This window comes from Kitasatospora sp. NPDC101183 (assembly GCF_044767945.1).
Taxonomy (GTDB): Bacteria; Actinomycetota; Actinomycetes; order Streptomycetales; family Streptomycetaceae; genus Kitasatospora.
The window spans coordinates 1-55802 of the sequence record NZ_JBIWOW010000037.1 but is presented as its reverse complement, the minus strand read 5'-3'; the positions used below and the strand labels follow the sequence as shown (position 1 = coordinate 55802).

At 74.8% G+C, this 55802-nt stretch carries 49 protein-coding genes (1 of these 49 running past the window's edge); 27 read left to right on the top strand and 22 right to left on the bottom strand.

What is annotated here, in order from left to right; genetic code table 11:
* On the top strand, window positions 1-496 hold the 3' portion of the coding sequence (locus ACIRRS_RS34845) for an MBL fold metallo-hydrolase (protein WP_402979838.1). 425 nt of this gene lie to the left of the window's left edge; 496 of the gene's 921 nt are visible here — the last part of the coding sequence; the start codon falls outside the window, past its left edge; it ends in the stop codon at window positions 494-496.
* A gap of 46 nt (window positions 497-542) precedes the next feature.
* Here ACIRRS_RS34845 and ACIRRS_RS34840 read toward each other — a convergent pair whose 3' ends face one another.
* Together ACIRRS_RS34840 and ACIRRS_RS34835 are read right to left on the bottom strand one after the other, a co-directional pair.
* Window positions 543-908: a hypothetical protein gene (locus ACIRRS_RS34840; protein ID WP_402979835.1), complete on the bottom strand. Its 366-nt coding sequence runs from the start codon at window positions 906-908 to the stop codon at window positions 543-545.
* 166 nt (window positions 909-1074) lie between these two features.
* Window positions 1075-1980 (bottom strand): neutral zinc metallopeptidase, encoded by a 906-nt coding sequence (locus ACIRRS_RS34835; protein ID WP_402979832.1) that lies wholly within the window; start codon window positions 1978-1980, stop codon window positions 1075-1077.
* A gap of 185 nt (window positions 1981-2165) precedes the next feature.
* On the opposite strand from ACIRRS_RS34835, the gene ACIRRS_RS34830 reads away from it, so the two are divergent.
* Window positions 2166-2714, top strand: a complete 549-nt coding sequence (locus tag ACIRRS_RS34830; protein WP_402979829.1) for an NUDIX hydrolase — start codon at window positions 2166-2168, stop codon at window positions 2712-2714.
* A 3-nt stretch (window positions 2715-2717) separates the two neighbouring features.
* On the opposite strand, the gene ACIRRS_RS34825 is transcribed toward ACIRRS_RS34830, so the two are convergent.
* Together ACIRRS_RS34825 and ACIRRS_RS34820 are read right to left on the bottom strand one after the other, a co-directional pair.
* Window positions 2718-3191 (bottom strand): hemerythrin domain-containing protein, encoded by a 474-nt coding sequence (locus ACIRRS_RS34825; RefSeq protein ID WP_402979826.1) that lies wholly within the window; start codon window positions 3189-3191, stop codon window positions 2718-2720.
* A 112-nt stretch (window positions 3192-3303) separates the two neighbouring features.
* Window positions 3304-3648, bottom strand: a complete 345-nt coding sequence (locus ACIRRS_RS34820; protein WP_402979823.1) for an ArsR/SmtB family transcription factor — start codon at window positions 3646-3648, stop codon at window positions 3304-3306.
* A 128-nt stretch (window positions 3649-3776) separates the two neighbouring features.
* On the opposite strand from ACIRRS_RS34820, the gene ACIRRS_RS34815 reads away from it, so the two are divergent.
* Window positions 3777-4970 (top strand): MFS transporter, encoded by a 1194-nt coding sequence (locus tag ACIRRS_RS34815; protein ID WP_402979821.1) that lies wholly within the window; start codon window positions 3777-3779, stop codon window positions 4968-4970.
* 192 nt (window positions 4971-5162) lie between these two features.
* On the opposite strand, the gene ACIRRS_RS34810 is transcribed toward ACIRRS_RS34815, so the two are convergent.
* The gene (locus ACIRRS_RS34810; RefSeq protein WP_402979818.1) at window positions 5163-6158 is read right to left on the bottom strand and encodes a zinc-dependent alcohol dehydrogenase family protein; all 996 of its coding nucleotides are present in this window, start codon (window positions 6156-6158) and stop codon (window positions 5163-5165) included.
* Window positions 6159-6295: 137 nt separating this feature from the next.
* Between ACIRRS_RS34810 and ACIRRS_RS34805 the strand changes: the two genes are divergently transcribed.
* Window positions 6296-7306, top strand: a complete 1011-nt coding sequence (locus ACIRRS_RS34805) for a phosphotransferase family protein (RefSeq protein ID WP_402979815.1) — start codon at window positions 6296-6298, stop codon at window positions 7304-7306.
* Window position 7307: 1 nt separating this feature from the next.
* Here ACIRRS_RS34805 and ACIRRS_RS34800 read toward each other — a convergent pair whose 3' ends face one another.
* Complete coding sequence (locus ACIRRS_RS34800; RefSeq protein WP_402979813.1) at window positions 7308-8321, bottom strand: AraC family transcriptional regulator; 1014 nt, start codon at window positions 8319-8321, stop codon at window positions 7308-7310.
* Window positions 8322-8478: 157 nt separating this feature from the next.
* Here ACIRRS_RS34800 and ACIRRS_RS34795 point away from each other — a divergent pair, with 157 nt between their 5' ends.
* A complete protein-coding gene (locus tag ACIRRS_RS34795) occupies window positions 8479-8973 on the top strand; it encodes a DUF1772 domain-containing protein (RefSeq protein WP_402979812.1) in 495 nt (164 codons plus the stop codon).
* 9 nt (window positions 8974-8982) lie between these two features.
* On the opposite strand, the gene ACIRRS_RS34790 is transcribed toward ACIRRS_RS34795, so the two are convergent.
* Complete coding sequence (locus ACIRRS_RS34790) at window positions 8983-9675, bottom strand: polysaccharide deacetylase family protein (protein WP_402979810.1); 693 nt, start codon at window positions 9673-9675, stop codon at window positions 8983-8985.
* A gap of 231 nt (window positions 9676-9906) precedes the next feature.
* Window positions 9907-10500, bottom strand: a complete 594-nt coding sequence (locus ACIRRS_RS34785; protein WP_402979807.1) for a DUF1772 domain-containing protein — start codon at window positions 10498-10500, stop codon at window positions 9907-9909.
* A 295-nt stretch (window positions 10501-10795) separates the two neighbouring features.
* Between ACIRRS_RS34785 and ACIRRS_RS34780 the strand changes: the two genes are divergently transcribed.
* The 3 genes from ACIRRS_RS34780 to ACIRRS_RS34770 are packed head-to-tail and all read left to right on the top strand — an operon-like array spanning window position 10796 to window position 14592.
* Entirely contained in the window at window positions 10796-12097 is a 1302-nt protein-coding gene (locus ACIRRS_RS34780; protein WP_402979804.1) for a hypothetical protein, read from the top strand.
* 45 nt (window positions 12098-12142) lie between these two features.
* Window positions 12143-13351: an AAA family ATPase gene (locus ACIRRS_RS34775; RefSeq protein WP_402979801.1), complete on the top strand. Its 1209-nt coding sequence runs from the start codon at window positions 12143-12145 to the stop codon at window positions 13349-13351.
* The gene (locus ACIRRS_RS34770; protein ID WP_402979798.1) at window positions 13348-14592 is read left to right on the top strand and encodes a VWA-like domain-containing protein; all 1245 of its coding nucleotides are present in this window, start codon (window positions 13348-13350) and stop codon (window positions 14590-14592) included. The genes ACIRRS_RS34775 and ACIRRS_RS34770 overlap by 4 nt, the downstream gene beginning before the upstream one ends.
* A 65-nt stretch (window positions 14593-14657) precedes the next feature.
* Here the strand turns inward: ACIRRS_RS34770 and ACIRRS_RS34765 are convergent, their stop codons facing one another.
* From ACIRRS_RS34765 to ACIRRS_RS34730, 8 genes are all read right to left on the bottom strand, one after another.
* Window positions 14658-17435: a condensation domain-containing protein gene (locus tag ACIRRS_RS34765; RefSeq protein ID WP_402979795.1), complete on the bottom strand. Its 2778-nt coding sequence runs from the start codon at window positions 17433-17435 to the stop codon at window positions 14658-14660.
* The gene (locus ACIRRS_RS34760; protein ID WP_402979792.1) at window positions 17432-19249 is read right to left on the bottom strand and encodes an amino acid adenylation domain-containing protein; all 1818 of its coding nucleotides are present in this window, start codon (window positions 19247-19249) and stop codon (window positions 17432-17434) included. Before ACIRRS_RS34760 ends, ACIRRS_RS34765 begins: the two co-directional genes overlap by 4 nt.
* Window positions 19250-19313: 64 nt before the next feature.
* Window positions 19314-21086, bottom strand: a complete 1773-nt coding sequence (locus tag ACIRRS_RS34755; RefSeq protein ID WP_402979789.1) for an amino acid adenylation domain-containing protein — start codon at window positions 21084-21086, stop codon at window positions 19314-19316.
* A 32-nt stretch (window positions 21087-21118) separates the two neighbouring features.
* Window positions 21119-22294: an acyl-CoA dehydrogenase family protein gene (locus ACIRRS_RS34750; RefSeq protein WP_402979787.1), complete on the bottom strand. Its 1176-nt coding sequence runs from the start codon at window positions 22292-22294 to the stop codon at window positions 21119-21121.
* The gene (locus tag ACIRRS_RS34745) at window positions 22291-25383 is read right to left on the bottom strand and encodes an amino acid adenylation domain-containing protein (protein ID WP_402979784.1); all 3093 of its coding nucleotides are present in this window, start codon (window positions 25381-25383) and stop codon (window positions 22291-22293) included. Before ACIRRS_RS34745 ends, ACIRRS_RS34750 begins: the two co-directional genes overlap by 4 nt.
* A gap of 139 nt (window positions 25384-25522) precedes the next feature.
* On the bottom strand, window positions 25523-26782 hold the full coding sequence (locus ACIRRS_RS34740; protein WP_402979781.1) for a non-ribosomal peptide synthetase: 1260 nt from the start codon (window positions 26780-26782) through the stop codon (window positions 25523-25525).
* Between the two features lie 127 nt (window positions 26783-26909).
* On the bottom strand, window positions 26910-28196 hold the full coding sequence (locus ACIRRS_RS34735) for an MFS transporter (protein ID WP_402979778.1): 1287 nt from the start codon (window positions 28194-28196) through the stop codon (window positions 26910-26912).
* A 415-nt stretch (window positions 28197-28611) separates the two neighbouring features.
* The gene (locus ACIRRS_RS34730) at window positions 28612-29775 is read right to left on the bottom strand and encodes an erythromycin esterase family protein (RefSeq protein WP_402979775.1); all 1164 of its coding nucleotides are present in this window, start codon (window positions 29773-29775) and stop codon (window positions 28612-28614) included.
* Window positions 29776-29863: 88 nt separating this feature from the next.
* On the opposite strand from ACIRRS_RS34730, the gene ACIRRS_RS34725 reads away from it, so the two are divergent.
* Window positions 29864-30598: a MerR family DNA-binding transcriptional regulator gene (locus tag ACIRRS_RS34725; protein WP_402979772.1), complete on the top strand. Its 735-nt coding sequence runs from the start codon at window positions 29864-29866 to the stop codon at window positions 30596-30598.
* Window positions 30599-30965: 367 nt separating this feature from the next.
* Here the strand turns inward: ACIRRS_RS34725 and ACIRRS_RS34720 are convergent, their stop codons facing one another.
* The 3 genes from ACIRRS_RS34720 to ACIRRS_RS34710 all read right to left on the bottom strand — a co-directional run bounded on the left by ACIRRS_RS34720 (window position 30966) and on the right by ACIRRS_RS34710 (window position 33685).
* Window positions 30966-31667, bottom strand: a complete 702-nt coding sequence (locus tag ACIRRS_RS34720; RefSeq protein WP_402979769.1) for a ScbR family autoregulator-binding transcription factor — start codon at window positions 31665-31667, stop codon at window positions 30966-30968.
* Between the two features lie 123 nt (window positions 31668-31790).
* On the bottom strand, window positions 31791-33194 hold the full coding sequence (locus ACIRRS_RS34715; RefSeq protein ID WP_402979766.1) for an MFS transporter: 1404 nt from the start codon (window positions 33192-33194) through the stop codon (window positions 31791-31793).
* Entirely contained in the window at window positions 33191-33685 is a 495-nt protein-coding gene (locus ACIRRS_RS34710) for a MarR family winged helix-turn-helix transcriptional regulator (protein ID WP_402979763.1), read from the bottom strand. The genes ACIRRS_RS34715 and ACIRRS_RS34710 overlap by 4 nt, the downstream gene beginning before the upstream one ends.
* 106 nt (window positions 33686-33791) lie before the next feature.
* Here ACIRRS_RS34710 and ACIRRS_RS34705 point away from each other — a divergent pair, with 106 nt between their 5' ends.
* From ACIRRS_RS34705 to ACIRRS_RS34695, 3 genes are all read left to right on the top strand, one after another.
* Window positions 33792-34352: a hypothetical protein gene (locus tag ACIRRS_RS34705; RefSeq protein ID WP_402979760.1), complete on the top strand. Its 561-nt coding sequence runs from the start codon at window positions 33792-33794 to the stop codon at window positions 34350-34352.
* A 132-nt stretch (window positions 34353-34484) separates the two neighbouring features.
* Window positions 34485-34883, top strand: a complete 399-nt coding sequence (locus ACIRRS_RS34700; RefSeq protein WP_402979757.1) for a hypothetical protein — start codon at window positions 34485-34487, stop codon at window positions 34881-34883.
* Between the two features lie 140 nt (window positions 34884-35023).
* On the top strand, window positions 35024-35677 hold the full coding sequence (locus tag ACIRRS_RS34695; protein ID WP_402979754.1) for a transcriptional regulator: 654 nt from the start codon (window positions 35024-35026) through the stop codon (window positions 35675-35677).
* A gap of 99 nt (window positions 35678-35776) precedes the next feature.
* On the opposite strand, the gene ACIRRS_RS34690 is transcribed toward ACIRRS_RS34695, so the two are convergent.
* Window positions 35777-36808 carry a helix-turn-helix transcriptional regulator gene (locus ACIRRS_RS34690; RefSeq protein WP_402979751.1) on the bottom strand — a complete coding sequence of 344 codons (1032 nt, stop codon included), beginning with the start codon at window positions 36806-36808 and terminating at the stop codon, window positions 35777-35779.
* A 517-nt stretch (window positions 36809-37325) separates the two neighbouring features.
* On the opposite strand from ACIRRS_RS34690, the gene ACIRRS_RS34685 reads away from it, so the two are divergent.
* The 13 genes from ACIRRS_RS34685 (at window position 37326) to ACIRRS_RS34625 (ending at window position 50163) form a co-directional block, all read left to right on the top strand.
* Window positions 37326-37667: a hypothetical protein gene (locus ACIRRS_RS34685; RefSeq protein ID WP_402979748.1), complete on the top strand. Its 342-nt coding sequence runs from the start codon at window positions 37326-37328 to the stop codon at window positions 37665-37667.
* A gap of 311 nt (window positions 37668-37978) precedes the next feature.
* Window positions 37979-39007, top strand: a complete 1029-nt coding sequence (locus tag ACIRRS_RS34680; protein WP_402979747.1) for a hypothetical protein — start codon at window positions 37979-37981, stop codon at window positions 39005-39007.
* 14 nt (window positions 39008-39021) lie between these two features.
* Window positions 39022-39747 carry an HAD family hydrolase gene (locus ACIRRS_RS34675; protein WP_402979744.1) on the top strand — a complete coding sequence of 242 codons (726 nt, stop codon included), beginning with the start codon at window positions 39022-39024 and terminating at the stop codon, window positions 39745-39747.
* Between the two features lie 31 nt (window positions 39748-39778).
* The gene (locus ACIRRS_RS34670; RefSeq protein ID WP_402979742.1) at window positions 39779-40234 is read left to right on the top strand and encodes a discoidin domain-containing protein; all 456 of its coding nucleotides are present in this window, start codon (window positions 39779-39781) and stop codon (window positions 40232-40234) included.
* 62 nt (window positions 40235-40296) lie between these two features.
* Window positions 40297-40728, top strand: coding sequence for a cupin domain-containing protein (locus ACIRRS_RS34665; RefSeq protein WP_402979739.1), 432 nt, complete (start codon window positions 40297-40299; stop codon window positions 40726-40728).
* Window position 40729: 1 nt separating this feature from the next.
* Window positions 40730-42085 carry an aminotransferase class III-fold pyridoxal phosphate-dependent enzyme gene (locus ACIRRS_RS34660; protein ID WP_402979736.1) on the top strand — a complete coding sequence of 452 codons (1356 nt, stop codon included), beginning with the start codon at window positions 40730-40732 and terminating at the stop codon, window positions 42083-42085.
* 49 nt (window positions 42086-42134) lie between these two features.
* A complete protein-coding gene (locus ACIRRS_RS34655) occupies window positions 42135-43481 on the top strand; it encodes an acetyl-CoA carboxylase biotin carboxylase subunit family protein (RefSeq protein WP_402979733.1) in 1347 nt (448 codons plus the stop codon).
* Between the two features lie 60 nt (window positions 43482-43541).
* A complete protein-coding gene (locus ACIRRS_RS34650) occupies window positions 43542-44657 on the top strand; it encodes an Ldh family oxidoreductase (RefSeq protein WP_402979730.1) in 1116 nt (371 codons plus the stop codon).
* A 38-nt stretch (window positions 44658-44695) separates the two neighbouring features.
* A complete protein-coding gene (locus ACIRRS_RS34645; protein WP_402979728.1) occupies window positions 44696-45091 on the top strand; it encodes a VOC family protein in 396 nt (131 codons plus the stop codon).
* A gap of 103 nt (window positions 45092-45194) precedes the next feature.
* Window positions 45195-46010 (top strand): class I SAM-dependent methyltransferase, encoded by an 816-nt coding sequence (locus ACIRRS_RS34640; protein WP_402979726.1) that lies wholly within the window; start codon window positions 45195-45197, stop codon window positions 46008-46010.
* Between the two features lie 178 nt (window positions 46011-46188).
* Window positions 46189-47433 (top strand): Nramp family divalent metal transporter, encoded by a 1245-nt coding sequence (locus ACIRRS_RS34635; protein ID WP_402979724.1) that lies wholly within the window; start codon window positions 46189-46191, stop codon window positions 47431-47433.
* 98 nt (window positions 47434-47531) lie between these two features.
* Window positions 47532-48755: an MFS transporter gene (locus ACIRRS_RS34630; protein ID WP_402979722.1), complete on the top strand. Its 1224-nt coding sequence runs from the start codon at window positions 47532-47534 to the stop codon at window positions 48753-48755.
* Window positions 48756-48978: 223 nt separating this feature from the next.
* Complete coding sequence (locus ACIRRS_RS34625) at window positions 48979-50163, top strand: S1 family peptidase (protein ID WP_402979719.1); 1185 nt, start codon at window positions 48979-48981, stop codon at window positions 50161-50163.
* Between the two features lie 6 nt (window positions 50164-50169).
* Here ACIRRS_RS34625 and ACIRRS_RS34620 read toward each other — a convergent pair whose 3' ends face one another.
* Window positions 50170-51372, bottom strand: coding sequence for an ROK family protein (locus ACIRRS_RS34620; RefSeq protein ID WP_402979716.1), 1203 nt, complete (start codon window positions 51370-51372; stop codon window positions 50170-50172).
* Between the two features lie 266 nt (window positions 51373-51638).
* Between ACIRRS_RS34620 and ACIRRS_RS34615 the strand changes: the two genes are divergently transcribed.
* Window positions 51639-53336, top strand: coding sequence for a SpoIIE family protein phosphatase (locus tag ACIRRS_RS34615; RefSeq protein WP_402979713.1), 1698 nt, complete (start codon window positions 51639-51641; stop codon window positions 53334-53336).
* 69 nt (window positions 53337-53405) lie between these two features.
* Here ACIRRS_RS34615 and ACIRRS_RS34610 read toward each other — a convergent pair whose 3' ends face one another.
* Window positions 53406-53777: a hypothetical protein gene (locus ACIRRS_RS34610; RefSeq protein WP_402979710.1), complete on the bottom strand. Its 372-nt coding sequence runs from the start codon at window positions 53775-53777 to the stop codon at window positions 53406-53408.
* A 235-nt stretch (window positions 53778-54012) separates the two neighbouring features.
* On the opposite strand from ACIRRS_RS34610, the gene ACIRRS_RS34605 reads away from it, so the two are divergent.
* Window positions 54013-55629, top strand: coding sequence for an LCP family protein (locus tag ACIRRS_RS34605; RefSeq protein ID WP_402979708.1), 1617 nt, complete (start codon window positions 54013-54015; stop codon window positions 55627-55629).
* Window positions 55630-55802 lie beyond the last annotated feature (173 nt).

The window sequence follows — 55802 nt, the reverse complement described above, 5'->3', positions numbered from 1 at the left end:
CTACCTGCCCGCCGCCGACCGGGAGTTCTTCGACCCGGCGGCCGCGCACCCCGCCCGTACGGCGGCGGACGGGCCCGGGGCGGCGAAGTGGGCGGAGTGGGACCTGGTGTTCGCGGACAGCGTCGCGCCCGTCCTCGCCTCCGGGCAGGCGGTGGAGTGGTCGGGATCGGTGCGTCTGGGCGACGCGCTGGTGCTGGAGGAGACGCCCGGGCACACGCCGGGGTCCTCGGTGCTGCGGGTCGACTCGGGCGGCGAACGGGCCGTGTTCGTCGGGGACCTGGTGCACTCGCCGGTGCAGCTGGCGCACCCGTCCTGCTCCAGCTGCTTCTGCCTCGACCCGGTGCAGGCCGCCGAGAGCCGGCTGCGGGTGCTGGCGCGGGCGGCGGAGGAGGGGGCGCTGGTGGTACCGGCGCACTTCGCGGGGGCGGGCGCGGCCCGGGTGCGGCGGGCGGGGGCGGGGTTCGCGGCCGACTGGGCGGTGCCGGTGGGGAGTTGATGGCGTGCCCGCCGCCCCCTGAGCGGCGGGCACCCCTGACCGTTCGTCAGGGACGGTCGAGCGTGATCGAGTTGATCGGCCCGAGGTCGTACCGGACGCCGTTCTGCGCGGCGATGTCGTAGACGCAGTCCGTGCCGCCGGAGCCCCGGCACAGGTGCGCGTGGGCGCCGCCGGACTGGTTGTTGAGCACCCAGTGGTTGCCGTACTGGTTGTGCAGCGGGTGGGCGCCGTAGCTCCAGAAGACGTCGCTGGGGCTGGAGGCCGGGTCCTGGTTCTGCGGGTAGACGCAGACGGCGCCGTACGGGCAACCGGCCCAGGAGCCGTCCGCCGCGTCGGCGGTGCCGGCGGCGGCGGTGGTGAGGGCGGCCGAGGCGAGGGCCAGGGCGGCGAGGGCGTGGGTGATCCTGCGCATGTGAGGGTTCTCCCTTGCTGGTCAGGGCCCCTGACGGGGTCTCCCCGGGGCCTGTGCCCGCCAGCCTAGGAACGCGGAGGCGGCGGTGGTCCCTGACATCTGTCAGGGGCCACCGCCGCCGGGCCGCGCGCGGTCGTGCGCGACCGTCAGGGCTTGTGCGCGGCACTCAGAGCTTGGCGGCCGAGAAGGTGTCGCACTGGCCGAGGTCGCCGCTGCGGTAGCCGGTGGTGAACCAGGCCTTGCGCTGGTCGGAGGAGCCGTGGGTCCAGGCCTCCGGGTTGATCTTCCCGGTCGCCTGCTTCTGGATGCGGTCGTCGCCGACGGCCGCGGCGGCGTCCAGGCCCTGGGCGATGTCCTGGTCGGTGAGGGCCTTGATCAGCGGGCGGCCGGTGGAGGCCTGCGGGGTGGTGGTGGCGTGGTGCGCCCAGACCCCGGCGTAGCAGTCGGCCTGGAGCTCCAGGCGGACCGAGCCGCTGGAGGCGCCCTGGCGGTCGCTGCCGACCTTCTGCATGGTGCCCAGCAGGTTCTGGATGTGGTGGCCGTACTCGTGGGCGACGACGTAGGACTCGGCGAACGGGCCGCCCTTGGCGCCGAAGCGGGTGGAGAGCTCGTCGAAGAAGCCGAGGTCGAAGTAGGCCTTCTGGTCGCCGGGGCAGTAGAACGGCCCGACGGCGGAGGTCGCGGACCCGCAGGCGGTGGAGACCCGGTCGGTGAACAGCACCGTCTCGGCGGGCTTGTACGCCGCCTTGGTGCGCTTGGGCAGTTCGGCGCCCCAGAACTCCTGGAGGCTGTTGGTGACGGCCACGATCCGGCAGTCCTGGCGCTTGTTGGCGTCCGCGCCGGTCTTGCAAGCCTGCTGCACCTCGCCCGCGCTCTTCACCGTCGAGGAGCCCGTACCGCCGCCACCGCCGGAGGAGAGGCCCAGCAGCTTGGGGTCCACGCCGAGGAGGACGGCGAACAGCACGGCGATCAGGCCCACCGCGCCGCCGCCGATGGCGACCTTGCCGCCCGGGATGCCCCGTCTGTCGTCCACCTGTGAGGTGTCGAGATCGCCCTGGTCGTCGAACTGCATCGCCGCCGCCTACCTGCCGTTTCCGTCGCTGCTCACGGGTCGTCCGGCGCGCCGTCGCGCGCCGGGCCCCACCCTACGGCCCGGCCCGCGCCGCCGGGTGCGGCGGGCCGACCGGCGCGGCGGGGCCGGGCGTGGCAGGGCCTGGCGGCGTGAGAGGGTCGGGGCCTGAGCGGAAGGAGTCGGACGTGGAGTGGCGGGTGCACGGGCGGCGGCAGGTGTACGGGTCGCCGTGGGTCGAACTGTGGCTGGACGACGTGGACATCCCCGGTGTCGGCCGGGTCGACCACCACGCCGTGCGGATGCCCCGGGCCTGCGCGACGGCCGTGGTCGTCGACGAGCGGGGGCGGTTCCTGATGCTCCACCGCCACCGGTTCATCACCGGCCGCTGGGGCTGGGAGCTGCCCGCCGGCTGGGTCGAGGCGGACGAGGACCCGGCGGCGGCGATCGCCCGCGAGGTGGAGGAGGAGACGGGCTGGCGCCCGGCCTCCGTCGAGCCGCTGACGCACTACTTCGCGCTGACGGGCATCTCGGACGCCCGCTTCCACGCCTTCCTCGCCACCGGCTGCACCCGGATCGGGGAGCCGGTGGACGTGGCGGAGGCGGACCGGGTGGAGTGGCTGCCCGAGGCCGAGGTGCTCGACCTGCTGACGAACGGCGGCATCTCGGACGGCGCCACGATCGCGGCGCTGTCGTACTACCTCGGGCCGTACCGGCTCGTCACCGGGCGTGGTTAGTGGTCAGGGGCTGAGCATCGGGCCCGACCAGCCGGTGTCGGGCACCCCCGCGTCCAGGGCGGCGGCGAGGGTGCGCTCCTCGTAGCGGAAGTGGGACTCCATGATGGCCGCCAGGCCGTCGAGTTCGCGTCCGACCTCGTCCAGGTCGGTGCGTTCCGCGAGTTCGACGACGCGGGTCAGGATGCCCTCGATCAGTGTGTGGTCCTGGACGAGGTTGGCGATCGTCCCGGCCAAGTCGGGCCGCTCGCGCAGGAGTTCGGCGAACAGGCCGTCGTCCTCGCCGCGGTGGTGGGTGGTCAGGGCGCCGCAGAAGGCGAGGCAGTGGGCGCGCAGTTCCTCGTCGACGCGGGGTGCCGCGCCGTCGGCGGCCTTGATGCCGTTGATCAGGTCGTCCACGCGGCGGCGCAGTTCGCGGTGGGTTCGGGTGAGCTGGAGGCTCAGGGCGAGGACGCGCTCGCCGTCGTTCCGGGAGGCCACGGGGGGCTGCTCCTTCGGTTCCGCACCTCCATGCCTGACGCGATCCGCCACCGGCACGCGATGCTGCGCGCCATCCGATCACGGACGGCCGCCGGGCGGCAAGGGCCGTCCGTCAGGCCGGGGCGGGTGCGGAGGTGAGCAGCGCGTCGAGGAGCCCGGGGAAGCGGGTGTCGAGGTCGGCGCGGCGCAGGCTGACGAAGCGGTTGCGGCCGGCGACGCGGGTGGTGGTGACGCCGGCCTCGCGCAGGACGCGCATGTGGTGGGAGACGGTCGACTTGTGCAGGTGGTCCAGGCCGAGGCTGCGGGGGTCACAGGAGTGCTCGGCGCCGTCCGCATAGCTGAGCAGCAGCCGCATCCGGACCGGGTCGCCGAGCGCGTGGAGGACGGTGACCAGGTCGATCTCCCCGGCGACGGGCTGGGGGAGGCGCTCGTCCTCGGTGGCGGTGGTCGGGCTCATGGCGGCAGGTCCTCGGGTCGGCGGGCGGGGCCGGGCGGCATCGTTTGACAATCATCCACCAATCCCCGATTGTTTGGCGAGCATCAAACTGTTGCCCAAGCGTCCAACAATCACCGGGGGACCGTCCCGTGCCCGTACGCCTGCTCCTGCTCGCCCTCGGCACCTTCGCCGTCGGCACCGACTCCATGGTCGTGGCCGGAATCCTCTCCCCCATCGCGGCCGACCTCGGGGTGAGCGTCACCTCCGCCGGCCAGCTGGTGACGGTCTTCGCCCTCGCCTACGCCCTCCTCGCCCCGCCCCTGGCCGCGCTCACCGCCCGCCTCCCCCGGCGGCGCCTGCTGCTCAGCGCCCTCGCCGTCTTCACCCTCGCCAACGCGCTGAGCGCGCTCGCCCCCACCTTCGGGCTGCTGCTCGCCACCCGCGTCCTGGCCGCCGCCGGCGCCGCGCTCTACACACCCAACGCCAACGCCGTCGCCACCACCCTCGTCGCCCCCGAACGGCGCGGGCGCGCCCTCGCCACCGTCCTCGGCGGCATGACCGTCGCCACCGCCCTCGGCGTGCCGCTGGGCACCTGGGTCGGGCGCGGCGACTGGCGGATGACGATGTGGCTGGTCACGGCGCTGGGCCTGATCGCCTGGGCCGGCCTCGCCGCCCTCCTGCGCGACCTGCCCACCCCCGTCGGCGCCCCGCCCACCCTGCGCGAGCGCCTCGCGCCGCTCAAGGACCGCCGGGTGCTGGGGGCCGGGCTCACCACGCTGGTGTTCTTCCTCGCCTTCCAGAGCGTCTACATCTACCTCGCCACCGCCGTCCACGGGGCCACCGGCGGCGACGCCGGACGCCTCAGCCTCGTCATGCTCACCACCGGCCTCGCCTCCGTCGCGGGCAGCTGGCTCGGCGGGCGCCTCGTCGACCGGGCCGGGGTGCGGCCCGTCCTGATCGTGGGCTCGGCCGTCGCCGCCGCCGCGTTCACCGCCCTGCCCTGGCTGGGCCGCAGCATGCCCGGGGCGCTGGTGTACGCGGTGGTGGTGCCGCTCGCCGGCTGGGCCGTCTCCATCGCCCTGCCCCACCGCCTCGCCTCCCTCGACCCGGCCAACGCGCCCCTGCTCATCTCCCTCAACAGCAGCGCCCTCTACCTCGGCACCGCCGCCGGCGGCGCGGCCGGCTCGGCGGCCATCGCTCTTCTGGGCACCCACTGGTTCCCCCTCTCCGCCACCGCCTGGGCCCTCGCCGCCTGCGCCACGGCGGCCCTCACCACCCGCCCGGCACGGGCGGCCGCGACGGCGGCGGGCCCGGCGCCCCGGGTGCCCGCGCCCCAGGCGTAGGGGCGAGCCCGGAGCACCGCCGGGCTGCCGGAGGAGACAGGGGTGGCATCCGGTCGGCCGACGCCGACCGGATGCCACCGAACCGCCCCCGACAGCACCAGGTCAGCTGTGACCACGTAACGCAAGGCGAAACCGGGACGGCAGGTGGCATCGGCCCGGCCCCACCCCGGGGCCGGGCCCGTGAGAGGCGGGTCAGTCGATGACGGTGAGGACGATCTTGCCGATCTGGGCGCCCGACTCCAGGTGCCGGTGGGCGTCCACGACCGCGTCGAGGCCTTCGAAGACGCGGTCGATGGCCGGGGTGAAGCTGCCGTCCGCGAGGCCGGCGGTGACGAAGGCGTGGGCGCGGCGGAGGCGGGCGGGGTCGTGGGTGACCTCGTGCATGCTGTAGAAGCGGCTGAGGACGGAGACGAAGGTGTCCTGGCCGGGGAGCGGGGTGTCGGCGGGGTCGAGGCGGCCGTAGACGATGAGGCGGCCGCCGGGGGTGATGACGCGGGCGAGGGTGAGGACGCCGGGGCCGGCGACGGGGTCGAAGGCGGTGCGCACGCCCCGGCCGCCGGTGGCGTCGAGGACGGAGGAGACGAGGTCCTCCTCGCCGGTGACGACGACGTGGGCGGCGCCGGCGTCGAGGAGGTGGCGCTGCTTGGCGGCGGTGCGGGTGGTGGCGATCGGGATGGCACCGAGGCGGCGGGCGGTGCGGATGGCGGCGAGGCCGACGCCGGAAGCGGCGGCGGTGATCAGGACGTGGTCGCCCGCGCGCAGGTGCCCGTCCTCGGCGAGGGCGCCGTACGCGGTGAGGTACGGCATCCAGATGGCGGCGCCCTGGGCGGGGGTGAGCCCGGCGGGGTGGTGGACGGTGGCGCTCGCGGGGACGACCACGTGGGTGCCGTACGTCCCGTAGTCGGTCTGGGAGAAGGCGGGGATCACGTCGACGGCGTCGCCGACCGCGAAGCCGGTGACGCCCTCGCCGAGCGCCTCGACGGTGCCGGAGGCCTCGTAGCCGAGGGTGGAGGGCAGCTTCGGCTGTTCCAGGTAGAGGCCGGAGCGGAACAGCGCCTCCGCCCGGTTGAGGCCGATCGCCGCGACGCGCACGCGCAGCTCGCCCGGGCCGGGCTCCGGGAGCGGGACAGGGCGGACGGTGAGGACCTCCGGCCCTCCGACGGTGTCGAAGACGACGCTCCTGGGCATGGCGCAACTCCCCTGCGGCGAACCGCTGATGGCGATCGGACCCGCTCCACCCAACTCCGCGCCCCGGGTTCTGTCAAATGTCGACGACCATCGGAATAGCATGGGGCGACGGCCAGTTGGGGCGTAGGCTGACGGGCATGATCGACAACCACGGGCAGACCGTGCCGGAGTGGGCCGCCACGCGCCGCTGGGTGGAGGGCCTGCTCGCCCCCGGCGAACGGATCGCGGGCGTACGGGCCTTGCAGGGCGGGTGGACGTCCGTGATGCGCCGCCTGGACATCGAGAGCGACGGAGCCGACGGCGGCGGGAGCCGAACCCTCGTGCTGCGCTCCTTCGTCAAGCCGTTCTACCTCCGCCACGCCGAGGGCCTGCTGAACCGCGAGGCGGAGGTGCTGCGCCTGCTCGCCCCCGGGCCCGTACCGGCCGCCGCGGTGCACGGCGTGGACGCGACGGCCGAGCACTGCGACCACCCCTCCCTTCTGATGTCGCTGCTGCCGGGCACCGTCCGGCTGGCCGAGGACGACGAGGTCGGCCGGCGAACCACCCTGCTGGCACGGCAGTTGGCCGCCGTGCACGCCGTCTCTCCCCCGGACGGTCAGCGGCCCCGCGCCTGGCAGGCGTGGACGGCGCCCGACCGCGTCGCGGTGCCCGGGCGGACCGGCCGGCCCGAGCTGTGGAAGCGGGCCGTCGCCGCCATCGACCGCGAACCCCCCGCGCACCGCGCCTGCTTCCTGCACCGCGACTTCCACCCGGGCAACGTGCTGTTCACCGGCAGCGGAAACGGCAGCGGCGACGGCACCGGCAGCGGCGACGGGACCGCGATCGGCGGGGTCGTCGACTGGGTCGAGACCTCCTGGGGCCCGGCGGACCTCGACGTCGCCCACTGCTCCACCGCCCTGGCGCTGCTGCACGGCGCGGAGGCCGGGATGGCCCTGGCCGACCGGTACGAGGAGGCCGGCGGACGGCTCGACGCCGAGCCCGGTGGGCACCTCTACTGGCGGCTGCTGGACGCGCTGGCCTTCGCCCCGGACGCCGAGAAGGTCGCCGTCCCCTGGCGCGAACTCGGCCGCGAGGACCTGACCCCGGCCGTACTGACCGGCCGCCTGGAGGCCTACCTCCAGGCGCTGTTCGACCGGTACGGGGCGTAGCTCAGCCCGCCAGGACCACCGTCCGGGCCGCCCCCGGAACGCCCGCCGCCGGCCGCGCCGGGCCCTGCCCGGAGGCGGCCGCGCGGCGGTGCTCCTGCGGGCTGACGCCGCGCACCCGCTTGAACGCGGCGGAGAGCGCGAACGCGTTGCTGTACCCGACCCGGCGGGCCGCGGCGGCGACGGTGCAGTCCGGCTCGCGCAGCAGGTCGGCGGCCACGGCGAGCCGCCAGCCCGCGAGGTAGGCCATCGGCGGCTCGCCCACCAGGGCGGTGAAGCGGCGGGCCAGGCCTGCCCGGGAGACGCCGACGCGCGCCGCCAGGTCGGCGACCGTCCAGGCGGTGGCCGGGTCGTCGTGCATCAGCCGCAGGACGGGGCCGACCACCGGATCGTGCTGGGCGCGGTACCAGGCGGGGGCGCCGGAGCCGGGCGCGGCGAGCCAGGAGCGGAGCACGGAGACGACGAGCAGGTCCAGGATGCGGTCGAGGACGAGTTCCTGCGCCGGTTCGTCGCGCCCGAGTTCGGCAGCGAGCAGCCGTACCAGGGTGTCGTCCGCGCCGGTGCCGGCCGGGCGGACGAGCAGGGTGGGCAGGCAGCCGAGCAGGCGCTGGCCGATCTCGTGCTCGGCCTGATAGGTGCCGGACAGGAGGACGGAGGAGTGCTCGTCCGCCTCGCTGCCGTCCCCCCAGGTGCGCACGCCGAGGGAGAGCGAGGCCGAGACGTCCTCGCCGTCGCGGGTGCAGATCTGGCCGGGGCCGATGACCACGCCCGCCGGGGTGGCCGGGTCGTCGGCGACGGTGTACGGCTCGGGGCCGCGCACGATCGCCACGTCCCCGGGCCGCAGCAGCAGCGGTTCGCCCCGCTCGGGGAGGATCCACGCGTCGCCGCGCACCGGTGTGACCACCGCGAGCGGCGCCCCGTCCTCGATGCGCAGCGCCCACGGCGGGCTCAGGACCGAGCGCAGCAGGAAGGCGCCGCGGGCCTTGGGGCCGTCGAGGAGTCCGGTCAGCGTGTCCACACGGGCCAGTGTAACGGCGGGCAAATCTGGACGGCAGGACATCAGTTGACGCCCAGTCATTTGAGAGACTCTTGAGCGGCGGGGCTGGCCGGGCGCGCGCCCATGCCCGATGATCGACCGCGAACCGATTCGCGCGACCACCCGAGGGGCCCCGATCATGGAACTGGCACGCACGCTCGCCCTGGTGGCGGCCACCGTCACCTGCGGCCTGTCCGCCGGACTGTTCTACGCCTACTCCTGCTCGGTGATGCCCGCCCTGGCCGGGGCCGGGGACCGGACGTTCGTCGAGGTCATGCAGCGGATCAACGTGGCGATCCTGAACGGCTGGTTCTTCCTCGGCTTCGTCGGCGCGCTGCTGACCACCGCCGCGGCCGTGGCCCTGCACCTGCCCTCCGACGGCCACCGGGCGCTCGGGCCGACCACCGCCGCCTTCGTCCTGTACGCGGCCGTGATCGGCGTGACCCGAGCCGTCAACATCCCGCTGAACGACGAACTCGCCCGGGCCGGAGATCCGGAGGGGATCGCCGACCCGGCGCGTGTGCGGGAGCGGTTCGAGGCGCGGTGGGTGCGCTTCACCCTGCTGCGCACCCTGCTCAGTACCGGCGCCCTGGCCTGCCTGGTGTGGGCGCTGGTGCTGAACGGGCGTGCCTGACAAGCGGATTCAGCGGCACAGCACCCCGAAGGAGTAGCCGCGCGCCTTGAGGGTGGAGATGATCGTCGGCAGCGCGGCCACGGTCTGGCTGCGGTCGCCGCCGCCGTCGTGCATGAGGATCACCGAGCCCGGGCGGACGTTGCGCAGCACCCGGCTCTCGATCGCCCCGGCGCCCGGGCGGGCCCAGTCCTGCGGGTCCACCGACCAGAGCACCACCTGCTTGCCGAGCGCGGCCGCCCGCGAGCGGACGGACGCGTTGACGCCGCCGTAGGGCGGGCGCAGGCAGGAGGGGGTGCGGCCGGTCTGGGCGCGGATGGCCCGATCGGTCTTCGTCACCTGGGAGTTGACGGAGGAGGCGGAGAGCCGCCGCAGGTCCGGGTGGGACCAGGAGTGGTTCTGCACGCTGTGGCCCTGCCGGGCGACCTGGCTGGTCACGGAGGGGTGGGCGGAGACGTTCTCGCCGATCTCGAAGAAGGTCGCGTGCACGCCGTAACGGGCCAGCACGTTCAGGACCTTGGGCGTGTAGGCGGTGCTCGGGCCGTCGTCGAAGGTGAGGTAGACGACCTTGGCGCCCGAGCCCGCCGCGTCCGCCGGTGCGGCGGGCAGGGCGACGGCGGCGCCCGCCGTCAGGGCGACGACGAGTGCGCCGATCGCGGTGCGGAACCTGTGGACTCCCTTGCGCCTGCCGGGTCGTACGGCCATGGCCACCCCCTGTGGTCTGTGCTTCCTGGCGCTTTCCCGGTGCCGGTGCTCTCCGGTCTCCGGTGCTTCCCGGAGCTTCCCGTCCTTCCGGACATGTCCGGGTACGGTCAGTGTGCGCCCGACGGCCCCGCAGGGCGAGGGTTGACGGCGCCGAGGGGGTGAAATCGGCCATCCGATCGTGGAGTTGGGCCCTCGGCGCGGAGCCGAGGGCCCGTCGCCGCGTCCTCCGCGTCAGCGGGTGGCGCAGCCGTGCAGGACCAGCGCCCGGGCGAGGGCGCCCAGACCGGCCGTGCACAGGGCCGTGCGCAGCATGTTGGTGGCGACCCAGGTCCCGGCGAACTTCTCGCGGACGGCGGCGAGGTCGTGGATGCCCGCCGGGTCGCCGGCCGCCGCGAGGTCGTTGTTCAGCGGGACGTTGACGCCCATCGTCACGACCAGCGCCAGCACGTACAGCGCCGTCGCCGCGCCCGCCCACAGTGCCACGCGCCTGTGCCCGGCCTTGCGCTGGAGCCAGGCCGCCACGCCGGTGGCGACGAACGCCCCGACGAAGACCAGGCCGAACACCCCGTTCTCGATCGACCTGTTGATGTGCTGCATCGCCGTCACGTACGTCCGGTCGTCCCCCGCCGCCAGCCCCGGCATCACCGACACGTCGAACGCGAAGAACAGCCCCGCCATCAACCCCATCGCGATCGTCGACCCCACCAGCACCGGCCCCGCCAGCCGATGTCCGGGAGCAGCGGCGGGGCCGGTCGAGAGGGCTGACGGAGCAGGCGGCGGTGCTGTGCGGTGCGACCCCGGGGTCGCGCTCTGGTTCCAGGTCATGGGCGGTCCTTCGGTCCTCGCGGCCCGCGCCGGGCGCGGGCCTGCGGTCGACTGGCCTGCACGGCAGGCCTCCTGAGCGGCAGCGGCCACGCCTCCACGCTCCGGACGCGGCCGCTCCGCCGACCACCACAGCACGCCCGCCGCCGCACCGGCCAGCGGCTTCGACCGCGTCTCCAGCGGGCCTCCAGGGCCGCAACCTCCTGGCGGAGGGGGCCCGGTTGTGGTTATGCTCCCCGGCGATGACGACTTACATCCTCCACAGATCGGAGGTCCCGTCCACCCAAGGTGAGTGCTGATGAGCGCTCCCTCCCTGGACGGGCACACCTCCCACCTCTCCCTCTGGCGCCGGGTGCGCGACTACGCCGTACCGCCGGAGATGATCGAGACCGCCACCGCCCGCCGCCTCCTCGGCGACTGGGCCGGGGCCTGTTCCGCCGCCCGCGTCGACGTGGAGTTCCGGCTCCGTGACGTCGAACGCGCCCACGGCCGGGACCTCGCCGACCGTGTACGGGCCGACCTGCGCCGCCTGGCGCCGGACCTGCTGCGCTGGCACCTGCCCAGAACGGCCCCGGACGGGCTGCTGCGGGCGGGCCTGACCGTGCCGCTGGCCCGGTACCCGGGCGAGCGGCCGCTCGCGCTGGTCGTCCGCACTCCCCCGGCCTGGGCGGAGTTCGGCCAGCGGATCGGCCTGGCCTTCTGGGACGGCTCGCCGCCCGGCGGGCCGTCGCGACGGCATCCGCATCCGCAGCCGAGCCGCCGCTTCCGCCTCGACCTGCACCGGCACCTGTGGGACGCCGGGCGCAGCGGGGAACTGGCGGTGCGGGCCGGGCGCGCCGAGCCGGGGCCGGAGGGCGACACCGCCAACGCGGGCCCGGCCGTGGACCGTTGGGCCGCCGAGGCCGCCCTGCTGCTGCGCGCCGACGGCCTGCCCGCCGGGCCGGTGGTGGTGCGGCTCGGCGGGCGGCGGCGGCTGCTCCTCGATCCGGACGGCACCGCGCGGCCGGTCGAGGCCGTCGGCGCCCTCCAGGCGCTGCCGCTGCTGCCGGACGCCGCGACCTGGGTGCCTCCGGACGTGGACCTGCTGCGCCACGGCGTGCTCGCCCCCGAGGGCCTGCACCCGCTGGTGGCGGCCGCGTTGGCGCCCGGACAGTCCCTGACCGGCCTGACCGCACCCCAACTCCCGTCCGCTCAGCGGCTCGTGGAGTGCCGGGGGGCCGTGCACCGGATCGCCGTCGTGGACGGGATGCTGACCCCGCTCGACCACGATCCGGCCCAACTGCGGCGCGAGCGGCTGCTGTCGGAGATGTCCGGCCGTCCGCTGCCCTGCCTGCGGGCCGTCGACCTGGCGCACCGCCGCCCCGCCGGGCTCCCCGGCATCCGCGAGCGGCTGTGCCACGGCGACCACGCCGGGGCGCTCGCGGAGGTCGAGGCCCTGCTCGGCGCCCGGGCGCGGCTGCCCGAGGGCCCGCTGCGGGAGGACCTGGACGCGCTCGCGCGGCGGCGCGTCACGTACGGGCTCTACCGCAGCGGCCTGATCGCGCCCGGGCCGCACGGCCCGATCACCCGGCGGCCACCGCGCCAGGCCGTCGCGCACTGACCTCAACTCCCTTGTCCGCTCCACGACTTCCTCAGGTGATGCCCCATGCCCGTTTCCGCTCCTCCCGCCGCCCGCCTCGACGTCGCCGCCCGGCTGCTCGGCCTCCTCGGCGACACCACCACCGAACCGCGCCCCGACGACCAGCTGGAGGCGCTGACCCTGGCCGTCGCCGCCGACCTTCCCGTCCTGCTCTGGGGCGAGCCCGGCATCGGCAAGACCGCCGCGCTCCACCAGCTCGCCGCGGCCCTGGAGTTGCCGCTGACCACGGTGATCGCGAGCGTCCACGAGCCCTCCGACTTCGCGGGCCTGCCGATCATCGGCGACGACCCGGCGCAGCAGGGCGTCCCGCTGGCGCCGCCGGACTGGGCGGTGCGCCTCGTCCGGGCCGGGCGCGGCCTGCTGTTCCTGGACGAGCTGTCCACGGCCCCGCCCGCCGTGCAGGCCGCGCTGCTGCGACTCGTCCTGGAGCGGCGCATCGGCGCGCTCCAACTGCCGCCGGGCGTACGGATCGTGGCCGCCGCCAACCCGCGCGCCTCGGCGGCCGACGGGTGGGAGCTGAGCCCGCCGCTGGCCAACCGGTTCGTCCACCTCCAGTGGGCGCACGACCCCGAGGTGGTGGTGCGGGGCCTCGGCGGCGTCTGGCCGGTGGCGACGCTGCCCCGGCTGGACCCGGAGGCGCTGGAGCCGGCGGTGGCGCTGGCCCGGCGGGCGGTGTGCGGGCTGCTGGCGGCCCGCCCGGAGCTGGTGCACCGGCTTCCGAGCACCGAGACCCGGCGCGGCGGGGCCTGGCCCTCGCCGCGCAGCTGGGACATGACGCTGCGGCTGACGGCCTTCGCCACGGCGGCCGGCTCCGGCCGGGAGGTGCTGTCGCTGCTGGTGCGCGGCACGGTCGGGGACGGCCCGGGGCTGGAGCTGATGGCGTACCTGGACCGGATGGACCTGCCGGACCCGGAGGACCTGCTCGCCGACCCGTCCTCCGCCGTGCTGCCCGAACGCGGGGACCTGCGGCAGACGGTGCTGGACGCGGTGGTGGCGGCGGTGCGTAACCGCCCGGAGCGGGCGCGCTGGGACGCGGCCTGGGAGCTGCTGGTGCGGGCGCTGCGCACGGGCGCGCCGGACCTGCTGGTCGTCCCGGCCGCGACGCTGGCCTCGCTGCGCCGGGAGGACTGGGAGGTGCCGGAGTCGATCGAGCACCTGGCCTCCACGCGGGCCGTCGCCCGCCGCGCCGACGCCGCGGCGAAGGCCCGCCGATGACCACGGCCGCGCCGACGGCCGGCGCCACCGGGCTGGACACCGAGAAGCTGTACGCGGCCCGGCTGCACGCCGCCCGCGTCCGCCCGTACCTGGCGACGGCCCTGTTCGCGCTGCACGTGGTGGAGTCCCGCAGGGTCCCGACGATGGCCGTCGACCCGCACTGGCGCTGCTACGCCTCCCCCGCCTTCGTCGCCCGGACCCCGGTCGAGGAGCTGGCCGGAGCCTGGGTGCACGAGGTGTCGCACCTGCTGCGCGACCACCACGGCCGCGGCGACCGCCTGGCGAAGCACCTGGGCGAGGACGGCCCGGGCTGGCGGCTGCGGCTGAACATCGCCGCGGACTGCGAGATCAACGACGACGTGTACGGCGACGGCCTGAAGGCGCCGAAGGGGATCGTCCTGCCCTCCCTGCTCGAACTGCCCACGGGCAAGCTGATGGAGGACTACCTCCGGGACTTCCGCTTCGACGTCAACGACCCCTTGCTGATCTGGCTGGACTGCGGCAGCGGCGCGGACGGGCTGCCGCGCCCCTGGGAGCTGGGCCCGGACGGCGCGCGCGGGCTGAGCCCGCAGGAGCGGGACGCGGTGCGCTTCCGCGTCGCCGAGGGCATCCGGGGCCGCCCGGGCGAGGCGCCGCTGGGCTGGCGGCGCTGGGCGGAGCAGGCGCTGCACCCGCCGCAGGCCTGGCGGGAGCTGCTGGGCGCGGCGCTGCGCTCGGCGCTGGCGGCGGGCGGGGCCGGGGACGACTACAGCTACGGGCGCCCGGCCCGCCGCGCGACGAGCCTGCCCGGGGTGGTGCTGCCGAGCCTGCGGCGCCGTCCGCCCCGGGTGGCGGTGGTGGTGGACACCTCCGGCTCGGTCTCGGACGAGGAGCTGGGCAGCGCCCTGCTGGAGGTCGCGGCGATCGGCAAGGCGGTGGGCGGGCGCCGGGACCAGGTGTCGGTGGTCTCCTGCGACGCGGCGGCGCAGTCCGTCCAGCAGCTGTGCCGCCAGGAGGGGCTCGCGCTGATCGGGGGCGGCGGCACGGACCTGCGGGAGGGCTTCGCGGCGGCGCTGCGGGCCCGTCCGGCGCCGGACGTGGTGGTGGCGCTGACGGACGGGCAGACGCCGTGGCCCTCCTCCGCTCCGCCCTGCCGGACGGTGGTCGGGCTGTTCCCCCGGCCGCCCCGGGTGCGGACGTTCGACCCGGACTACCGGCCGCAGGCGCCGCCCGCCTGGGCGCGGGTGGTCACGATCGGGTGAGGCACACCCGCACCCGCACCCGACCGCCCAGGCAGCCGGGCGGCCGGGGGTCGGGGGTCGGGGGGTCAGCCCACCATGGCGGCCAGGACGGTGCGCCAGTCCTCCCCCGGCTCGGGACGCAGCAGGTCGGCGAGCACGTCCGCCCGGTAGCGCCAGGGCCGCCGCAGCTCCGGGTCGGCCTCGGGGCCGGTCCCGACGGTGCCGGCGGAGCCGAGCAGCCGGACGAGTTCGGCGGCGAACTCCGGCCAGCCGACGTGCCCGCCGACGGCGTTGACGACCCGCCCGGCCGAGGGGTGCCCGTCCGTGGCGCAGGCCGTCAGCACCCGGGCCAGGGCGGCCGCGTGCACCCAGGCAGCGCCGGCGGGCGGCTCGGGCACGGTGATCGGCTCGCCCGCGAGCGCGGCCTGGTAGAGCGCGCCGGTCGAGCCCCAGCGCAGCTGGTCGCGCAGGCGGTGGTGCGGGCCCCAGACGATGGGCGTGCGCACGGCGGTGACCGGCCCGCGCCCGCCGGCCTCGAACAGCAGCCGCTCGCAGTCGAGTTTGGCCTGCCCGTACGGGCTCACGGCACCGCCGCCCGGCCCGCCCTCACCCACCTCGATGCCCTCCGGGCGCCCGTACGCGTCGATGCTGCTGACGAAGACGAACGGGCCCCGGCCGCGCCAGCCGTCGAGCAAGGCGGCCGTCGCGGCGCGGTCGGTGTCGTGGTCGGTGAAGGTGCAGGCGGCGTGGATCACGGCGTCGGCGCCCTCGACGGCGCGGCGCAGGCTGTCCGGGTCGGCGAGGTCGCCCTCGGCGATTTCGGCGCCGTGCAGCGCGGGCAGGTGCGCGGACTCGGGCCGCACCAGCGCCCGGACGGGCCGCCCCTGGGCCAGCAGCTCCTGGAGGACGGCCGCGCCGACCCCTCCGGTGGCGCCGGTGACCAGCACCGTCCCGGTCCTGCGCGCCACGGCGGCCGTGCGCGGCCGCGCGGTGCGCCGCTCCTCGGCGCGGGCGGCGAGCAGGGCGGCGAGGGCGCGCGGGGTGCGCTGTTCGAGGATGTCGAGGCCGGTCAGCGGGAGGCCGAGGGCGGTGCGCAGCCGTTCGGCGAGCTGGACGGCGACGAGGGAGTGCCCGCCGAGGGCGAAGAAGTCGGCGTCGGCGGGCGGCACGGCGCCGAGCAGGGCGGCGAAGGCCGTCCGGACGGCGTCGAGCGGGCCCGTGGCCGCCGGGCGGGCCCCGGGCAGGCGGGCCTGGTCGAGGCCCCCGTCGGGGTGGCGCGGCAGGCGGTCCATCAGCGTGACGGCGTACGGGAGTCGGCCCGGCCCGAGGAGGGGACGCAGCGCGTTGCGCAGGTCGGCGCCGCTGGGTGCGACGGGGCCGCGCACGACGGCGTAGGCGTGGGGCGGGCCGTCCCCGGTGTCGACCACGGCGGCGTCGGCCACCCTCGGGTCGGCCGTCAGGGCCTCGACGACCGGGTGCCGGGCGGCGGTGAGCCGTTCGCCGGGCAGCTCGGACAGGGGGCGGTCGGCGTCCTCGGCCACGGCGGCGAGGAGGGCGGCGAAGCCGTCGAGGAGGCGGACGGCCGTGGACGCGTCCAGCGCGTCGCGGTCGTGCTGGAGCAGGCAGCGCGGCGCGGGCCCGTCCTCCAGGAGCAGGGCGAGGCCGAACTTGGCGAGTCCGAGGTCGAGTTCGACGCTCTCGGCGTCGAGCCCGGGCAGGGTGAGCGGGGCGGGGGCCTGGACGAGGTCGCAGCTGACCGACAGCAGCGGGGTGCCGTCGGCGCCCCGGGCGGCGGCGCCGAGGCGCTCGACGACGAGGTCGAAGGGCACGTCGTGGTGCTGCTGGGCGTCCAGCAGGGCGGCCCGGGCCCGGTCGAGGACCTCGGTGAAGGCGGGATTCCCGGCCAGGTCGGCGCGCACGGCGAGGGTGTTGACGGCCAGGCCGACGGTGCGGCGCAGGGCGGGCCGGGCGCGGTGGCCGCTGGCGCAGGCCAGGGTGAGGTCGTCCTCGCCGGTGGCGGTGCGCAGGGCGGCGAAGGCGGCGGCGAGCACGACGGCGTAGAGGGTGGCGCCGTGCCGGGCGCCGAGGCGGCGAAGGCCCTCGACGACGGTGGGGGCGAGCGGGGCGGTGTGCAGGGCGGCGCGGCGCTCGCGGGCCCCGGCCGGGACGGGCCGCAGCAGGGGCAGGGGGCGGGCGCCGGCCAGGTGGCGGGCGCGGGTGTCGGCGGCGTCGGTGAGTTCGGCGTCGCGGGCGCGCTCCTCGCGGGCGTACACGGTGTACGGCGGTGCGGGCGGCGGCAGTTCGGGCGCCGATCCGTCGCGGGCGGCGGCGTAGAGGGCGGCGAGGTCCTCGGTGAGGACGGACAGGGAGCCTCCGTCCACGGCGATGTGATGGATCGTCAGAAGGAGGGTGTGGTCCTGGGGTTGGTGCCTCAGCAGCAGGGCGCGCAGGACGGGCCCGGTGGTGAGGTCGAAGGGCCTGGCGGCCTCCTCCGCGAGGCGGGCCGTGGCGTCGGCCCCGGCCTCCTCGATCGGCAGCGGCACCGGGGCGGCCTCGTCCACCTGCTGGTAGGGCTGTTCGCCCCGGTGCGGGTAGCGGGTGCGCAGCGCGGCGTGCCGTTCGGTGAGGGCGGTGAGCGCGGCGGCGAGGGCGGCGGTGTCGAGGGGGCCGCGCAGCCGGGTGGCGAGCGGGACGGTGTAGAGGGCGCCGCCCTGGCCGAGGCGGTCCATGAGCCACATGCGCTGCTGGGCGTGGGAGAGCGGCGCGGGGCCGTCGGCGGGGCTGGGCGGGGGCGGGCTCACGGGGCGGCTGCGGGCGCGGCGCAGCAGGTCGCTCTGGTCGGCGAAGCTCTCGGTGAGGCTCATCGGGCGCCCTCCGCTGCGGACCGATCGGTGTCGTGGGCGGCGCGCAGGGCCTGTTCGAGCAGGTCGGCCTGGGCGGCGACGGTGGGGTGGCCGAGGAAGTCGGCGAGGGACAGCTCGGCGCCGAGGTCCTCGCGCAGGTCGTCGACGATCCACATGGCGAGCAGCGAGTGGCCGCCCTCGGTGAGGAAGTCGGCGGCCGGGTCGGCGATCGGACGGCCGAGGGCGCGGGACCAGGCCTCGGCGACGACCTGCTGGATGGGGGTGAGTTCGGCCGCCGCCCCGGGCCCTGCGGGCTCGACGGGCTCGGCGGCGAGCGCCTTGCGGTCGACCTTGCCGCTGCCGTTGAGCGGCAGCGCGTCCAGGACCGTCCAGGAGGTGGGCACCAGGTGGGCGGGCAGCTGCGCGGCGAGGCGCTCGCGCAGCGTCTCGACGGAGGGCCGGTGGCCCCCGGCGAGGACGAGGCAGGCGGTGAGCGCGGCGTCGGGCGCGCCGGGGCGGCGCACGACCACGGCCGCCTCGGCGACCTCGGGGTGGCGCAGCAGCGCCTGTTCGACCTCGCCGGGCTCGATGCGGAAGCCGCGCACCTTCACCTGGTCGTCGGTGCGGCCGTGGAACTCCAGGGCTCCGTCGGCCCGTTGGCGCACCACGTCGCCGCTGCGGTAGGCGCGTCCGGCGCCGGGCAGCTCGCGGAAGCGCTCGGCGGTGAGCTCGGGCCGGTTGAGGTAGCCCTGGGCGACGCGGGCCCCGGCGATCCACAGTTCGCCGCTCTCGCCGGGGGCCACCGGCCGCTGCCGCTCGTCGAGGACGAGGGTGCGGGCGCCGCCGAAGGGCCGGCCGATGGGGACGGGTGCGCCGCCGGCGCAGTCGGCGGGAGTGATGCGGTGCAGGGTGGTGAAGGTGGTGGCCTCGGTGGGGCCGTAGACGTTGTGCAGTTCCAGCCAGGGGAAGGCCCGCAGGACGGCGCCGGCGTACTCGGGCGAGAGGGCCTCGCCGCCGACGGCGAGGGTGCGCAGCACGCCGAAGATCCGGGACTGCCGGGCGGCGAGGTGGTGGAAGAGCGCGGTGGTGAGGAAGAGGGTGGTGACGCCGTACCGTTCGACGTCGCGCACCAGGTCCTCGGCGGTGGGCCGGTCGGCGGAGGAGACGGCGACGGCGGCGCCGTGGGCGAGCGGGGCCCACAGTTCGAAGGTGGTGGCGTCGAAGCCGAGCGCGGAGTGGCACAGAACCCGGTCGCGGGGGCCGAGGGCGAGGGCGTCCGGGGCGGTGACGAGGTCGGTGACGGCGCTGTGCGGGACGAGGACGCCCTTGGGGCGCCCGGTGGAGCCGGAGGTGTAGTAGACCAGCGCCGTCCCGTCGGGGCGGGCGGCGTCGGGGGCGGCGCCCCGGGCGGAGTCGGCGTCGTGCTCGCCGAGGACGAGGGTGCGCTCGGCGGGCAGGCCGGTCTCGGCGAGCAGGGCCTTGTCGCCGAGGACGAGGTGCGCGCCGGCGTCCTCGATCGTCTCGGCCAGGCGCGGGCGCGGGTAGGCCGGGTCGAGCGGGACGACGTGGCCGCCGGCGCGCCAGATCGCGAGTTCGGCGACGGCCAGGCGGGCGGCGCGGGCGCACAGCAGGCCGACGGCGCTGCCGGGGCCGACGCCCCGGGCGGCCAGGACGGCGGCCAGCCTGCCCGCGGTCTCGTGGAGTTCGCGGTAGGTGACGGCGGTGGTGCCGTCGAGGACGGCGAGGACGTCCGGGTGCCGCTCGGCGTGCCGGGCGACCAGCTGGGTGATCGTCATTGCGGTGTCCAACGCTGCGGGCGCGGGCAGGGCGCTCATGGTGGTTCCCTTCCGGGCGCCCCGGCCGCGCGGGCCGGGGCGCCGAGATCGAAGACGTCGGGCGTCAGGCGGTGGCGGGCGCTAGCCGCTCCTCGACCAGCCGCGCGACGGCGCGCAGGTCCGGCTGGCGCAGCAGGAGCGAGGCCCGCAGCCGCAGGCCGTACTCGCTCTCCAGCGCCTCCAGGAGCCGGGCGGCGGCGAGCGAATTGCCGCCCGACGCGAGGAAGTTGTCCTCGGGCCCGAGGTCGGCGCGGCCGATCAGCTCGCGGCAGAGCTTGAGCACCGTCCGCTCGACCGGGGTGTCGCCCTCGGCGGCGGGGGCCGGGACGCGGGCGTCGGCGAGCAGCGCGGCCCGGTCGACCTTGCCGTTGGCGTCCAGCGGGTACCGCCCGACGAGCCGGACGGCCGAGGGCACGGCCTGCTCGGGCAGCCAGGGCCGCACGGTCTCCAGCAGCTCACCGGGATCGACAGCCCCGACGGCGGGCTGCACGAAAGCGAGCAGCCGTACGCCCCCGGTGGGGGCGGGTTCGGCGGCGACGACGGCGCGGCGCACCCGCTCGTCGCGCTCGAAGGCGGCCTCGACCTCGGCGGGTTCGATCCGTACGCCGCTGACCTTGACCTGGTCGTCGAGGCGGCCGTGGAACTCCAGCACGCCGTCGGGGCGCATCACCGCCCGGTCGCCGCTGCGGTAGACCCGGTCGGTCCCGTCCACACCCTCCGGCGCGGAGACGAAGCGGCGGGCGGTCAGCTCGGGGTCGAGGTACCCGGCGGCCAGGCCGGTGCCGCCGATGCGCAGTTCACCGGCGACGCCGCGGGGCACGGGCCGGCCGTCCTCGTCGGTGACGAGCACCACCGCGCCGGGGATCGGCAGGCCGATGGGCGGGGCGCCCTCGCCGTGGCCGCCGCCGGGGGCCATGGTGTGCACGGTGGTGGTGACGGTGGCCTCGGCGGGGCCGTACGCGTTGTGCACGGTGGCGGTGACGTCCGGCCCCGGCGCGCGGCGCAGCCGGTCGCCGCCGACGGTGAGGTGGCGCAGCGCCAGCCCGGCGGGCCAGGGCCGGTTCAGGACGGGCTCGCCGAGCGGGGTGGGCAGGACGGTGACGGTGATCCCGGCCTCGCGCCACCAGTCGGCGAGGGCGCCGGAGTCCCAGCGGACGGCCTCGGGGGCGACGACCAGCGCGGCGCCGGAGGTGAGGCCGGCCCACAGCTCCATGACGTGCGGGTCGAAGGCGACGCCGATGAGCAGGCTGTGCCGCTCGCCGGGGCCGAGGCCGGTCAGCTCCCGGTACCACTGGAGGAGGGCGCCGAGGGCCGGTTCGGTGACGGCGACGGCCTTGGGGGTGCCGGTGGAGCCGGAGGTGAGGACGGCGTAGTGGGTGCCGCGCGGGACGCTCACCTGGGCGCCGGGGGTGAGGGTGGCCTCGACGGTGCCGGGCAGGTCGAGCGCGAGCCGCTCCCCCGCCTGCGGCAGCACGGCGGGCTCGCCCACCAGGCAGACGGGGCGCAGCTGTTCGGCGACGGCCTGGAGCCTGCGCTCGCCGGGCCGGGGGCCGAGCGGCAGGTGGACGGCGCCCAGCTTGGCGACGGCCAGGGTGACGGCGGCCAGCGCGGCGCCGTGGCCGAGGCAGACGCCGACGAGGCCGCCGGGGCCGACCCGCCCGCGCAGGGCGTCGGCCACGGTGTCGGCGAGGCGGTCGAGTTCGGCGTAGGTGTGGGTGCGCCCGCCGTCGATCAGGGCGGGGGCGTCGGGGGTGCGGTGCGCCCAGGTGGTGAAGAGGTCGAGCACGGCGCCGTCCTGGTGCGGACGGCCGTACCCGATGCTGCTCAGGGGGTCCATCGGAATCTCCCGTGTCATCGTGTGACGGATCGTCAGTTGAGGCCCATGGAACGGGCGATGATCACCTTCTGGACCTCGGAGGTCCCCTCGATGATCGTGGTCATCCGGACGTAGCGGTACAGGAACTCCAGCGGGTGGCCGCGCACCCAGCCGGTGGCGCCGTGCACCTGGAGCGAGCGGTCCACGGCGCGCAGGGCCGTCTCGGAGGCGGTGAGCTTGGCGAGGGCGGCGTTCTCCGGGGCTTCGGTGCCCTCGTCGACGAGCCTCGCGCAGGCGAGGGTGAGCAGCTTGGAGGCCTCCACCTCGGCGCGGGTGGTGACGAGGTGCTCCTGGACGTGCTGGTAGTCGCCGATCACCCGGCCGAAGGCGCGCCGCTCGCGGGCGTACTCGACGCCCAGACGCAGCGCGTGCTCGGCGATGCCGTTGCACATCGCGGCGACGACCAGGCGCCCGCGCGAGAGGCTGTCGATGGCCAGGGCGGTGGCGGCGCCGACGGCCTCCTCCCCGCCGATGACGGCCTCGGGGCCGACGCGCACGTCGTCCAGCAGCAGTTCGAACAGCGGCTCGCCGGACATGCCCTCGTAGCGCTGGCCGATGCGCAGACCGGGCTGGTCCATGGGCAGGACGAAGGCGGTGGCCCCGGCGCCCGGCCCGGCGCCGTCGCCGAGGTCGGTGGCGGCCACGACCAGGGCCAGGCCCGCGTGTTCGGCGTTGCTGACGAAGGTCTTGCGGCCGTTGATCACCCACCGGTCGCCGGTGCGCACGGCGGTGGTGGTGAGGTGGAAGGCGTCGGATCCGGCCTGCGGCTCGGTCAGGGCCAGGCAGCGGGTCTGCTCGCCGCGCACCAGCGGGACGAGATGGCGCTCGACCTGCTCGGGGGTGCCGCTGCGCAGCAGCGGGCTGGGCCCGTCGGAGCCGGCCAGGGCGTACGGGGCGAGGACGCAGCCGCTGCGCCCGGCGGCGTGGTGCAGCAGCACGACGGCGGTGAAGGGCATGTCGGAGCCGCCGAGCTCCTCGGGGTAGTCCCCGGCGTAGAAGCCGAGGGCGGCGGAGCGCTTGCGGACGTAGGCCCGCAGGTCGTAGGGGACGTGATCCTCGGCCTCGGGCAACTCGGCCGCGAGCGGGGCGAGTTCGCGGCGGACGAAGGTCTCGAACGCCTCGACGATCTCGCGGTGGCCCTCTTCGAGGACGGCGGACGGGGCGGTCATGCCGCACCGCCCGTCAGCGCGCGGGCCTGGTCGGCGAGGACGGCGTGGCGGAAGAGGGTGCGCAGCGGCGGGCGGCTGCCCAGGCGCGGCTCCAGCCAGGCGGCGAGCTGGGCGGCGAGCAGGGAGTGGCCGCCGACCTCGAAGAAGTGGGAGTCGGCGGTGAAGCGGTCGTGGCCGAGGACCTCGCGCCAGGCGGCGGCGACGAGCTGCTCGCCGGGGTCGGTGAACTCGCTCGGCTCGGTCTCCTCGACGGCCTGCGGGGCCTCGGCGGCGATCCGGGCCAGGGCGGCGCGGTCGGGCTTGCCGCCGGGCAGGCTGGGCATGGCGGGCAGGGCCGTCCAGCTCGCGGGGACGAGCCCACCGGGCAGGCGCCGGCCGAGGGCCTGGTGCAGGGCGGCCTGGTCGGGCTGTTCGGCGCCCTCCAGGAAGCCGACGAGGCGGGGCCCGGTCTGCGGGTCGGTGTGCAGGACCACCGCGCAGGAGCGGCCGCCGAGTTCGGCGGAGGCGGCGGCCTCGATCTCCTCCAGTTCGATGCGGTGGCCGCGCAGCTTGACCTGGTGGTCGGAGCGGCCGAGGAAGCGCAGCCGTCCGTCCAGGCCGCGGTGGGCGCGGTCGCCGGTGCGGTAGACGCGGGCACCGGCGAGGGCCGGGGCGGTGACGAAGCGGGCGGCGGTGGGCCCGGGCAGGCCGGGGTAGCCGTCGGCCAGCAGCTCGCCGCCGATGGCGAGTTCGCCGACGCAGCCGTCGGGCAGCGGGCGGAGGGTGTCGTCGAGGACGTGGACGCGGGCGCCGGCGATCTCGGTGCCGAGCGGGATCTCCGTGCCGTCCGCCAGGTCCTCCTCGGCGATCCGGTGGACGGTGGAGGTGACGGTCGCCTCGGTGACGCCGTAGGCGTTGAGGACGGTGGTGTGCCCGGTCAGGCCGGTCAGGGCCGTGGCGGGGAGGCGTTCGCCGCCGAGGACGAGGAGCCTGGGGGCCCAGCGGCCGTCGGCGAGCGCCTCGCGCAGGTCCTCGCGGACGGCGAGCAGGTAGCTGGTGGGCAGGTTGGCGACGGTGACGCCGCGCGCGGCGAGCACGGCGACCAGTTCGGGCCCGGTCGGGACCTCGCGCTGCGGCAGGACGAGGGCGGCGCCGACGGCGAGGGCGGGCAGCGCCTCCTCCAGGGCCACGTCGAAGGACGGCCGGGCGAAGAGCAGCACCCGGTCCGAGGGCGCGAGTTCGTACCGCTCGGCGATCGCGCCGATGTAGCCGGCCAGGGCCGCCCGGGAGACCTGGACGGGCTTGGGGACGCCGGTGGAGCCGGAGGTGTGGATCAGGTAGGCGGCGCCGTCGAGGGCGGCGGCGGGCCCGGCCTTCGGAAAGGCGGGCCCGTCGAGCAGGGCCGGGGTGACGCCCTCGGCGGGCAGGGCGAGGGCGCTGGTGCGGGTGGCGAGGACGAGCGCCGGGGCGAGGCGCTCCAGCAGCAGGCCGAGCCGGGCGGCCGGGTCCTCGGTGGACAGCGGCGCGTAGACGGCGCCCAGGCGCAGGCAGGCGAGCAGCGCCGTGACGCTGTCCGCTCCGCGCGGCAGCACGGCGGCGACGGGCTGGCCGGCGGTGACCCCGGCGGCGCGCAGGCGCTCGGCCAACTCGCCGACGCGACGGTCGAGTTCGCCGTAGCTGATCCGCTCGGCGCCGGCCAGCAGGGCGAGCGCCGTCGGGTCGTGGGCGGCGGCCGGGTCGAGGGCGGCCGGGAGCGCCGGCGCGGGCTCGGCCGGGGCGGCGGCGGGCGTCGGGGCGAGGACGGCGAGCGGCTCCTCGGGCCGGTCGAGGTGGTCGCGCAGCAGGTCCAGCAGCCGGGCGGCGAGCAGTTCGGCCTCGGTCTCGCCGAAGAGGTCGGCGTCGTAGTCCCAGACCAGGGTCATGCCGGCGGCGCCGTGCTTCTCGCCGACCACCCGGCGGTCGTCGGGCAGGAGCACGAGGTCGAGGTCGAAGCGGGTGGTGCCGGTGTTGAAGCCCTCGTACAGGGAGACCTCCAGGCCGGGGGCCTGGACGTCGGGGAGGGAGGCGTCGTGGGCGCTGAACATCACGTTGAACAGCGGGTTGTCGGCGCCGCTGGTGTGCAGGCCGAGGCGCCGGGTGAGCTCCTGGACGGGCAGGTCCTGGTGCGGCAGGGCGCGCATCAGGACGTCGGTGACCTCGTCCACGGCCTCGGTGCCGGGCGCGTCCGCGTCGAGCCGCAGGCGCAGCGGGACGGTGTTGACGAACATCCCGACGGTGCCCTCGAAGCCCTGCGGGCGGTTGCCGACGGCGGTGCCGACGACGAGTTCGCGGTGGCCGCCGTGGCGGCGCAGCAGTTCGGCGAACAGGGCGAGCAGGGTACTGAAGGGGGTGTGGCCGCCCGCCCGGCACTGCTCGCGCAGCCTCAGGGCCAGGTCGGCGCCGATGGACTGGCGCAGCTGGCCGCCGCGGTGGCGGCGTTCGGCGCCGGGACGGGCCAGGCCGGGGAGGGTGATCTCGCGCGGGGCGTCGGCCAACTCCCGCTCCCAGAAGGCTAGTGCGCGCTCGACGGGGGTGTCGGCGGCGGCGCGGGCGTGGTCCTCGTAGGAGGGGGCGGCGGGCAGCCGGTGGTCCTCGCCGAGCACCCGAGCGCGGTAGACGGTGAACAGGTCGCGCAGCAGGACGGCGAAGGAGTGGCCGTCGTGGACGAGGTGGTGCTCGACGTGGATCAGCCGGTGGTGGCCGTCGCCGAGCCGGACGAGGTGGTGGCGCAGCAGCGGGGCGCGGGTGGTGTCGAGGGGCTCCTCGGCCTCGGCGGCGAGCAGGGTCCGGAAGGCCGCTTCCGGGTCGGCCTCGGCGGTGAAGTCGCTCTCGCGCAGCAGGGGTTGGACGGTCCCGGCGACGCGCTGGGCGGGAAGGCCGCCGTCGCGGTGGACCAGTTCCAGGCGCAGGCCGGGGTGGTGGGCGAGGAGGGCGCCGAGCGCGGTGTGCAGGGCCGGGCGGTCGAGGTCGCCGCGCAGGTCGAGCACGGCGGTGAAGTTGTAGGCGCGGCTTCCCGGCAGCATCTGCTCGTGCAGCCAGACGATCTGCTGGGAGGGGGAGAGAGCGAACACGGGCGACTCCCTGGTGTGGTGGGTGTGTGGGCATGTCGGTGGTGCGGGTGGCCGGTGCGGGCGCAGGTGGGCCCGCACCGGGCCGGTGGGCCGGGCGTCACGGGGTGGGGGGCGCTCGGCCCGAGGGGGTCTCGGGCGGTCAGGAGAGGTGGCCGCGCAGGGCGGCGAGCATCCTCTCGAAGGCCGTACGGGCGGAGGCGGCCGGGAAGCGGCCCTCGTCCCAGGCGAACTTGACGAGCAGGTCGGTGCCGTGGGAGGCGGAGACGGCGAGGGGAGCGGCCAGGGGGCGCCCGCCCAGGTGGGTCTCCCGGCCGGGGACGCCGTCGAAGGCGAGCGGCGGGCGGCGGCCCAGGTCCTCCAGGGTGAGCACGGCGTCCAGGGCGCCGGTCCAGCCGGCTCCGGCGGCGCGGGCGGCCCGGACGACCTCGTCGAAGGGGGTGCCGGCGTGGTCGAGGTCCTCCCACCAGTCGTCGGCGAGGGCCTCGAGGTCCGCGGTGTGCGAACCGGCCGGGTGGACGAGGGTGTTGAGGAAGCAGCCGAGCGCGGCGGGCGCGCCGGGCGGTCGGCCGCCCCACGGGTAGCCGAGCGCGAGCGGCCCGTCCGTCGCGTACAGGTGGTGGGCGGCGGTGCCGACGGCGTCCAGCAGGGCGGGGAAGACGGCGGTGCGGGCGGCGCCCCCGGCGGCGGGCAGGCGGGCGCTGAGCAGGGCGGTGCCGTGGGCCGTGCCGCCTCCGGCGCCGGTGAGCGCGGCGAGGCGGCGGCCCCAGTGGGCGTGGGCGGCGGGGGTGGCGGCGGCGTCCTCGGCGGCGAGCTGGAGGTGCACGGCCTCGCGGTAGGCGTCGAGGGCGGCCCGGTCGGGGCCGGCGGCGGGCTGCTCGCCGGTCGCGTAGGCCTCGGTGAGTTCGGCGGTGAGGACGCCCAGGGCGTGCTCGTCGCAGGCCGCGTGGTCGAGGGCGAGGGCGAGGATCTCCTCCTCGCCGTCGGGTGCGCGGGCGAGCAGCAGGCGCAGGGCCGGTCCGTCCGCCGGCCAGTCGAGCAGGGCGGCGAGCAGGGCGCCCTCGGCGGTTTCGCCGGGGGCGACGGGCACCCGGGCTGCCTCGGCCGAGGGGCCGCCGACGCGCAGGACGGGCGTGCCGCGCACGGTGGCGAACGCGCCGCACAGGGCGGGGTGGCGGGCGGCGACGGCGGTGGCGGCGCGGGCGAGGCGGCCGGGGTCGACGGTGCCGCGCGGGTAGGCGAAGAACAGCGGGACGAGGTCGGAGCGGCCGCCCTGCGGGGCGAGGCGGCGGCCGATGAGGAAGCGCCGCTGGGCTCCGGTGAGCGGGAGCAGTCCGGCCGGGGAGTCGGCGGCGAGGGCGCGGTACCGGTCGAGGTAGGCGGCGGTGATGCTGGCGGGCACGGGGCTGGTCTCCGGTTTCCGTGTCTCGGCTCGGCGGGGTGGCTCGGGTCGGGGCCCGGGCGGCGGTCGGGGCCTAGGCGGCGGGCGGGGCCTAGGCAGCGGGCGGGGCCTAGGCAGCGGGCGGGGCCTAGGCGGCGGTCGGGCTCGCGGCCTCCTCCTCGGCGGCGGGCGCGGGCAGTTCGCGCATCCCCCGCAGCGGGGACAGCAGCAGCGGCAGCGGCACGAGGGCGAATCCGGCCGCGCACAGCCACAGCGCGGCGCGCGGCCCGGCCGCGTCGGCGACGGCGCCGCCGAGCAGTCCGCCGAGCGGCAGGGTGCCCCAGACCAGGAAGCGCATGGTGGCGTTCATCCGGCCGAGCAGCGCGGGCGGGCAGACGCTCTGGCGGAAGCTCACCTGGGCGACGTTGTAGGCCACGGCGCCGAACAGCACCACGGCGGAGGCGAGGCCGAAGAGCAGCACTCCGGCGCCGCGACCGGAGAGCGGCCACAGCAGCGCGAACGGCGCGGTGGCCACGGTGGCGAGCCAGATCAGCCGGGCCTGCCCGAGCCGCCGGGCCAGCCACCCCGCGCACAGCGCGCCCGCCAGGCCGCCGAGGGCGGAGACGGAGAGCAGCGCGCCGATGGCGCCGGGCGCGAGGTCCAGCACCCGGACCCAGAACACCGTCTGCACGGCGGTCAGGACGGCGGCGAACAGGTTGGAGACGGCGGTGGCGGCGGCGATCGCCCGCAGCAGCGGGTGGCCGAGGACGAAGCGCAGCCCCTCGGCCATCTCGGCGCGCAGCGACCGCCCGGGCTCGGGTTCGGGCACGCTCTCCTCGACGCGGACGCGGGCGAGCAGCAGCGCGGAGAGCAGGTAGCCGCAGGCGTCGGCGACGATCGCGGCTGCGGCGCCCAGCAGTTGGACGAGCCCGCCGCCGAGGCCGGGCCCGACGATCTGCGCGCTGGAGCGGACGGTCTCGATCGCCCCGTTCCCCGCGACGAGGTGCTCGCGCGGCAGCACGGCGGGCAGGAAGGACTGGTGGGCGACGTCGAAGAAGACCGTCGCCACGCCGGTGACCAGCGCCACCACGTAGAGCTGGGCCATGCTGAGCACCCCGAGCGCCGCCGCGGGCGGGATGGAGCCCACGGCCAGGCAGCGCACCAGGTCGGCGCGGATCAGGACGGGCAGTTTGCGCATCCGGTCCAGCCAGGCGCCGGCCGGCAGGCCGACGAGCAGGAAGGCGGCGGTCTCGGCGGCGGTCAGCAGGCCGACCTCGAACGCGGTGGCGTCGAGCACCACCACCGCCACCAGCGGCAGGGCGACGAGGGTGACCTGACTGCCCGTCTGGGCGGCCGCGGCGCCGGTCAGCAGGAGCCGGAAGTCGCGGTGTCCGAGCAGACGGGCCGGGCGAGGGTGAGGTGTCGTCTCGTTCATCGGTGCGACTCTCGGTCACGGATTCGACACGGGCAACCATCGGGTCCGAATCCGGACGACCCGCGCGGCGGCCGGATTCCGCCACTCCCCCGCCCGTCCTCACACGCCCCTGACGCCCCGCCGCCACCCGCCCGCGCCCCCGCCCCACCCGGCAGAGCCGCCGCCCGCGCCGCCACCACGGGCCCGGGGCCACCCCGAACGGCTCCACGCCCGTCGCGTCCATTTCACCGTCCGCTATCCGGACCCCGCCTTTCCGGCCAACGGACGGCGGCGCTCAACTTGGCCGGATCCGATGGAGCACTGACAGTCCGTCACCTGACCGTGATACCGGCCGGGCCCGCCGGCGGCGTTCTTCTGGGGGCGCCACAGCTCCGCAGGCCGCGCCCCACCTGGGCGAACCTCCTGCGGGCGGCGCTCAGGAGGCGTCCGGCGCGGCGACGGAGGCCGGGTCCGCGAGGTGCAGCAGCACGTCCGCCTCGCCCGGGAGGGCGTCGTCGAGGGGGAAGTAGCCCTTCTCCGGGGCGGCCTCGGTCAGGCTGCGCGCCTCACCCCGGGCCGTCGCGGGAGCGGTCAACCCCCAGCCCCGGACGGCGTGTTGCAGTGAGCCCTCGTACGTCCCCAGCGCCGGGTCGTCCAGGCCGATGCGCTCGCTGCGGCCCAGGCTGCCCGCCACGAAGACGTAGCCCTCGCCCAGCAGCGGCGCCAGGATCGAGCCCGCGCCGCTCCAGCGGGTGCGCATCTCCCCGGCCGACCAGGCGCTGGGGCCGCGCCGCAGGTGCGCGTTGTGGGCGAACACCAGGGTCGGGCCGCGCCCGGCCTCGATCTCGCGGATCTCCAGCAGGTTGCGGGCCATCAGGGCGTCCCGGCTGCCGAGCAGCCGGGAGATCCGCTCGTTCAACTCCAGGCCCTGGACGGCCGCCTGGGCGTGGTAGCGCAGCACGCCCAGGCCGGTGGTGAGGTGGGCGCGGGCACGCAGCCAGGCCTCGGGCGAGCTCGCGGCGATCAGCTCCGGCGCCCGTTCGTGGAGCCGGTTCAGCAGGTCGTCGGCCAGGAGGCGCAGCCGGGCCGCCTCGGGGGTGGCGCCGGGCGAGGCGGCGGCGTCGAGGACGGCCTCGGTGCGGCTCCAGCGCTCGTCCGGGCCGGTGAGCGCCGCGAGGTCGAGGGTCTCGCCCAGGTGGTCGAGGGCGTGTTGGAGGTAGGGGCGGGGGCTGGGGGCGGTGGTGTTCTCGGTCGGGGCGTCGAAGCCGTGGAAGGCGACCCGCTGCTCCGGGGGGAGTTCGCGGTTGTGGGCGTGCAGCCATGAGACGAGCTGCCGGTTGGGCTCCAGCTCGCCGAAGCCGTGGGTGAACCCCTCGGCCGTCGCGGTGTCGAGCGTCCCGGTGCCGTGGCGGACGAAGTCGTCCACGGCGAGGGCGGCGATCCGGTCGGTCTCCAGGGCGACGGAGCGGAAGCCGGCGTCGACGAGGTCGCGGAGGAGCGCGTTGCGGGCCCGGCCGAACGCGGGCTCCTGGTGGGTGGGTTCGCCGAGGCCCAGCAGGCGGCAGGAGGGGGTCAGGAAGGTGCGGATGTCCCTGTTCATGGGCCTCAAGCGTATCCTTGAAGGATCGGTTGAGACTTTTCCGCCGATCTTCCCGTCGCTGTCGGCCCAACCCTCAAACGGAGCCCGGGTGCGCCCGTCCGATCTCGCCCGCGAGCACGGCCTCTCGGCCCAGGCCGTCCGCAACTACGAGCGCGACGGGTTCCTCCCGCCCGCCGCCCGTACGGCCGCCGGGTACCGCGTCTACACGCGGCTGCACGCGGCCGCCCTGCGCGCCCATCTGGCGCTCGTCGCCGCCTACGGGCACGCCACGGCCGCCGAGGTGATGACGGCCGTGCACGCCGACCGGCTCGACGAGGCGCTGACGGCCCTCGGCCGGGGCCAGGCCCGGCTGCTGCGCGACCGCGAGACGCTGGCCGCCGTCCGGCAGGCCGTCGACGACCTGACCGCCGCGCCCGCCCCCGCCCGCCTGCGGGAGGACCGCTCCCCGCGCAGCATCGGCGAGGTGGCCCACCACCTCGGCGTCACCCCGGCGACCCTGCGCACCTGGGAGAGCGCCGGAGTCCTCACCCCCGCCCGCGACCGGACCACCGGCCACCGCGTCTACCTCGCCCCCGACCTGCGGGACGCCGAACTCGCCCACCTCCTCCGCCGCGGCCACTACCCGCTCCCCCGGATCGCCGCCGTCCTCCACCAGATCCGCGGTGCCGGCGGCACCGCCCACCTGGCCGCCGCCCTGACCGGCTGGCAGCACCGGCTCACCACCCAGGGCATCGCGATGCTCCGAGCCGACGGACTCCTCGGCGGCTACCTCGCGCTGCGGGAGGAGGAGTTCGGCCCGGGTGCGCCCGGCACTCCTCCGTGATCACCCGCGCCCGGGCCCGTCGCATCACCCCGGGCCCGGCCGGTCCTACGCCCCCAGCTCGGCCTCGGCGACGAGTTCGCCCTCATCGTCGTGGAGGTGGAAGCAGACGCCGTTGGGCCACACCGTGACGCCCGGGGGGCGCCGGTCCACCAGGAAGGGCTCCTCCCCCCACGCGCGTCCCGGGCCATCTGCCGTCCGCCGCCGGGTGGGTGGACACCACGCAGGACCGGCCGGGCGGAACGGCGTGCACCTCCGCCCAGGGCTCGACCACCATCTCCAGCGGTTCCTCGGAGGTGTTCCGCACCCGCAGCCGCGCAGTCCTCCGCGTCATCGCCGTCCCGCCACCCTCCCCGTCACTCCGGTCACCCTACTCGGCGCCTCCCGCCGGACAGTACCGCGCGTCCGGTTTTCTGGGCGGTGTGGTCCGTGCCTCCGCCAGTTCGGCGGCCACACGTGCGCCCCGGTCCTCGGTGAGGTCGAGGGAGGCGAGGACGCCGGGGACGGTGATGCCCGGGAGGAGGTGGCGGTAGAGGCCGGCGACCCTGCGTTCCAGGTCGGAGGGGTCGGCGGTCCGCTGCGACCGGATCCGCACGCCCGTCCAGGCGCCGGTCGTCAGCCAGGCCGTCTCGGCCGGCACCACGTGCGGCAGCAGTTCGCCCGCCCCGGCGGCGGCCGTCAGCACGGCCTCGACCCGCCGGATCCACCGGGGGGCGGCGCCACCGTCGGGGCCGTCGAACGTGTCGCGGCCGAGGGAGAGCCGCGCGCCCGCGCCGAGCATCGGGTCGCGCGGCACCAGGTGGGCGACCAGCATCCCGAGGTCGACGAACTCCTGGAGGCGGCAGTGCCGTTGCGGGATCTCCGTCCGGCCGAACTGCTCGGCCAGCACGCCCCGGGCCAGTTCCCGCTTCGAGGCGAAGTGGAAGTACAGCGCCCCGCGCGTCACCCCCGCCCGGGCGAGCACCCGGCCGATGGTGGCGCCCTCGAAGCCGTGCTCGTCGAAGACGGTGGCCGCCGCTTCGAGGACCAGCCGCCGCGTCCGGACCGCCCGTTCCTGCCGCACCACCGCCATCGCCCCCTGTCCTGACGCCGCCGAAAAATACCGAACACCCCGTATCGTACGGTCGCCCGTCTCGGCGTTCCCGGCCCTCCAGTCGCCCTCCAGCCGCCCTGGAGCCGGTCTTGAGCGGCCGCCCTACCGGCGCGGGAGCTTCGCGAGCGACCGGTCCGGGAGGACGAGGAGCAGCAGCAGCCCCGCCGCCCCGAGCATGAACAGGGCCAGGTGGTGCAGCCCCGCCGTGGTGGCGCCGTGGGGGTAGAAGGCCGCGTTCGCGGCGGAGGCCGCCATCGCGCCCAGGTACATGAAGGTGCGCAGCAGTCCGGCGGCGGAGGCGATCGCGGCGGGGTCGGCCTGGTGGAAGAGGGCGGTCTGGTTGCCCAGCGCGATCAGGCCCTGGGGCAGTCCCGCCAGCACCCCGACGGCGATCAGCAGCCACCCCGGGCTGTCCGCCCGCACCGCCAACAGCGCGGCGCAGGAGCCGATCTGGAGCACCGCCCCGCCCAGCAGCTTGCCCCGGACGACCGGGCTGCGGCCCGTGGCGCCGGAGACGGCGAGGGCGGTGAGCGAGAGCGGCAGCAGGACCAGCCCGGCCTTGGCGGCGGACAGTCCCCGGCCCTGCTCCAGCCACTGGGTGTAGCCGTAGAGGAAGGCGTACACCGTGGTGAAGGCGAGCACCTGCCGCAGGTAGGTGGCGATCAGCGGGCGGTTGCGGGCGAGGGCGCGCAGGTCGATGAACGGATGCTCCACGCGCCGCTCCCGCAGCGCGAAGGCCGCGCCCACGGCGGCGGCGAGCAGCGGCAGGTACCAGCGGTCGCTCCGGGGCGCCATCAGGAACAGCATCAGCGCGATCAGCCCGGCCGCGAACAGCGCGATCCCCGCGTGGTCGAGCCCCTCCTCCCGGGCGCCGTCCGGGCGGGGCGGGGTGACGGGCAGTCGCGCGGCGCCCAGGGCCAGGCAGGCCAGCGACAGCGGGACGTTGACGGCGAAGACGGCCCGCCAGCCGCCCAGTCCGATCAGCAGCCCGCCGAGGGTCGGGCCGATCACGGCGACGGTCTGGTTGGCGACGGCGAGCACCGTCAGCACCCCGGTGGGGCTCTCCCGCCCGGTGCGCTCGGCCTCGCTGCGGGTCAGGTGCATCGCGGCGGGGTACGCGGCCGAGGTGCCGAGGCCGAGCAGCACCCGGGCGGCGATCAGCAGCCCCAGGGAGGGCGCCAGCGTGCCGAGCAGCCCGGCGAGGCCGACCAGCGCCGTACCGGCCAGGTAGAGCCGGCGCGGACCGTACGTGTCGACCAGCCTCCCGATCACCGGCTGGCCGACGGCCGTGGCGAGGTAGAGCGCGGTGACGAGCCAGGCGGTCTCGGCGGGCGGCGCCCCGAAGGCGGCGCCGACGGGCACCAGGGCGACGGCGATCATCGAGGAGTTGACCGGGTTGAGCACCGAGCCGAGCGCCATCGGCGCGATCAGCCGGCGGTCGAACCCGTCGGGGTCGGCGGGCCTGCGGCTGCCGAAGCGCGGTATCCGTACGGCCGGGCCGCTCATCGCCGGTTCAGCCGGTCGATCAGCGGCAGGGCCGCCAGCACGGTGGCGCGCTCGGCCTCGGTGAGGTCCTCCTCCAGGGCGCGGGCGAGCCACTCCTCCCGGGCCTGGCGGGTGTCGGCGATCCGGGCCAGGCCGGGCCCGGTGAGGCTGACGACCTGGCGGCGCCCGTCCCCGGGGTCGGGGCGGCGGTCGATCAGCCCCTGTTGTTCCAGGGCGGCGAGGGTGGTGGCCATCGACTGCGGCCGGACGCGCTCGGCGGCGGCCAGGGCGCTGGCGGAGGCGGGGCCGTCGTTGGCCAGCCGGCTGAGCACGGCGGTCTGGGAGGGGGTGAGTTCGCCGAGGTCCTGGGCCTCCCTCAGGGTGCGGCGCAGCCGGCTGAACACGGCGCGCAGTTCGCGGGCGGCCGCCGCGGCGGACGTGTCCGCCTTCTCGGCCTTCCCAGTCGTCTCGGTCTTCTCGGGCTTCTCAGCCTTCTCGCTCTTCTCGGTCACGGCTCCACGGTAATTTCATCAGTCTGGACTGTCCAGTCTGAACTGACGATTCCGGTGAACCGGAAAAGGGGCGGACGGGGCCGCCGGAGCCGGGAATCATGGCCGGGTGACCATCGATCTGCTCCCCGGCCGCGGCCTCCGGCTGCCCGCACCGCTCCCGGAGGTGCCCTTCGGCCTCGACAGGGCGGAGGTGCTCCGCCTCTTCGCCCCGCACGCCGACGCCCTGCCCGGCGGGGTGCGCGACACCTTCGTCTGCGGCCCGATCTGGTCCCTGCACTTCACCCTCCCGGGGCTCGGCGTCACCCTCTGCGCCGCCGGCCCCGCCCGGGACGGGAGCGGCTGGGCAGGCGAGCCGGAGGACGCCTTCCAGACCGCGTACGTCTCCCGCAACCCGCACGACGACCGCCCGCCCTGCCCCGTCGGCCTGTACGGCGTGGACGTCTTCGGCTGGCCGGCCCATGAGGTGGTCGAGGCCCTGCGCGCCGGGGGCCTGGCCCTTCCCGACCCCTCCGGCGGCTCCGTCCGCCACGGCGTCCTGGACCTGTACCGCGAGGGCCCCGCGCCGCGCCCGCCCGCCCCTGGCCGGAAACCGCGCCGCGAGCCGCCGTTCGCCTTCGGCACCGTCGCACTGAGCGCCGTCGACCGCACGGTTCCGGACACCCGATGACCGCCAACTCTGCCACTGTGACCGGAATCTGACGTTGCGTCATATCCGACGGGCCTTCACCGAGCATTCATCCGCCCCACTGGAACCGCCGCGCCCCGCAACGGCGTTGGTGACATCGGGAGGGATACTGACATGACAAGGAAGCCGTACCGGTTGGCCGCCGCCTCGCTCGCGCTGCTCGTGGCCGCCCCGTTGTTCACCGCATGCAAGAACGCCGACGAGGCCCTCGACTGCGGGAAGAGGGCCATCAGTCTCACCGGCGACGTCCAGGACCTGATGGACTCGGCCACCAACGTCGGACAGATCACCGATGCCGACAAACGCGAACACACCCTGGCGGCGCTGCGGAAGGTCGTCGACGATGTGAAGAAGATCCGCCACGACGGTGACGGGAAGCTCAACTCCGCCACCGACAAGCTCTCCAAGGCGCTCGACACCGCCGTGAGCAAGGTCTCCAAGGGCCAGCAGGCCGACTACGGGGCGATCCGCGACGCCTCCGGCGACGTGACCAAGGCCTGCGCCGGCGCCTGACCGACCCGCTCCACCCGCCCCCGGCCGGGCCGACACCCGGCCTGGGGCCTCTCCGGCCTCTCCGGCCTGTCGCGGACCCCGCGCCCGGCCGGAGGCGGTAGGAATTGGGCTCCAGACCGACCCGCACCCCGGAGGCACCGGTGAACCACCCGATCCTCGACCAGATCCAGGCCCTGCGCGCCGAGTTGGCACCCGGCGACGCCGAACCCGCCCTGGTCACCGCGTTCGCCGCCGGCCGGGCCCCGAGCCCCGTCCTGGCCGAACTCGCCGCCCAGCAGCACCGGATCATCACCTCCGACCGCCGCAGCCTGCTGTACCTCGCCGCCCGCTGCGCCGACCAGCCCCTCGGCGCCTGGTTCGCCACCCTCGCCGACGGCGAGAGCGCCGCCCTGCGCACCCTGCCCGCCCTCGCCGACGCCACCGGCCTCGACCCCGACACCCTCGGCAGCCGCCCGCCCCTGCCCGGCTGCCAGGCCTACCCGGCCCACCTCGCCTGGCTCGCCCTCAACGGCCGCCCCGCCGCCGCGGCCGCCGCCCTCGTCGCCAACTTCGCGGCTTGGGGCGGCTATTGCGGCACGATCACCCAGGCCCTGCGCACCCACTACGGCTTCCCCGCCGAGGCCTGCGCCTTCTTCGACTTCTTCGCCCAGCCCGCCACCGAACTCGAACAACAGGCCGCCGCCGCCCTCGGCCCCACCCCGCTCGACCCGGCCACCCTGGACACGGCCCGGGAGTACGGGCTGCTGCTCCAGGCGTACGAGCACCTCTTCTGGGACACCCTCGCGGCCGTCTGACGCGGTCCGCCCGCCGATCGGGTCGCGGGCCACCGGCACGGCACCGCCACCCTCGCATCGATCCGGCTCCGACTCCGGCGACGGTCCGCCGTCCAGATCCTAGATCCAACCCCGCTCACGGGCCAGCAGAGCGGCCTGGAAGCGGTTGGCCGCGCCCAGGAGCTGCATGATCGACGCCACGTGCTTGCGGTAGGTCCGAACCGCCATCCCCAGGTCCCGCGCCCCTATCTCGTCCTTCTGCGCCGTGCAGAGAGAACGTAGCAACCGCCGCTGGAAGTCGTTGGCGAGGTCGGAGCCGGCGGCCTCGCCGTCCGCGGCCAAGGGGAGGTCGTGCGCCGTCCGCCACATGCGTTCGAACAGGGCCACGAGGGCGGCGACCAGCCCCGGGTCACGCGTGAGGATCGCTCCCCTGGAGGTGTTCACCGGATCGATCGGGGTGAGCGCCACGGCCCGGTCGCAGATGATGAGGCGTTCCAGAGGCAGGTAGGAGATCCGTATGTGCGCGCCTTTCGACACGAGTTCGTACAGGTAGTCCATCGTGCCGGGGTCTTCGAGCGCCGTCGAGGCCATGAGGGTTCGCATGTGCACGTTGCGGCGCAGGATGCGGCCGTCCAGCACCCGCGCGTGCCGGATGCTCTCCGGACTGAGGACTCCTGTCGGGCTGGTGGTGAGGCTCTCCGTCCGGGCGAAGAAGGTGAGTTCGTCGATGGCGGCCCGTACGGAGGGCATTCCCTCGATGTGCTCGGTCGTGACGTTGAGGTCGAGGCCCTGGGCCCGCCCGTCCAGCGACTTGTCGTGCTCGGCGAGCAGCGAGTCCACGATTCCGCTGCTGACGACCTCCTGCTCCAGTTCGTGCCGGAGCCGACCCACCGCGTGCTCCACGAGTCCTTCCACGGCCTTGGCCGGTGAGACGGGAGCCAGCAGCCCGCCGAGGGTTTCCGTCGCCAGCCCCAGCCTGGTCAGACGGTGGTGGACGGCCAGCGGATCCTGGTCCGCGGCCTCGTCCCGCGCCTCCTCGGCCAACAGGCGCGCGAGTTCCGACCGGCTGAAGCCGCCTCGACGCAGCAGGACACGGTAGATCTCCTCGTCGTCGGAGTCGACTCCCAGAAACCGCAGGTCCGCTTGGGTCACTGCTTCCTCCTCACTGCTGCGCGTCGGCGCCCGCGTATGGCGGCCTCCAACCAGCCTCGACTATTTCATGCGCGCCTATCTCTTCAAAAGTGCGCGTCAGGTGATCCGCAACGAGTCCGGATCGCCCACATCCGAGACAAACTCCGCATACGTCGCCAGATCATTTCCCCTCTGCAGCAAGTGGCATCTCGACCTGCAGGAAGCGGAGCCACGGCGCCATCGATCAGCGGCTCGCCCGGAGGCAGAGTTGTTCCCGCAACGGGACTCGAGAATGGCTAAAACATCGACACGGGGGACCCCATGCAGGCAGCAGTTCGCGTGAAATCCACCAGGAAAGCTGTCCTTCTCACCGTCATTTCGGCCGTGGCCGCCGCCGTCACCTGCCTCGGCGCCGGCACCGGCCACGGCACCGCCACCGCCGGCACCACCGAGCCGATACCGGTCACCACGCCCTCCTCCGACGTCCACGACTGGGGCTGAGTGCGCCATTGCAGAAGTCTGAATCGAGGAACCCATCATGCCCACGTACCAGGTGCGGATCACCGGAGCCGCCGACGCCGCTCCCGAGACCGCGGCAGTGCGGCTGATCGCACGCCTCCCCGCGCCCTGGGGCGCGACCCTGCTCTCGTGCGCCCTCGGCACGGCCACGCTCACGCTCACCGTGCCCCGGACGCTCTCGCCCGAGCAGGTGTCGGAAGCGGTGGACGCGGTTCTGGCCACCCCGGAACTGCGCGGCTGGGCACAAGAGGGAGCGGCGACCCGCCACCCCGGCGACGGCGATGAGGACCGGTCCTCCCGGGGATTCCGTGCCGATGACGCCGGGCCGGTTCCACCGTCGACCGGACTTCCCCGCCCGTGAACGACAATAGGTAGGGAGAAATGGAAGCCGTAACAGGCGGAAAGAGCCTCATACTTGGCTGCGCATCGACCGGCGCAAAGTTCACGCCGGGAAACCACCGCAGGACCGGCGATGCGCTTCTCGACCAGATCAGTACCGGCTCGACCATCAAGAGTTCACCGCTCGCCCTGATCGCCGAGGCAGAAGCCCTCTACAGCATGGGGTGCCGCTACTACCATTACCACGCCAGAAATCCGAGGACGCACGAACAGTCCACCAGCAATGACATCTACCAGCAGACGAGCCGCTCCTTGCAGCACCGCTGCAAGGAAATGCTCATCAGCTTCGGAGCCAGCCGAAACGGCCCCGAGGTGCGCGAGAGCATCCAGCGTTTCGGCGAATGGGAGCGCATCAGCCAGAGCAGTCTCCCGCTGCACCTGGGCGGAGCGCACTTCGTCACCGTCCAGGCCGCCGTCGAACTGCAGTTGATGCACGAGGTGGAGCGCCAGTACGGCGATCTGAGCCCGGACCTCGTCGACAACGAGAGGTTCCTCAAGATCATCGACGGCTACCTGCCGTCCGACCGCCTCACCAAGACCGTCCTGGAGACCTACTCGACGAGCAACGGGGCGGACTACGGCAGGACTTCCCCGCTCATCCAGTTCGAGGTCTACCGCAGCGCCGTACGGGCCCGGCAGCGACTCGGCCTCTTCCACGAGGTGGAGTGGGTCCAGTTCCCGCGCAGCTACGCGATGACCCGCTACGCGGTCGAGCACCCGCGGATCCGGCTCGGCGGCAGCGGCCAGTTGAACATCACCCTGCTCTTCGGCTTCTCCCCGCGCCTTCCCTTCCCCGAGACCTACGCGGAGTTCAAACAGGTCGTGGACGCCGCCCGGAAGCTGGAGTACGACCTCGCCGAGCCGAGGGTGAAGCGGCGCCACGTGACCGTCACGGTGGGCGCCGCGGTACTGCCGGAACAGGCGGGCCGGCACGTCGCGCCACTGGACGTGGGGCCCCAGCGGGGTCGCGCCGCCAGCGCCCTGCACCGCCTGGCGGCGTACGCCGCCCAGCCGGACAGCGGAGTGGACGTGCTCCGGTTCGGCATGGAGGACACGCCGTACGCGGTCACCGTGGACCGTGACGGGCGGGGGAGCCTGCGCCTGGCCGACAACTGCGAGCTGGCCGAGAACGTCATCGACGAGATCCTGGCCAACGGGGCGAGGATCGAGGCCGATCACGATGCGATCTTCGAGCGCATGGGCCTCAACTGGGTCAGGCGGAGCCTCCTCTTCGAACAGCGCCAACGGCCGCTGGGCCGACCCGAACTCTCCCTTAAACCTGCTTCACATCAAGTGATTTGACGGTTCATCAAATAGTGGCGCGAGTCGATCCCAGCGGAAGGGGAAGAACAATTCACGCGCTCCAAGGAGTCTGCTTCGACCTGTTCTCGACACTGGTCCACCGGAAGCCGGGAAATCCGTTCTTCCGTGGCGTCGCCGACGACCTCGGCCTGGACCTCGAAGCGTGGAGGCAGGCCTACGACGATTTGCACGACGAGACCATGGCGGGAGTCGTTCCGGGCATCGTGGAACGCATCTCGCTGGCCGCCAAGGCCACCGGTGTGCACTGCCCCCAGGAGGCGGTGCGCGCCGCCGTCACACGCCACTTCCCCGGCATGGTGGCGAGCTTCGAGACCGATGCGCAGGCCGTGCCGCTGCTGGACCACCTGCGCAGGCGGGGGCTGGTCCTGGGGCTGGTGTCGAACGCCTCCGACCACGCCGAGTGGATATTCGACCGGCTGGACCTGCGGAAGCACTTCGACGTCACGGTCTTCTCCCACCAGGTCAAGGCCCTCAAGCCCCAGCCGGAGATCTACCTGCACGCCACCGATCAGCTGGGGGTCTCGGGCCAGTCCTGCGCCTTCGTCGGTGACGGTCAGCACCACGAGCTCGCGGGCGCCCGCCGTGTGGGCATGGCGACCATCCTGCTCGACCGCGGCCTGGCACACACCGAGGAGGCCCGGTCCGAGGCGGACATCGTCCTCGACGACCTCGCCGACGTGCCGAACGCCCTCGACGAACTGAGCGCCTCCCGCCCCTGACCCCGGCCCGAACCGGAGAAGGAAGATCGTCATGACCGAGAACCAGCTCCGCCCCATCACCGGCTGCCGCGTCACCGACTCGTCCGGATGCCACCGGTACGACTTCTGGAACGAGCAGTTCCTCTTCGACGGGAGCCCTCACACCGGCTGGGGCTCCCCCAGCCGCAACACCTCCCAGCCCGAGTACCTGGACATCGACCTCGGCGGCGCGCGCCTGCCGCTGGCGATCCGCCTCCAGCGGCGCCCCGTCCCGGTGATCGGGACCGGATTCCCCGTCGCGCTGCAGGTCATCGCCTACCCCGAGCAGGGCGGCGAGACGACGGTCCTCACCGCGAAGGACATCGACGTCGCGGCCGGCGAGTGGTTCGAGGGAGAGCTCGAACCGGTGACGACCCGGCGCATCCGGGTGGTGACCGGCGGCGTGGCCATCCGTCCCAGCGGCAAGTACTTCACCCAGATCATGCAGCTGCAGGTCCTCGAAGCGTGACCGGAGCGCTCCTCCGGGATCCACGGCCACATCGGAAGTTCCCCCGTGAGAAAGGGAAGTCAATGGTTCTTCGTACTGTCGCGGTACCGACGGAGCCCGTCTCCGACCCCGTGCCGCGCAAGCTGGGTCTGTGGGCGAGCGCACGGCTGCAGGCGTCCGCCTGGCGGCTCAGCCCCGGTCAGGACATCTCCGCGCGCATGCACCCCCAGGCCGACGGGATGTTCCTGATCGTCCAGGGCCGCGGCGAGTTCCAGGTCTTCGACGGGCAGGAGCCCGAGGCGGCGGGAGCCTACGTCCCGTCCGCGCACTACCCCCTGGACGCGCCGCCCAAGCGGCCGCTGCCCGAGCCGGACCGCTCGGCCGTCGAGGCGGGCACGGTGTGCCTGGCGCCGGCGGGCCTGTTCTACGGGTTGGTCAACACCGGCGAGGAGCAGCTGGTGGCCGTCGCGGTGACCGCCTCGGACACCAGCGGCACCGCCTGGACGGTCCGCTGACATGGCGCCCACGAACGAAGGTCTGACCGTCGACGGGCCCGCCCTCGGCGCCTTCGCGCCGTACGGGGACGAGGACGACGCCTGGGTTCTCGACACGCTCCGACGCCACGAGCCGGCCACCATGCACACCCAGCACCCGGTGGTGTGGGAACGTGCCAGCGGCAGCCGCGTCTTCAATCGGGAGGGCCGCTCATGGCTCGACTGGACCAGCGGGATCCTCACGGCGAACGCCGGACACGCGCGCCCCGACGTCGTCAACGCGATCATCGAGCAGGCCAGGCAGGGCCTGCTGCACGCGTACATGTTCCCGACGCGGGTCCGCGCCCGGACGGTTCGGGCGCTGTCGGAGCTCTCCGGCTTCCCCCAATCGGTCCTCTACACCACCGGGGCCGAGGCCGTCGAGGGCGCCCTGAAGATCTCCAGTCGTCATGCGATGGCCCGCCCCGGCCGGGTGCCGGGCGGCCGCCCCTCCGTCGTCGTCACCTTCGAGGGCGCCTTCCACGGCCGCACCCTCGGAGCCCAGCTGTCCGGGGGGCTGGCGGCGCAGCGGGACTGGGCGCCGGAGCTGGACGAGGTGTTCGTGCGTGTGCCCTTCCCGGCACGCGGCGAGGCCTGGAGCACCGATCTCATCGACGCCGCGGTGAGCAGGGCCGGTGCGCAACCCCGGGACGTGGCATGCGTCCTGGGCGAGATCTACCAGGGTTCGACCCTGCGGCAGCTCGACCCGGCGGCCGCCCGGGATCTGCGGGAGTGGTGCACCCGGCAGGGCGCGCTCCTCGTCTTCGACGAGATCCAGTCGGGCTTCGGGCGTACGGGCACGCTCTTCGCCCATGAGCACGTCGGTGTCCGCCCGGACCTCCTCCTGGTGGCCAAGGGCCTGTCGGGTTCGCTGCCGGTCTCGGCGGTGCTGATCGGCGACGAAGGCTTCACGGAGAACGTGCGTCCGGGGGAGCTGACGAGCACTCACAGCGGCAACCCCGTCGCGCTCGCGGCCGCGGAGGCCAACCTCGCCCTCTACGCGGACGGACGGCTGGTGGCCGAGGCCGCACTGCGCGGCCGCCAACTCACCGAAGGGCTGACCGACTGGGCGGCCCGCCTGCCCCGCAGGCGCCGGGTCGTGGGGGCGATGGGCCTGGTCGCCGGTGTCGCGTGCACCGGGGAGGACGGGGCGCTCGATCCGGACACGTCCAAGCGTCTGGCGGCCGAGTGCGTCGAACGCGGCCTGCTGGTGTGCGTGCCGTCCACGCTCGGCGGGGCCATGTTGAAGATCATGCCGCCGGTCACCACCTCGAAGGACGAACTCGCCGAGGCGCTGGCGCTGTTCGACGCCGCCGCCGATGCCGTCCAGGCCGGCTGACGCCGCGGTACCCGTCACCGATTCCACAACGAGAGGGATGTGCATTCCCGTGGGTGCAGGCGCACAGCAGCCGGCGTTCATCATCTTCAGCGACCTTTCCAAGATCGGCCCGTCCCTGACCGAGTTGCGCGAGCGCGGCTTCGCGGTTCTGGCCGTCTCCCAGAAGCAGGGCTCGGCCATGGTGCAGAAGGGCATCGAGCTCCTCGGCACGCCCGGTCACCCGTTCGCCGATCTCGCCGAGGTCAGCCTGCGCGACGCCACGGACATCAGCGGCATCGCCGACCAGGCGTCGCGTTGGGCCGGGCGGTACGACGTGCGGGGCGTTCTCGTCAACGCCGAGGTCTACGTGGACGCCGGCCAGGTCGTCGCCGACATGCTCGGCCTGCCGAACCCGGGCTGGCGGGCCTCGACGGTGTGCCGCAACAAGCTCCTGCAACGCCGCTACCTGAGCGCGTGGAGCCCCGTGTCGGTCCTGGTCACCGTCCCCGCGGGCGGGGTGGCGAACCGCTCGGAGGCCCAGGAGCTGGCCTCCGAGTACACGGGCCCGTTCCCGGTGGCGATCAAACCGCTGGACCGCGAGTCCAGCATCGGGGTGCGGGTCCTCGAGAACGGTTCGGCCCTGGCCGACGCGCTTGCCGCCCAGGCGCCGGGCAGCCGTCTGCTGGTCGAGGAGCGGGTCCGGGGACGCGAGTTCAACGTCGACACGCTGGTGGGCGACGGGAAGCCGATCGTCACCCTGCTCACGCAGAAGGGCACCAACGAGGACTCGACCGAGTTCTTCGTGGAACTGGTGCACACCACGCCGCCCGCGAACCTGAGCGAGCACGAGACCGCGCTGATCACCGAGGCCCAACTGGCCGTCGTGGACCGCCTCGGGTTCGAGAACGGCTACGCGCACGCGGAGTACCGCATCACCGACGACGGGCGGGTGCTCCTGATGGAGATCGCGGCGCGCGCCCCGGGCGACGGCTGCCTGCACCTGTACCACCTCGCGACCGGCAGGCCCGTCGAGCCGGTTCTCATCGACATCGCCCTGGGGCGACCCACCGAGTACCCGGCCGTGTTCCGGCGCCGCGGCCGACAGGTCTACTTCGAGCACACACCCGGGGTCCTGCGCGACGTCGAGACACAGGGGCTCGGAGGGATCACGCCCCGGTGGCTGGCGGACACCACGGGAATCTGGCCGGAGCTGACCGCCGCCGAGGCCAACGCCCCGGCCACGGTGCACGAGCTGTTCGTGATCAAGCCGCGCGGCTTCGTGCTGGAGCGTCTCACCGAGTCCTCGAACCGGGCGGTCACCGCGATCTTCGACGTGCCGATCGACGGCGACATCGACGCCGAGGAGGCACGGATCCGCCGGGCCGTCACGATCGAGACCGGGCCGGTGGCCGGCTGACATGCCCGCCACGCCGCATTCCGTCACCCGTCTTCCACCCGATCGGACAGGAGGTCCGCCATGGAGTCCGTGGAGAGCCGCCAGGAACGGCACCGGCTCGTCGACGCCGACGAACTGACGCGGTTCGCCGTGGACGCGCTGTGCGCGGCGGGCGCGTCCCACGGTGAGGCGGCGGTGACCGCCGAGGTGCTCGTCGCCGCCGACCTGGGCGGGGTCGAGAGCCACGGGGTCGCCCGGCTGCGCCGCTACGTCGAGGGGCTCCGCAGCGGGGCCATCAACCGGCACGGGGAGGCGGAGATCGTGTCCGACCGGGGCAGTGTGTGCGTCCTGGACGCGCGCAACGGTCTGGGGCAGCCGGCCCTGTGCACGGCCGTCGACCTGGCCGTCGACCGTGCCCGCCGGTTCGGCACCTCGGCGGTCATGGTCCGTCGTTCCAACCACATGGGCATCGCCGGCTGGTTCGCCGAACGGGCGGCCCGGGCGGGCACGTTCGCCATGGTCTCCACCAACGCCGTCCCCCAGGTGGCCCCGATGGGCACCAACGAGCCCATGTTCGGGACCAACCCGTTCTGCTACGCCGTGCCCGCCGAGGACGACGTCCTGTGCTTCGACGGTGCCACCAGCACGGTCTCCCGGGGCAAGCTGGAGCAGTTGGACCGCCTCGGCGAACCGATGCGGCCCGGCTGGGCCCTGGGGCCGGACGGCTCCGCCACCACGGACATCCCCGCGACCGTGGAGGGCCTGATCCACCGGAAGGGGTACGCGCTGCTGCCCCTCGGCGGCGGCGACCAGGGCCACGGCGGGCACAAGGGGTCGGCGCTCTCCCTGTTCGTCGAGCTCCTGTGCGGGCCGCTGGCCGGCGCGCGGTGGAGCCGTCACACCTATCAGGACGGCGAAGGCGGGCTCGGCCACTTCGTGTTCTGCCTCAGCCTGGAGGCCCTCGGGGGCTCCGACACCATCCGCGCCGACGTCGACCGGCTGGCCCGCGAGGTCAGGGGGGCCGCCCCGGTCGACCGTGACACACCCGTCCGCGTTCCCGGTGACCGGCGCCGCCGGCTCAGCGGTGCGCGCCGTACCCACGGCGTTCCGGTCCTGGACTCCGTGCTCGCCGATCTCCACGACATCGCCCGGTTCGTCGGCGTCACGCCGGTCCGTGCCCGGCACGCGGGCGGCTGACCCCCCGGCAGCACCCCGTTCCCCTACAGGAGGTTCCCATGAAGTACGAACGGCTCGACCACACCGTCCTGACCGTCAACGACATCGACGCCACCCTGGACTTCTACAGCCGAGTCCTCGGCATGGAGGTCGTCACGTTCAGCATGCTCGTCAACGACCGCAAGGCCCTCCGGTTCGGCAACACCAAGATCAACCTGCACGAGGTCGGCAAGGAGATCGCTCCGCACGCCGCGCGTCCCGGACCGGGCACCGAGCACCTGTGCTTCATCGTGTCGGACCCCATCGAGGAGGTCGTCGCGCACCTGGAGACGCAGAACGCGGTGATCGAGTCCGGGCCCGTGGAGCGGGTGGGCGTTCTGGGCCCGATCAACAGCGTGTACGTCCGCGACCCGGACGGGAACCTGCTCGAACTCAGCAACCACGTCGAGCGCTGACACCCGGCCCGTCGCACGGTGCCCGGCGCGCTGCGTCCGTTCGACGTCGCGCGCCGGGCGCCCCGTCCCCCGCAAGCGAACCGGAACCCCACGGAGGAGCACGATGTCGCACCACGACCCGAACGGGGCGTTCTACGACGGCCTGGCCGAGAACTACCACCGCATGTACGACGACTGGTGGGCCTTCGCCACCGACTACACCGAAGTCCTCGCCGAGTTGCTGGCCGCCGAGGGCGTCAAGCCCCCCGCCGAGATCCTGGACGTGACCTGCGGCATCGGCACGCAGGCACTGCCGCTGGCCGCGAAGGGCTACCGGGTGACCGGGTCGGACCTCAGCGAGCGTGCTGTCCAGCGCGCCCGCCGCGAGGCCGCGGCCCGTGGGCTGGACGTCGAGTTCGTCACCGGTGACGTGCGTCGTGTCGCCGACCACGGGAGCCGTGACTACGACGCCGCCATCTCGGGCAGCAACTCGCTGACGCACCTGCTCACCGACGACGACCTGAGGCAGGCGCTGACCTCGGTACACCGCCGCCTGCGCCCCGGAGGCGTCTTCCTGGCGACCATCCGCGACTACGACCAGCTCGCGGGCGAGAACGTCCAGGGGCTGGTCCCGGAGGCGTTCGGCAGCGGGGACGAGCGCAGCATCGTCGTCCAGGCCTGGGACTGGGCCGATGACCGCCGGACCCTGACAACGCACCACATCCTGCTGCTCAAGAGGCAGAACCAGGAAGGGTGGGACACCTCGGTGCGCACCACCGACTACCGGGCCCTGACCCGGGCCGAGTTCGACGCCGCCCTGACCGCCACGGGTTTCGGCGACATCCGGTGGTTCCTCCCGGACCACCAGGATCCTCAAGGCGTGGCACCCGGGCACCGGAGCAGCTACTACCAGCCCGTCGTCGTGGCCCGGGCCACGTAGCGGGCCCGGAACCCGCCCGGGCGACCGCGCGTTCGTCCTCGGCCTCCGTCGTTTCCCCACCTTCGTCGCCCCCGCCGCGGGAGACCGCCGGCCGGGTTCTCGGGAACCGACGACGCGGGAAGGGGAGGGCGCGGCACCACGCCTTCCGGCTTCCACCACTCCTTGGGGTGAACCACCTGTGACGTCAGCCATCGCACCTCCCCGACAACCGGCCCCGCGGCGGATCCAGATGTACGGGCCGGCGTTCGTGGCGGCCATCGCCTACGTGGATCCGGGGAACGTCGCCACCAACTCCGCAGCGGGCTCCCAGTTCGGGTACCTGCTCCTGTGGGTCGTGATCGCGGCCAACGCCATGGCCGTTCCCGTGCAGACGCTGTCCGCCAAGCTCGGCCTGGCCACGGGGCAGGGCCTGCCCACCCTGTGCCGCCGCCGCTATCCCCGCCCGGTCGTGCTCCTCCTCTGGCTGCAGGCCGAGGGGGTCGCCATCGCCACCGACCTCGCCGAGGTGGTGGGCGGCGCGGTCGCCCTCGACCTGCTGTTCGGGCTGCCCCTGCCGCTCGGCGGACTCCTCACCGGCGCCGTCGCCTTCGCCCTGCTGGGCCTCGAATCGCGCGGTTACCGCCGCTTCGAGATCGTGACGGCCGGACTGCTCGCCGTGATCATCGCGGGATTCCTCCTGGAGACCGTGCTGGCCGGTGTCGACGTGAAGGGGATCACCGGCGGCACCGTACCCGCGTTCTCCGGGTCCCGGAGCGTGCTGCTGGCCGCCGGAATCCTCGGAGCGACCGTCATGCCACACGTCATCTACCTGCACTCCGACCTCACCGGTGCGCGCAGCAGAGCCCTGGGCGAGGATCTGCCGGACCTCGGGCGCCCGGGGCTCATGAAGACGGTGCGACGGGACGTCCTCGTGGCCCTGGGCCTGGCGGGCCTGGCCAACGCCGCCATGCTCATCGTCGCCGCCCGGCTCTTCCACCCGTCGGACCGCCCTGTGCTGAGCATCGACGACATGCACGCCGGCCTGGCCGACACGCTCGGCCCGGGCGCGGCGCTCGCCTTCGCGATCGCCCTGCTGGCCTCCGGATTCGCGTCGTCGTCCGTCGGCACCTACGCCGGCCAAGTGATCATGTCGGGCTTCCTCGACCGCTCCCTGCCCCTCGCCGCGCGCCGCGCGATCACACTGCTACCGAGCATGATCATCCTGTTCTCCGGCACGGATGCCACCACGGCCCTGGTGTGGTCGCAGGCCGTGCTCTCCTTCGGCATCCCGTTCGCCCTCGTCCCGCTGATCCTGCTGACCCGCGACCGGACGCTGATGGGCCCGCTGGCGAACCGGCCCGCGACCACGGCGGCGGCCTTCGTCATCACGGCCCTGGTGATCGGCCTGAACTTCTGCCTCATCGGCCGGACGTTGTGCGGCTAGGTGCGTTTCCGCTCCTCTCCTGCACATGGCTGGCTCTTGCTTGTAATATGCACAAAGCACAAGCAGTCCCTACAACTGCCCGGGATGCGGAGCTCACCTTGCCCCACCTGTTACCGGCTACCGGACCGCAACGAATCCTTGCCGCCTCGAACTTCGTCTACACCCTCGGCAGCGGCCTCTACCTGACCGCCGGCGTGCTCTACTTCACCGAGGCCGTCCACCTACCGGCTGCCCAGGTCGGTCTCGGCCTCGGCATCGCCGGGGCCGCCGCCCTCGCCGTCGGCATCGCGGTGGGCCACCTCGCGGACAGGCACGGGGCACGGGGCGTGTACCTCACGACGCTCGTCGTCCAGGCGCTCGCGACGACCGGCTTCCTGTTCGCGGACGGCTTCTGGCCCTTCGTGGTCGCAGTCTGCGCGGCCACCGGGGCGAAGAGCGCCGGTGTGGCCGCGCGCAGCCCGCTCATCCGACACCACGGAGGCGAACGGCCGCAGGAATTCCGCGCCTACCTGCGTGCCGTGACCAACATCGGCATCTCCCTGGGGGCCGTACTGGCCGGCTGGACCGTCCAGGTCGGCACCGTCGGCGCGTACCAACTCATGGTGGTCGGCAACGCCGTGGCGTTCGCGGCCTCCGCGGCCATCCTGCTCGGTCTGCGGCCCGTCACGCCCGAACCGCATGTCGGCGGCCCTCGCTGGATCGCCCTGAGGGACCGCCCCTACCTCGCGCTCACCGTCCTGGACGGCATCATGGCCATCCAGTTCAGGGTGCTCACCATCGCCGTGCCCCTGTGGCTGGTCGCCGAGACGACCACCCCCCACTGGCTCATCTCGGGCGCCATGATCCTCAACACCTCCATCGTCGTCACCTGTCAGGTCCGGGCCAGCCGCTCCATCGACAGCCCCGCGGCCGGCGCCGCCGCCTACCGCCGTGCCGGTTTCGCCTTCCTCCTCGCCTGCGTGCTGGTCTCGCTGTCCGGGGGCATCCCGGCCTGGGCCGCCGTGACGCTCATCCTGGCGGGAGTCGCCGTCCACACCGTCGGTGAACTGTGGCACTCCGCAGCGGGCTTCGAGATCTCCTTCGCCCTCGCTCCCCCGCACGCCACCGGCCAGTACCTCGGCGTCTTCGGCCTCGGCGCCGGACTGTCCGAAGCCGTCGGGCCCGCCCTGCTCATCTCGCTGTGCATCAGCTGGGGTCGCCCCGGCTGGTACGTCGTGGGCGCGCTGTTCGCCCTCACGGGCCTGGCCGCCCCCCTGGCCGTCCGCTGGGCGCAACGCCATCGGGAGGCCGGACAGCCGCACCTCGCGGGCGTGCCCGCCTGAGCGCGGGCGCTCGGACGAACGCGCCGACCCGCGCGGGCACCGTCCCGCACGGGTCGGCACTGATGATCCGTCACATCTCCTGACACGAGCGGTAGTCGACGGACCGAGACCTTCGGCGCCGAGGGGTATAGCGCGCGAGCGCGGGGCGTTTCGACATGTTCCGAGCGTCGCACCGGGCTGGCTACGGTTCCGGCAACCCCCACCCCGAGCGAGGAGATCCCCCATGCTCCGCATCCGTGCGCTCACGGTCGCCGCCGCCCTCGCGGGCGTCGTGCTGACCGCGGCTCCGGCCGTCAGCGCCCCGGCCCCCACCGGTGCTGACGAACCGTCCATCGCCGCCGCCCTGACCCTCTCCCCCGCCCACGTCCCGGCGCCGCCGGCACTGCTGCGGGCCTACCAGCGCGACCTCGGCCTCTCGCCGCAGGCCGCCGACCAGCGCCTGACCCGTGAGGCCAGGGCCTCCCAGGTGCGGGACGCGCTCTCCCGTACGCTGCAGGGCAGTTGGGCCGGCGCCTGGCTGGAGGGCCCGGACGCGACGCTGGTCGTGGCGACCACCGACGCCTCCGCCGCCCGGGCCGTCACCGCCCACGGCGGCCGGGCCAGCGTCGTGCGCCACGCCCTCTCCGCGCTCGACGACGCCAAGAAGGCGCTCGACCGGTCCTCCGACGCCTCCGCGCCCGAGGCCACGCCGCTCTGGTACGTCGACGTCAAGGCCAACACGGTCGTGGTGCAGTCCTCCGACGACGCCCGCACCGAGGCCTTCCTCCAGGAGTCCGGCGTGGACCGCTCGCTGGTCCGCGTCGAGCGGGCCACCGCCACCCCGCGCCCGCTGGCCGACCTGCGCGGCGGCGACGCGTACTACATCGACAACGCCGCCCGCTGCTCGATCGGCTTCCCCGTCACGCAGAACGGCCAACCCGGCTTCGTCAGCGCCGGCCACTGCGGCCAGCCCGGCTCCAACGCCACCGACGCGGGCGGCTCCTCGATCGGCACCTTCCAGGGCTCGACCTTCCCCGGCAACGACTACTCCTGGGTCGCGGCCAACCAGGGCTGGACGGCCCAGCCGCAGGTGAACGACTACGCGGGCGGCGTCGTGACGGTCTCCGGCTCCTCCGAGCAGTCGGTCGGCGGCTCGGTCTGCCGCTCCGGCTCGACCACCGGCTGGCACTGCGGCACCGTCGAGGAGCTCAACGCCACGGTCAACTACGCGGAGGGCAGCGTCTACGGCCTCACCCGCACCAACGTGTGCGCCGAACCGGGCGACTCCGGCGGGTCGTTCATCTCCGGCAACCAGGCCCAGGGCGTGACCTCGGGCGGCTCCGGCGACTGCTCCTCGGGAGGCGAGACGTACTTCCAGCCCGTCAACGCGATCCTGAGCACCTACGGCCTGACCCTCGCCACCGGCTGACCAGGCCTACCCGAGCCCCGACGTCCGACGCTCGAACACCTCCGGCCGGGCGGTCTCCAGTGCAGTGGCGACCGCGCCGAGGAGCACCGCGTCCTCCCCCAAGAGGCTCGCGGCGAGCGCCGGACGCATCGGGGTGAGCCGGTGCAGGGCCTGCTCCAGGGGTTCCAGGAGCAGGTCCGCGCTGGCGCCCAGGCCCCCGCCGAGCACCACCAGGTCCGGGTCGAGCACCGCCGAGAGCACGGCCACCGCGTAGGCCAGCCGCTCGGCCTCGCCCCGCACCGCCCGCACCGCCGCCGCGTCCCCGGCGCGGGCCCGCTCGAAGACCCGCTTCGCCGTGAGCCGCCCGGCGGAGCCCTCCATCCCGTGCTCCAGCGCGGACCGCACCACGGCCCCGGCGGCCGCCTCCTGCTCGATCGTCCGGGGCTCCCCCGCACCGGCGCCGGGCAGCGGCACCAGCCCGATCTCGCCGAGCGCGCCGTGCGCACCGAGCAGCGGCTCACCGTCCTTGACCACGCCCACGCCCAGCCCGGTGCCGACGAGCAGGTAGGCGAACATCCGGCTGCCCCGGCCCGCGCCGAGGGCGTACTCGCCCAGCGCCGCCAGGTTGGCGTCGTTGGCCACCGACACCTCCGTGCCCAGGCCCTCCCCGATCCGGTCGAACAGCCCCGGCCGCCCCCACCCCGGCAGGCTGGTGGCGTACCGGACCCCGCGCCGCTCGCCGTCCCACACCCCGGGGGTCCCGATGACCGCGTGCACCACGTTCCCGGCCGCCAGGCCCGCCTCCTCCATCGCCTCCCGCGCGGCGGCGACCACCGCGTCCGCGACGGCGACGGCCGAGCGGCCCCGGTTGGCGACGGACCGCCGGGCGACCACCTCACCGGACAGGTCCGCGACCGCCACCCGCAGCCGGGCCCGGCCGATGTCCACGCCGAGCACGTGCCCGGCGCCCGGTTCGACCTCGTACAGCACGGCCGTACGGCCCCGCTCCGGCGCGACCAGCCCGGCCTCGCGCACCAGCCCGGCCCGCTCCAGCGCCGCCAGCGCGGCGGAGACCGTCGGCTTCGACAGCCCCGTGTCCCGCGCCAGCTGCGCCCGGGAGGAGCCGCCGCCGGTGCGCAGCAGCTCCAGCAGCAGCCACTCGTTGTTGCTGCGCAGCCGCTGCCGGTTCCACGGCACCACCGGGGCCCCCGGCTGCGGGTGGCGGGTCATCGGTTCCTCCGGGTCTGGGCGGACGGCGGGCGGTGGTGCGGCAGGCGGTGGTGCGGCGAACAACCGTCCGGCGGGCGGTCGTCCGGGGAACGGTCGTGCGGGCGCGGACGGATCGCCGCCCAGTATGACCGGTGATCATCCGCGCTCCGACGCCGGATGCCCGTACCCGAGCGGTGCGGACGCGGAGTGTTACAACACCGCCTCCGCGCAGTCAAGCTTTCACCCTCCTGCGGGCGTGCCGCGCCCGGGCGCGTGATCATTGACCCATGCAGTTCCGGCACCGCAGAAGACGCTCCGCGTCACCAGGCCCCCGCTCCCTCGCGGAGACGGCCGCCGCCCTCGCGGCCTCCCTCGGTTCGGCCACGGAGGGTGACCGGAACGGGAACCCGGACTTCCTCCTGGACCTCCTGGCCGACGCCCCCGTGGGCCTCGCCCTGCTGGACGACCGGCTGCGCTGGCAGTACCTCAACCCGGCCTTCACCGCCGCCACCGGGCTGCGCCGCGCCGACCTGCTCGGCCGCCGCGCGGAGACCACCGCCTTCGCCGGGGCCGCGCCCCTGCTGCGCCGCGTGCTGGAGGACGGCCGGGACCGCGAGCACCACGCGGGCGGCGCCGAGGGCGCGGGCCCGCCCGTCCCGCCGGGCCTGCGGCTGCGCTACCGGGCGCTGCGCCGGGCCGGGCGCACCGCAGGCCTGGTCGTCGCCGTCCTCGACGAAGCACCCCGAACCCCGGCACCGGCACCGACCGGAGCCGAGGCCCGGCTCGCACTGCTGGAGGCCGCCGACGACCGGATCGGCACCACCGTCGACCTCGCGACCACCTGCGCCGAACTCGCCGCCTTCGCCGTGGACGGCCCCGCCGACCTCGCCGTGGTCGACGTCCTGCCGCCCGAGGCCGAGCCCGCCCGCCCCGGCCGGGGCACTCCGAGGCGTCTGCACCGCGCCGCCGTCGCCACCGGCCCCTCCCTGGAGCACCCCTGGGAGGTCGTCCGCCACCGCGAGGGCTCGGCCGCCGACCGCGCCCTGGCCACCGGCGTCGCCGTGATCGCCACCCCCGGCCCGCTGGACGCCCTGCCCGCCGGGGCGGACTCCCTGCTCGTGCTGCCGCTCGCCGCCCGGGGCCGGCTCGTCGGCCTGCTCACCCTCGGCCGCACCGCCGCCTCCCCCGCCTACACCCCCGGGGACGCCGCCCTGTTCGGCGCCTTCGCGGGCCGCGCCGCCACCGGCATCGACCACGCCCGCCACTACGCCCGCTCCCAGGGCATCGCCCTCGAACTCCAGCGGGCCCTGCTCAGCGAGCCCGGCAACCCGCACCAGAACCTCACCCTCGCCTCCCGCTACCTGCCCTCCGGCAGCAGCTCCGTGGTCGGCGGCGACTGGTACGAGACGGTGCGGCTGCCCTTCGGGCGGACCCTGCTCGCGATGGGCGACGTGATGGGGCACGGGGTCGAGGCCGCCGTCGACATGAGCCACTACCGCTCGGCGCTGCGCGACATCGCCGGGATGGACCTGCCCCCGCACCGCATCCTGCGCCAGCTCGACAACGTCATCTCCGCCGACGACACCGCCCGCCCGGCGACCTGCCTGCTGGCCCTCGCCGACCCGGGCCGGGGCCGCTGGACCCTCTCCAGCGCGGGCCACCTGCCGCCCGCCCTGATCGCGCCCGACCACCCCACCGAGCTGCTGCGCATCCCCACCGGCCCGCCGCTGGGCACCGGCCTGTGCGGGTACGAGCAGAGCACCCACCCGCTGGTCGACGGGCAGACGCTGCTCCTCTACACGGACGGCCTGGTCGAGCGCCGGGGCGAGGACATCGACACCTCGCTGGACCGGCTCGCCGCCCTGCGCCTGCCCGGAGCGGGCGACCTGGACGGGCTCCTCGACGCCGTCCTCCAGGGTCTGGCCGTCGGCGAGCCCGAGGACGACATCGCCCTGCTGGCCGCCCGGGCCACGCCCCGGGCCTGAACGGCGCCGAGGGCGGCCCCAGCCCCCAACCCCAGCCCTCAGGCCTCCTCAGGCCTCGGTCCTCAGGCCTCAGCGGCGGCCGAAGATCCGCTTCGCGAGGCGGACGATCCCCCAGATCAGCAGGATGACCAGCAGGATGAAGAGGATGACCACCACGAGCAGGAACTTGCCGAGCTTGGCGAAGAACCCGGACTTCTTCTTCTCCTTGGCCGCGAGGTGCGAGGCGGCGGCGCTCTCGCTCCGGCCGGCCTTCACGGTCTCGCCCGCCTGGAGGGCCTGACCCGTCCGCGCCTCGCCGCTGTTCCCGGCGACGGCGCCCGCGACTGCCGCGGGCCGGGTGGCGGCCACCGCCGTCGCGCTCGACGCCACGGCCATGAGGCCGGTGGCGGCCAGCAGTGCCACCAGGGCGCCGGCTGTCGAACGTGCGATCCGGTGAGTCATCGTGCTCCTCGTACGAGTCCGGAGCGGCGTCTCCGAGGCCACCTGACGGACCGGCCGATCACCTCGGCTGATCATCCGTCCAAGTGGTTTTCTCATCTGCGCCTAGTATGCTCCACTGAAGTTTTACACCCATGTAAAAGTTTAGCGATGGGCCTGCCAGGCTCGGCTCCGGCCCCACCACGTCGGCCCCACCGCTCGGGCCGGGGGTTCCGTGGCAACTGTGGAGGATGACGACGTGTCTGGTCGCCGGGGTTCCCCCGCACCCGAGAATTCGCCGAGCGAGCCCGGCGGACACCGGGCGGACCGTCGCAAAGCGGACAAGGGGACCGGCCGCGCCAAGCCCAGGCCGAAGCGCAGCACCAAGGAGAAGGTCCTCTGGGTCACCGCCGGCGCCACCGCCGTCCTCGTGATGGCCGGCGGTGCGGTCTACTACCGCCTCAACAGCAACATCACCACCTTCGACGGCGACGCCCTCAGCAAGGACCGCCCCGAGGCCTCCGCCCCGGACGCCCAGGGCCGCACCCCGGTGAACGTCCTGCTGATCGGCTCGGACAGCCGCGGCAACGGCAACAACGACCTCGGCGGCGGCGGTGACGGCGGCGCCCGCTCGGACACCGCGATCCTGCTGCACGTCTACGCCGACCACAAGCACGCCGTCGGCATCTCGATCCCCCGCGACTCCCTGGTCACCATCCCGCCGTGCAAGCTCCCCAACGGCAAGTGGACCAAGGAGCAGACCAATGTGATGTTCAACAGCGCCTTCTCGGTCGGCGACACCGAGACGGGCAACCCGGCCTGCAGCCAGAACGCCGTCGAGAAGCTGACCAACCTGCGCGTCGACCACACCATCGTCGTGGACTTCAACGGCTTCGCCTCGATGACCAAGGCCGTCGGCGGCGTCGAGGTCTGCCTGCCGAGCGACATCCACGAGGGCGACCTCAACCCGAACCTGGGCAGGAAGGGCAAGGTGCTCTTCAGCAAGGGAAAGCAGAAGGTCGAGGGGCAGGCCGCGCTCGACTACGTCCGGGTGCGCCACGGCATAGGCGACGGCTCCGACATCGGCCGCACCAAGCGCCAGCAGGCCTTCATGTCCTCCCTCATCAAGGAGGTCAAGTCGCGCGGCATGGACCCGACGACCCTGCTGCCGCTGGCCGACGCCGCCACCAAGTCCCTGACCGTCGACCCGGGCCTGGGCTCCGCCGCCAAGCTGATGTCCTTCGCCATGTCGGTCAAGGACGTCGACCTGCACGACATCAAGTTCCTCACCGCGCCCTGGCGTTACGAGGGCCCCCGGGTCGCCCTCGTCCACCCGGACATCGACCAGCTGTGGGCCGCGCTCAAGGCGGACCGCACCATCGACGGCCAGGACGCGAGCGCCCCCGCCCCGGCCGGGGACACGGCCGCGCCCACCGCCCCCGCCCAGACCAGCCCGCCCCCGGCCGCCCCGGCGGACCCGAAGGCCGCCGAGGTGAAGGTCACCGTCCTCAACGCCACCAGCGCCACGGGCCTGGGCGGCAAGGCCTCGGACGCCCTCAAGGCCGCCGGCTACACCGTCGCGAGCGTGGGCAACTCCCCCGGCAAGGCCCGGGCGACCACCGTCGTCGAGTACGGCACCGGCGAGAAGAGCGCCGCCGAGTCCGTCGCCAAGCTGTTCCCGGGCGCCACCGTCCAGCCGGGCGGCACGGCCAAGGGCGTCAGCGTGCTCCTCGGCCACGACTTCGCCGCCGCCAACCCGTCGGCCCCCGCCGCCGGTTCCGCCCCGGCCGGCGCCCCCGCTCCGCTGCCCAGCAGCGTCGCCGGCGCGGCCCGCTCGGCGGACGACGACCCCTGCGCCAACATCTCGTACGGCTGACGCCTGACGCGTGACGTACGACCGCGGGGGCCTGACGTACGACCGCGGGGGGGCCCCCGGGGGGGGCCCGGGGGGGCCCCCCCCCGCGGGCCCCCCGGGCCCCCGGTGGGGGCGCCCGGCGGGGCGAACCCCGAGGCCGCGGGGGCCGGCCGCGTGGAGGCCGGGGCCCGGGG

What these genes read in the sequence shown, in the direction of transcription:
- ACIRRS_RS34640 (WP_402979726.1), top strand. Translation starts at nt 45,195, where the DNA reads ATGTCGCACCACGACCCGAACGGGGCGTTCTACGACGGCCTGGCCGAG.
- ACIRRS_RS34620 (WP_402979716.1), bottom strand. Translation starts at nt 51,372, where the DNA reads ATGACCCGCCACCCGCAGCCGGGGGCCCCGGTGGTGCCGTGGAACCGG.
- ACIRRS_RS34610 (WP_402979710.1), bottom strand. Translation starts at nt 53,777, where the DNA reads ATGACTCACCGGATCGCACGTTCGACAGCCGGCGCCCTGGTGGCACTG.
- ACIRRS_RS34665 (WP_402979739.1), top strand. Translation starts at nt 40,297, where the DNA reads ATGGTTCTTCGTACTGTCGCGGTACCGACGGAGCCCGTCTCCGACCCC.
- ACIRRS_RS34775 (WP_402979801.1), top strand. Translation starts at nt 12,143, where the DNA reads ATGCCCGTTTCCGCTCCTCCCGCCGCCCGCCTCGACGTCGCCGCCCGG.
- ACIRRS_RS34790 (WP_402979810.1), bottom strand. Translation starts at nt 9,675, where the DNA reads ATGGCCGTACGACCCGGCAGGCGCAAGGGAGTCCACAGGTTCCGCACC.
- ACIRRS_RS34670 (WP_402979742.1), top strand. Translation starts at nt 39,779, where the DNA reads ATGACCGAGAACCAGCTCCGCCCCATCACCGGCTGCCGCGTCACCGAC.
- ACIRRS_RS34685 (WP_402979748.1), top strand. Translation starts at nt 37,326, where the DNA reads ATGCCCACGTACCAGGTGCGGATCACCGGAGCCGCCGACGCCGCTCCC.
- ACIRRS_RS34615 (WP_402979713.1), top strand. Translation starts at nt 51,639, where the DNA reads ATGCAGTTCCGGCACCGCAGAAGACGCTCCGCGTCACCAGGCCCCCGC.
- ACIRRS_RS34840 (WP_402979835.1), bottom strand. Translation starts at nt 908, where the DNA reads ATGCGCAGGATCACCCACGCCCTCGCCGCCCTGGCCCTCGCCTCGGCC.
- ACIRRS_RS34795 (WP_402979812.1), top strand. Translation starts at nt 8,479, where the DNA reads ATGGAACTGGCACGCACGCTCGCCCTGGTGGCGGCCACCGTCACCTGC.
- ACIRRS_RS34625 (WP_402979719.1), top strand. Translation starts at nt 48,979, where the DNA reads ATGCTCCGCATCCGTGCGCTCACGGTCGCCGCCGCCCTCGCGGGCGTC.
- ACIRRS_RS34755 (WP_402979789.1), bottom strand. Translation starts at nt 21,086, where the DNA reads ATGGACCCCCTGAGCAGCATCGGGTACGGCCGTCCGCACCAGGACGGC.
- ACIRRS_RS34700 (WP_402979757.1), top strand. Translation starts at nt 34,485, where the DNA reads ATGACAAGGAAGCCGTACCGGTTGGCCGCCGCCTCGCTCGCGCTGCTC.
- ACIRRS_RS34805 (WP_402979815.1), top strand. Translation starts at nt 6,296, where the DNA reads ATGATCGACAACCACGGGCAGACCGTGCCGGAGTGGGCCGCCACGCGC.
- ACIRRS_RS34645 (WP_402979728.1), top strand. Translation starts at nt 44,696, where the DNA reads ATGAAGTACGAACGGCTCGACCACACCGTCCTGACCGTCAACGACATC.
- ACIRRS_RS34770 (WP_402979798.1), top strand. Translation starts at nt 13,348, where the DNA reads ATGACCACGGCCGCGCCGACGGCCGGCGCCACCGGGCTGGACACCGAG.
- ACIRRS_RS34765 (WP_402979795.1), bottom strand. Translation starts at nt 17,435, where the DNA reads ATGAGCCTCACCGAGAGCTTCGCCGACCAGAGCGACCTGCTGCGCCGC.
- ACIRRS_RS34820 (WP_402979823.1), bottom strand. Translation starts at nt 3,648, where the DNA reads ATGAGCCCGACCACCGCCACCGAGGACGAGCGCCTCCCCCAGCCCGTC.
- ACIRRS_RS34780 (WP_402979804.1), top strand. Translation starts at nt 10,796, where the DNA reads ATGAGCGCTCCCTCCCTGGACGGGCACACCTCCCACCTCTCCCTCTGG.
- ACIRRS_RS34720 (WP_402979769.1), bottom strand. Translation starts at nt 31,667, where the DNA reads ATGGCGGTGGTGCGGCAGGAACGGGCGGTCCGGACGCGGCGGCTGGTC.
- ACIRRS_RS34735 (WP_402979778.1), bottom strand. Translation starts at nt 28,196, where the DNA reads ATGAACGAGACGACACCTCACCCTCGCCCGGCCCGTCTGCTCGGACAC.
- ACIRRS_RS34785 (WP_402979807.1), bottom strand. Translation starts at nt 10,500, where the DNA reads ATGACCTGGAACCAGAGCGCGACCCCGGGGTCGCACCGCACAGCACCG.
- ACIRRS_RS34760 (WP_402979792.1), bottom strand. Translation starts at nt 19,249, where the DNA reads ATGAGCGCCCTGCCCGCGCCCGCAGCGTTGGACACCGCAATGACGATC.
- ACIRRS_RS34730 (WP_402979775.1), bottom strand. Translation starts at nt 29,775, where the DNA reads ATGAACAGGGACATCCGCACCTTCCTGACCCCCTCCTGCCGCCTGCTG.
- ACIRRS_RS34715 (WP_402979766.1), bottom strand. Translation starts at nt 33,194, where the DNA reads ATGAGCGGCCCGGCCGTACGGATACCGCGCTTCGGCAGCCGCAGGCCC.
- ACIRRS_RS34680 (WP_402979747.1), top strand. Translation starts at nt 37,979, where the DNA reads ATGCTCATCAGCTTCGGAGCCAGCCGAAACGGCCCCGAGGTGCGCGAG.
- ACIRRS_RS34810 (WP_402979818.1), bottom strand. Translation starts at nt 6,158, where the DNA reads ATGCCCAGGAGCGTCGTCTTCGACACCGTCGGAGGGCCGGAGGTCCTC.
- ACIRRS_RS34835 (WP_402979832.1), bottom strand. Translation starts at nt 1,980, where the DNA reads ATGCAGTTCGACGACCAGGGCGATCTCGACACCTCACAGGTGGACGAC.
- ACIRRS_RS34650 (WP_402979730.1), top strand. Translation starts at nt 43,542, where the DNA reads ATGGAGTCCGTGGAGAGCCGCCAGGAACGGCACCGGCTCGTCGACGCC.
- ACIRRS_RS34750 (WP_402979787.1), bottom strand. Translation starts at nt 22,294, where the DNA reads ATGACCGCCCCGTCCGCCGTCCTCGAAGAGGGCCACCGCGAGATCGTC.
- ACIRRS_RS34660 (WP_402979736.1), top strand. Translation starts at nt 40,730, where the DNA reads ATGGCGCCCACGAACGAAGGTCTGACCGTCGACGGGCCCGCCCTCGGC.